This is a genomic window from Kribbella sp. NPDC002412, assembly GCF_053592935.1.
Map to the genome: position 1 here is coordinate 1 of NZ_JBSFBL010000014.1, position 54,771 is coordinate 54,771.

Genomic DNA, 54,771 nt, shown 5'->3' on the forward strand with positions numbered 1-54,771 from the left:
TCGGCGGGGTGCTGTTCATCGACGAGGCGTACACGCTGTCGCGGTCGGCCGGCCGACAGGATCAGGCAGTAACGAGTCGGCGTCCGATGCTTGCGGACATCAACGCGGCTGCGGCGCAGAGCCCGCCGGCCAGGTACCAGGCGAGGTTGTAGCTGCCCTGGACGTCACGGATCGCACCGGCTCCGGTTGCGGCCAGCGCGGCGCCGATCTGGTGCGACGCGAACACCCAGCCGAACACGATCGGCCCGTCCACACCGAACCACTCCCGGCACAGCGCGACCGTCGGCGGCACGGTCGCCACCCAGTCGAGACCGTAGAAAATGATGAAGACCCAGATGCTCGGCTGTGCGGTCGGACCGAGCAGCGACGGCAGCACGAGCAGCGACAGACCGCGCAGCGAGTAGTAGGCAATCAACAGGTACCGCGGGTCCCAGCGGTCCGTCAGGTAACCGGACACGATCGTGCCGCCGACGTCGAAGATGCCGACCACCGCCAGCAGCGACGCAGCGGTCGTCACCGGCATCCCGTGGTCGTGGGCCGCGGTGACGAAGTGCGTGCCGATCAGCCCGTTCGTCGACGCACCGCAGATGGCGAAGCCACCCGCAAGCATCCAGAACGCCGGCCGGTGCATCGCGGACCACAGCGCATTCAACGCCCGCATCGCGCTGCTCCCGGTCGTCTCCACCCGCTGGCCCGCGGTGCTGCCCTCCGGAGCGCCGTACGCCCGCAGTCCGACATCGCTCGGGTAGTCGCGCAGGAAGAGCAACACCAGTGGTACGACGGCCAGCGCCGTACCGGCCGCGACGAGCGCAGGGACCCGCCAGCCGTACGCGCCGGCCAAGCCCGCGATCAGGGGCAGGAAGATGAGCTGGCCGGTAGCACCCGCCGCGGTCAGGATGCCGGTGACCAGACCGCGCCGCTGGACGAACCAGCGACCGGTGATCGTCGCGACGAACGTCATGGACATCGAGCCAGTGCCGACGCCGACCAGAAGACCCCAGGTGAGCAGCAGTTGCCAGGACGAGGTCATGAAGACGGTCAGCCCGCTGCCGAGCGCGATCAGAACGAGCGCTCCGCTGACCACGCGACGCAGGCCGAGGCGGTCCATCAGAGCCGCCGCGAACGGCGAGATCAGGCCGTAGAGCAGCAGGTTGATCGACACCGCCGACGAGATCGTCGCGTGCGACCAGCCGAACTCGTCGTGCAGCGGGTCGAGCAGCACCCCCGGCACCGAGCGGAACCCGGCCGCTCCGATCAGCGTCACGAACCCGACCGCCGCGACTGCCCAGGCCAGGTGCACCCGGGCAGGCTTCTTCGTCTCCAGAATCTGCGTCACCCGCCCACTGTGCCGTCCGTGCCACCCCCGAACCAGTGGCCAGAATGCCAGCATGTGTCAAGATATGGCCATGACACCGACACGGACGCCGAAAGGGAAGCGACGACTGCACGCCGTCGGGCCGCACGTGGTCGCGGTGCTCGCGCTGGAACCGGTGGTCGGGTTCGACCTGACCATCCCGCCGACCGTGTTCGGCGCGGCGACGACGGCCGACGGCACCCCGCTGTACGACGTCCGGATCTGCGGGCTCGAGATCGCGCCGATCCGGGCCGGCGCCGGGTTCAGCCTGATCCCGGACTACGGGCCGGAGGTGCTGGCCGAGGCGGACACGGTGATCATCCCGGGTACATACATCGCCCAGCCGCGCTACGAAGGCACGCTCCCGGACGACCTGGCGCAGGCGCTGGACACCATCCGGCCGGGCACCCGGATCGCGTCGATCTGCACCGGCGCGTTCGTGCTCGGCGCGGCCGGCTACCTCGACGGGCGGCCGGCCACGACGCACTGGCGCCGGGCCGAGATGTTCCGGGACCTCTACCCGCAGGTGAAGCTCGACGAGGACCTGCTGTTCATCGACGACGGCGACATCATCACCTCGGCCGGCCTCGCCGCGGGCGTGGACCTGTGCCTGCACCTGATCCGCCGCGACTTCGGCAGCGAGGTCGCCAACCGGGCCGCACGGCACTGCGTCGTACCGCCGTGGCGCGACGGTGGGCAGTCACAATTCATCGAGCGGATCGTGCCGGACGAGGGCAGCGAGGGTACGGCGCCGACGCGAGCCTGGGCGCTCGCGCGGCTCGGCGAGGAGTTGAGCCTCACCGCGATGGCCGCGCACGCGCAGATGAGCGTCCGCACGTTCAGCCGGCGGTTCAAGGCCGAGACGGGTCAGTCCCCCGGCACGTGGCTGCTGCAGCAACGTGTCCGGCACGCGTGCCACCTGCTGGAGACCACTGATCTGTCCGTCGACCGGGTCGCCGAGTCCGCGGGTCTCGGCACCGCCGCGTCCCTGCGTCATCACCTCCGCTCCGAGCTCGGCGTCTCGCCACTCGCCTACCGCAAGACCTTCCGGGCCGGTTGACCTACAGCACCACCAGCTCGTGGGGTCGACGGTTCATCGACTGCACGCCGTCCGCCGTGACCACGACGATGTCCTCGATCCGCGCACCCCACCGCCCCGGCTGGTAGATGCCCGGCTCGACGCTGAACGCCATCCCCGGCTCGAGAATCAGCTCGTTCCACTGACGATGTACGGCTCTTCGTGCACGTCGAGCCCGATCCCATGTCCCGTCCGGTGGATGAACAGGTCACCGAACCCGGCCGCCGCGATCACGTCCCGCGCGGCCGCGTCGATCGACTCCGCGGACACCCCCGGCCGCACCGCGTCCACGGCCGCCTGCTGAGCATCCCGCAGTACGGCGTAGGTCGCGGCGACGTCCGCATCCCGCGGCTCGCCGACGGCGTACGTCCTGGTCGAGTCGGAGTAGTAGCCCTCGGCAACCGGTCCGCCGATGTCGACGACCACCACGTCGCCGGCCTCGATCACCCGGCCGGACACCCCGTGGTGCGGGCTCGCGCCGTTCGGGCCGCTGCCGACGATGACGAACTCGGCGAGCACGTGGCCCTCCTCGACGATCGCCGCCGAGATGTCCGCCCCGACCTCGGCCTCGGTCCGCCCGGGGCGCAGCCACTCGCCGACCCGCGCGTGCACGCGGTCGATCGCCGCCCCCGCCTTCCGCAGCGCGTCGATCTCGGCCGCGTCCTTGCGCATCCGCAACTCCCGCACGATCGGACCGGCGAGCACCTGCTCCGCGTCGGGCAGTGCCTCCCGCAACGCCAGCACGTGCAGCGCCGGCGTGAAGTCGCTGACCGCGACTCGTTCCGATCCACGCAGCCGGTCGGCGGCGGCGCCGTACGGGTTCTCGCCGTCCACCCAGGTGACGACCTCCACGCCGAGCTCGGCCAATGGCAGGTCGGCGAAGCCAGGCGCTTCCAGCTTCGGTACGACGAGCGCCGGCGACCCCTCGGCCGGCAGGACCAGCGTGGTCAGCCGCTCGAGCGAGCCACCGGCTTGCCCGAGCAGGTAGCGCAGATCCGAGCCGGGTGCGATCAGCAGCCCGGTCCCGGCAGCGGCCTCCCGGGCGCGCTCCAACCTGGCACGCAGTACGGCGGAATCGGGGACAGGACCTTGTGGGCTTCGACTCGACATGCAGCCGACTCTAGCCAGCGACTGCGTGCACCAACTCGATCGAGACCTGCCGAGCGGCGAGCAGATGGGCGAGCCGCTCGACCTGGCGTGCGGCCAACGCGTAGGCCTCATCGGTCCGGTGCTGCGCCGCGATGGCCGCCGCGACCTGTTCGGCTCGGCGGGACCAGGACAGTGGGCAGCCGTCGGGGCGAGTGACCTGCTCCATCAGGTCGAAGCCGGTGTCCGCCAGCAGCCCGACGAGCTCGCCCTGGGTCGGGAAGTGGTTACCCTCCGGCAGCGGCAACAGCTGCCCGCGCCGCGCGACCAGCACCAGCAGACCCAGCGATGCGCCCGGCCGCATCACCCGATGCATCTCGCCGAGCAGTGCTGCCTTGTCCTCGACTGTGCACAGCACGCCCAGACACCAACCGACATCGACCGAATGCGTCCGCAGCGGGATCCGGCCACCGTCGGCCGTCACGACCGGCAGACCGAACAGCCGCGCCGCAGCCCGGCAGGCCGGGTGCATCGGCTCGACGAGGATCGGCCGCACCCCGAACCGCTCCGCCGCCCAGGCCGCCGGACCACCCACCCCGGCGCCGACGTCCAGCAACCTGTCCCCGGGCGCGAGCTCACACGCCTCGGCCAGCCAGGCCAGCCCGGCGGGACTCGAACTGCCCCGGCAGGCGGCCGGAATGGCGTGCCCGGCGCCGAGCTGCTCGACCGCGTCGGCGGTCCACGCGGCAACGTCCCCGAACTCGGCAACCATCGCAGCTGTTGCCATGGTCAACCCCCTTGTGACCCCTACAAACAGGTGTAGCACCGATCGCTCACAACCGCACAAGCGCAGTCGCTTACCGGCCTGTGACGGAGACTGTCGGCGAGGGTTGTTAGAACTGTCCCGGCTCGATCGAGATCCGATCGGCACCCGGCGAAAGGCAGACCACGATGGCGCTCCACCACGAGTCCTTCGGCGCAGGCGTTCCCGTCCTCGCGCTGCACGGCTGGACCCCTGACCACCGGCTGATGACCGGTTGCCTGGAGCCCGTGTTCGCCGAGGTCCCCGGGTACCGTCGGCACTACCCCGACCTCCCCGGGATGGGCCAGACACCGGCCGGCGACATCGACAGTTCCGACGGCATCATGGGCGAGCTGCGCACGTTCATCGACGAGCAGATCGGCGCCGAACCGTTCCTGCTGATCGGCGAGTCGTACGGCGGGTACCTCGCGCGCGGGCTGATCGCGGAGCGGCCGGAGCAGGTCCTGGGTCTCGCCTTGATCTGCCCGATCGGCACCGCCCTCATGCACGCCGACCGGACCGTGCCCGAGCACGTCGCGCTGCGGACCGAGCCGGGTGTGGTCGAGTCGCTGGCCGAGGACGAGGACTTCACCGAGATCGCCGTCGTCCGGACCGCGGCCGCCTTGCAGGCGTACCGCTCCGACATCGCGCCCGGTCTGGCCGTCGCCGACACCGCGGCACTCGACCGGATCCAGAAGAACAGCTGGGCGCTGACGATCGCACCCGAGAGCGGTCCTGCCTACCAACGACCGACGCTGATCGTCTGCGGCAGGCAGGACTCGATCACGGGCTACGCGGACCAGTACGCGCTGCTCCCCCACTACCCGCGGGCGACGTACGCCGTACTGGATGTTGCCGGGCACAACCTTCAGCTCGAGCAACCCGCGCTGTTCGGCGCTTTGATCCGCGAGTGGTTGCACCGCGCCTCGGAGTGAATCATCAGCTCGCCTGACCGGTCGGCATGATGGTGACCTGCTGCAGGTTCACCCGCGCCGGAAACGACGCGATGAAGCCGACGGTCTCGGCGACATCCTGCGCGGTCAGCCACTCCATGGACTCCTTGGCCCCGGCCAGCCACTGAAGCGCCCCTTCGTCGGTCACGTGGTTCTGCAGCTCGGTGCCGACGATGCCCGGCTCGACCGCCGACACCCGGACGTTCTTCGGACCCAGCTCGGCGCGCAGGTGCCGCGACAGGTGGGTCACGTAGGCCTTGGTGCCCGCGTAGACGGCGAAGTTCGGGTAGATGTTCTGCGCGGCGATCGAGGAGGTGTTGATCAGGTCTGCGACGCCACGCTCAGCGGCCGCGGCCACCAGTTGCGGCGTGAACGCGGCGATCGCGTTCATCAGGCCGGTGATGTTGAGGTCGATCTGGCGCTGCCACTGTTCGGTGGCTCGTTCCGTCACCGGCGCCGGAAGCATCACGCCGGCGTTGTTGAACAGCAGATCCGCGCCACCCAGCTCGGCGGCGACCCGGTCCGCGGCCGCCTGTACCGCGGCGGCATCAGTCACGTCGACGGCCAAGGCGAGCGCCGTCCCGCCCTCCTTCTCGATGCGGGTCACCAACTCATCGAGGCGTTCGGCCCGGCGGGCCAGTACGACAACAGTCGCGCCCAGTGCCGCGAGGTGTTCGGCGGAGGCTTCGCCGATGCCACTCGATGCGCCGGTGATCACCGCGACGCGACCGGCGAGGGACCTGGTGACAGCTTGTGTGGTCATTGATGCGTACCTTCCAGAGACGACTACCGGCCGGCGATCCCGGCCACCTCTTCAGCACACCAGTCCGGAGACGCCGAAATCGGGCTCGAACAAACCCTGTCCAGGCAGGCATCCGGGAACCTGGTACCGGCAGGGCCACCCACCTGGGCCGCTTCAACCCAGCAGATCCAGCACACTGAAGAGATGGAACGCAGTACCGAGATCGCCGACTTCCTCCGCTCGCGGCGAGCCGCCATCTCGCCCGAGCAGGCCGGCCTGCCCGCGGACGGGCGTGCTCGACGAGTGCCGGGACTACGACGTGACGAGGTGGCCCGGCTCGCGGGAGTCAGCACCGAGTACTACACGCGGCTCGAGCAAGGCCGGGCCGGCAACCCGTCGCCCGAGGTCCTCGACGCACTGACGCGCGCTCTCCACCTCGACACCGTCGAGCGCGAACACCTCACCGATCTGCTCGCCAGGCCCAAGCCCGCTCGTCGTACGCCGGCTGCTCCGCAGCGGGTCCGGCCGGGCCTGTACCTGACGCTGCAGACGCTCGACCAGGTCCCCGCGTTCATCGTCGGGCGGCGCACCGACGTACTGGCGGCCAATCGGCTCGCCCGTGAGGTCCTGACCGACTTCGACGCGTTGCCGGCTCCACGCCGCAACCTGGCACGGTACTACCTGCTCGACCCGGTGGCTCGGGAGCGGGTCGGAGACTGGGAGCAGATCGCCGCCGAGACGGTCGCCATGCTCCGGCTGGAGGCCGGCCGCTGGCCGCACGACCGCCAGCTCGCCGACCTGGTCGGCGAGCTCACCCTGCGGTGTCCCGAGTTCACCGGCTGGTGGAACGACCATCGGGTCATGCGCCGGACACACGGCCGCAAGACCTACCACCACCCGGTCGCGGGTGACCTGGAGTTCTCCTACGAGGCCTTCCAGGTGCCGGGCGACGCTGAGCAAACCCTCTGCGTCTACAACGTCGAGCCCGGCTCCCCGACAGCGGCGGCCCTGCAACTCCTCACCAGCTGGACCACCACGCAACCCGCCGGCTGAACTCCCTACTCCCGCTTCGCCTGCAGGACCACAGCGACCAGGAGTACGCCGGCGCCGGTGAGGCCGAGCGGTGTCAGGTGCTCGTGGAACGCGAGTACGCCGATCAGCGCAGCCAGGAGTGGTTCGATCAGGGCGATCACGGCTGCTGTGGAGGCACGGATCGACCGGAGACCGGTGTAGAAGAGCGCGTAGGCGAGTGCGGTCGGGACCAGGCCGAAGTACGCGAGCAACGGCCAGCTCGCCGGGGCGGGGGTCAGACCGGTAGTCATTGCCAAGGGCAACAGCAGGACCGCGCCGGCGCCGAAGCCGAGGAACGAGCTGGTGATCGGGTCCTGCTGGTCGCGGTTGAGCAGGGTGTTCAGGGCATAACCGGCGGCCGACAGGAGCGAGCAGGCGATCCCCAGGATCGACACGCCGGATCCGGTCCCTCCCCCACCGGAGATCAGCAGGGCCAGACCGGCAAGCGCGAGCAGCAGCGTGACGGTGATGCGCTCGCGGGCGCCGAGCGCGATCAGGAGCGGGCCGGCGCCGAGAGCGATGACCGTGGCGACAGCGACTCCGACGCGCGGGATCGCGGCGAAGTAGCCGAGTTGGCAGACGGCCAGGCCGAGGCCGCTCAGCAGGTAGCGCAGTGGCGCGGCCGCGAACTGCTGGACGACCGGGCCGCGGCGCAGCAGGCGACAAGCCAGCGCGAGCCACAAGGCGCCGCCGAACAGCCGCCAGAACGAGATGGCTGTCGAGCCAAGACCGCTGTGCTGGAACAGCAGCGCTCCGGTGGGTCCGCCGGTACCCCAGGCGACTCCGGCCAGAGCGACGTACAAGAGACCACGCGCCGAGGACGGCGCGAGACGGTGGTGCATCAGACACTCCAGGGTGTTCGCACGAAGAGATCGGGGCGTCTGCGAACAGCCCGAGGAAGCCCAGGTCAGTCACCTGGGCACAGCGAGGTCGGCCGTCCGCTAAGCGGCGGCCGGCGGAGTGATGATGCGATGCACGGCGGTGACCCTAGCAAGCCGATCCCGGGACCGCCGAGCGGTTTTCCGCTCAACCGGCTGACGGGTCGTGGTTGCGGAGGTACTGTCGATGGATGTGGTGGCTATTGGCCGCCCTTGGGGGCGGTGGGGTCGTGCTCGCGGGTCGCTATGTGTGGGACCGGCGGGCTGCGCAGCGCGGTGATGCGGAAGAGCTCGAGGAGATCCGCAAGCTCGCCGACGAAGACGTGACGCTGCTCGGGGAGGAGCTGCGGCGGCTGGATGCCGGCGTGACCGGGCAAACGCTTGATCCCGACGGGCAGGCGGACTACCAGGTCGCCCTCGACGCGTACGAAGCCGCACAGCGCGCGGTCAGCCGGATCCGGAAGCCGGACGACATCAGCGGTGTCACCGACGCGCTGGCGACCGGGCGCTACGCGATCGTCTGCGTGCAGGCCCGGGTCCGGGGCGAGCCGGTGCCGGAACGCCGGGTGCCCTGCTTCTTCAACCCGCAGCACGGTCCGTCGACGACAGACATTGTCTGGACCCAGCCGAAGTTCGGCACCCGGACGGTCCCGGCGTGTGCGCAGGACGCCGCCCGGATCCGATCCGGCGACGAGCCCGCGGTCCGGTTCGTCATCCTCGGGAGCCGGCGGGTGCCGTACTGGGAGGCCGGCGCCGCGGTCGCGCCGTACGGCCACGGGTACTTCGGTGCCGGGGCGGGCGCGAGCTACCTCGCGCTGGCCAGCTTCGACATCACCGCCGCGTCCTGGGGCTCGACCGGCCACTACATCGCAGACCACGAAATCGGCGGTGGCTTCGAGAGCGGCTGGGCCGACGGCGCCGGAGGGGGCGGCGGCGACGGCTGAGCCCGCTGCGGCCGCGTGCGGCTACCTGCGGCTACATGCGCAGGTGTGAGCCGCCGTTGAAGTCCAGGACGGTGCCGGTGGCGAACTCGGCCTCGGGTGAGGCGAGGTAGAGGATCGCGGCCGCGACCTCCGACGGGTCCGCGACGCGTTCGAGCGGGCTCTCCATCCGCCGCCGGTCGTAGCCCTCGCCGACCAGGTGCACCGACGCCATGTCGGTCGTCGTCCATCCGGGAGCGATCGCGGTCACCGCGATCCCTTCCGGCCCGAGCGCCCGCGCCAGCGACTGGGTGAACGACACGATGCCGGCCTTCGAGGCGCCGTACGCGGGCTGGTTCGGCTCACCCCGGAACGCGCCGCGCGACGACACGTTCACGATCCGCCCACCGCGGCCCATGTGCCGGACCGCGCACCATGCGACGTTCGCCGGGCCGACCAGGTTCACCGCGAGCGTGTCGGCCCACGCCTGCTGCCACTCGGCGTACGTCGTCTCCCGGATGCGATGCGGGTGGTACACGCCGGCGTTGTTCACCAGTACGTCGATGCCGCCGAGCGCCGCCGCGGCGTCGTCGACCATCGTCTGGATGGCCGCCGAGTCGGCGAGATCCGCGGGCGCCAGCACGTGACCGGATCCCGGCAGCTCCTTCAGCACCATCGCCGCGGCCTCGGCAGACGAGCCGTAGTGCACAGCCACCCGATCCCCCGCCGCCGCGAACGCTCGCGCCGCCGCCGCACCGATGCCCCGTGAAGCTCCCGTCACCAACACCGCTCGATCCATGCCCCGATCCTTTCATCAGGGTCGTGGCTTGAAATCCCGGCGGTAGGACTTCGAGGCCCGGGCCCACTCCTTCTTGGCCTCGGCGCGGAGACGGGCGTCGGACCGCCTGGCCATGAAGGCCGCTTCGCGCTGGAGCTTCGTCCAGCTCTCGTAGCGGCGGTGCGGGAGACTGCCGTCCTCGAGCGCCGCCTGCACGGCACAGCCGGGCTCGGTGACGTGCGCACAGTCCTTGAACTTGCACTTCTCGGCCAGCGCAGTGATGTCCGGGAACGCAGCCGCCAGACCTTCGCCCGACTCCTGCAGCCCGATCCCCCGCAGCCCTGGCGTGTCGATGACGACGCCACCGCTCGGCAGCACGATCAGCTCACGCCGAACCGAGGTGTGCCGCCCTTTGCCGTCGTCACGGATCTCCTGCACGTCCAGCAACTCCACACCGGCCAGAGCGTTCACCAGCGACGACTTGCCCGCACCACTCGACCCCAGCAACGCCACCGTCGCGTCACCGTCCAGCAACGCCTGCACCGACGACATGCCCTCGCCAGTCGCCGCGCTGCACACCAGTACGTCGGCGCCCGGCGCAGCTCGCGCTACGTCGTCCGCAATGGCGTCCGCGTCGCCGACGAGGTCAGCCTTGGTCAGTACGACGACCGGCCGCGCACCGCTCTCCCACGCCAGCGCGAGGAAGCGTTCGATCCGGCCGATGTTCGGCTCCGGATGCAGCCCGACCACGATCGCGATCACGTCGACGTTGGCGGCCAGCACCTGGCCCTTCGACGTACCGCTGACTTCTGCGCGGACGATCGCCGTACGGCGTGGGCCCAGCGACTCGAGCGTGATCCGGTCGTCCGGCCAGAACCGCAGTACGGCCCAGTCCCCTGTACATGGGCCGGCCTGGGTGTCGTGGGCCATCGCGGCCAGCAGCGCACCGGACCAGGTCGCCCGGACCGGGCCGTCCTCGGTGAGCACCGTCGCGAGGCCTTTGTCGACGCGGGCGACGCGCCCCGGCACCAGGTCGTCCGGGACGGTGGTGAGGTAGTCGGCCGTGGTGCTGTCGAGCCCCAGAGCCTGAAGTGATGCGGACATGCGGCGAACCTTTCAGAGGGTCCGTGCCGCGAGGTCAGCTCAGCGGACGGACAGTACGGGAGACGTCGGCCCGGTGGGCCCGATACAAGCTCATGGCGGCCGCCTCCCTTCGAAGTCCTGGGGTCCTGGTCGAGGACCGGCTGGTGCCGTCAGCGTAGGTCGTCGGGGTCACTCTGCGCACCGGATTTTCCGACCGGCTCCGGCTTGCGCGCCGCGACCTTCCCGTCGGCTGCGGCCTGCCCTCCGGCCCGTGCTCCGGCCTCGGTCTTCCCGTCGGCCCCGGCCTCCCGGCCGGCCTCGGCCTTTGGGTCCGACTGAGCAGCCGGCGCCTTCGGCGACTCCCTCGGTACGACGGGCTCCGGTTCGTCGAGCGGGGTCAGCGTGTGCTCGTGGTGGTGCGGGTCGGGCTCGGCCTTCATCACCGGCTCGACCTCGTCCTCGGCGTCCTTGCCCGCCTTCACCTCGGTCTTGCCGGACGCGGTGCCGGACGCCTTCTCCGCCATCCGCGACTTGTGCGGCCACAGCCGGTCCACCACCGCGTTCAGCGCCGCGCCGATGAGCACCGCGATCGCAGTCATGTACAGCCACAGCAGTACGGCGATCGGCGCCGCCAGCGGACCGTAGATCGAGGTCCCGCCGACCGTGCTCTGCAGGATCCAGCGCAGCAGGAAGCTGCCCAGGATCCAGATCGACAAGGCCAGGAACGACCCCGGCAGGTCCGACACCCACGGCGTCCGGACCGGCACCGACAGGTGGTACAGGGTGTTCAGGAAGCCCGCCGACAGGATCGTGACCACCGGCCAGTACAGCTGGTTCAGGAAGTCCAGCCGGTGCGGCAGCAGCGCGTCCACCGCGTCCGGGCCGGCCAGCACCAGCGGCAGCACGATCACGCCGATGACGAGCGCGGCGCAGTACAGCGAGAAGGACAGTGCGCGGGTCCGGACGATGCCGCGCTTGCCGCCCATCCCGTACATGATCGTGATGGTGTCGACGAACACGTTCAGCGCCCGGCTGCCGGACCACAGCGCGAGCACGAAACCGATCGAGATCACGTCCGGCCGGCCGCCGCTGAGCACCTGGTCCAGGGTCGGCACGATCACGCTCTGGACCGAGTCGACGGTCAGCGCCCGCGCGGCCAGCTCGGCGATCTGCTCCTTGATCTCGTCGATCGTCTCGACCTCGAAGTACCGGCTGGCGATGTAGCCCAGACTCCCGGCCAGACCGAAGATCAGCGGCGGCAGCGACAGGATGGCGAAGAACGCCCCCTCCGCGGCCAGGCCGGTGACCCGGTAGCGCAGGCAGACGCCGACGGTCTGGCTGAGCAGCTTCCAGGTCGTCGCCGGGATCTTGCGGACCCATGCCAATGAGAGGGAGCTCCCACCAGTGGGTCCTGCCCCAGAACGTGCCATACCGCTTACCGTACTGACATGGCGGACCCTTTCGCGGTAACGAATCAGGCCCCACCACTGCGGGGGGTGAACTTCTTCACCCGGGACGCGGCCCTCGGTGACGCTCTGCGTCCGTACGGCGGCCTCGCGAACGATCCCGGGCTGCGCCGGATCGGCGAGCTGGCCGGGTCCGAGGAGGCCCTCGCGCAGGCGCTGCCGGCGAACCAGAACCCGCCGGTGCTGCGCACCCACGACCGCTACGGGCACCGCGTCGACGAGGTCGAGTTCCACCCGTCCTGGCACTGGCTGATGGAGCAGGCCGTCGGCTTCGGCCTGCAGGCGGCGCCGTGGACCAGCGACCGGCCGTCGCCGCACCTGACCCGGGCCGCCGGCTTCTACCTGTGGTCCCAGGTCGAGCCCGGTCACGGCTGCCCGATCTCGATGACGTACGCCGCCGTACCCGCGCTGAAGGCCGACGAGCAGCTCGCCAAGGCGTGGATCCCGCAGCTCGCGTCGACGCAGTACGACGTCCGCCGGCTGCCCCCGGCGGACAAGGCCGGCGTGCTCGCCGGGATGGGGATGACGGAGAAGCAGGGCGGGTCCGACGTCCGGGCGAACCTCACCACCGCGACGCCGACCGGGAGCGACGGCGAGTACCAGCTGAACGGGCACAAGTGGTTCTGCTCGGCGCCGCAGGTCGACGTCTTCCTGGTGCTGGCCCAGGCGCCGGAAGGACTGAGTTGCTTCGTGGTGCCGCGGGTGCTTGCCGATGGCAACCGGAACGCGTTTGCCCTGCAGCGGCTGAAGGACAAGCTCGGCAACCGGTCGAACGCGTCCAGCGAGGTCGAGTTCCACGGCACCGTCGGCTACCGCCTCGGCGACGAGGGCGCCGGCGTCCGCACCATCATCGAAATGGTCGCCGCCACCCGCCTCGACTGCGTCCTGGGCTCCGCCGCCCTGCAACGCCGAGCCCTCGTCGAAGCCATCTGGCACGCCCAGCACCGCTCCGCCTTCGGCAGCCTCCTGGCCGACAAGCCCGCAATGCAAAACGCCCTCGCCGACCTCGCGATCGAAAGCGAAGCCGCCACCACCTTGGCAATGCGCCTCGCGGCCGCCGTAGACGCCTCAGTCAACGGAGACGAGCAAGAGGCGGCGTTCCGGCGGATTGCTCTTCCGCTGGCGAAGTTCTGGGTCTGTAAGCGGACGTCGTTCATGGTGGCGGAGGCCTTGGAGTGCCTCGGCGGGAACGGGTTCGTCGAGGAGTCCGGGATGCCGTTGTTGTTCCGGGAGTCGCCGTTGAACTCGATCTGGGAAGGATCCGGCAACGTCAACGCGCTCGACGTACTGCGGGCGCTCCGGCGGCCGGAGTCGCTCGAGGCGTGGCTGACGGAGCTCGCCACGGTCCAGGGCGCCGACCACCGGCTCGATGCCGCGGTGAACGACGTACTGCAAGCGCTTGCTGACATCGAAGGAGCCGAAGCAGGGGCCCGCCGGCTGGCCGCCCGGATGGCGTTGTGCCTGCAGGCTTCGCTGCTGATCCGGCACTCCACACCCGACGTCGCGGACGCGTTCGTCGCGTCCCGGCTGGCCCACGACTGGGGCGGCGTCTTCGGCACGCTGCCGAGGACCACACCGTTCCAGGCGATCGTCGAGCGCACGATAGGGTGAGGCGTCGCGACTGGCGCGCTGAGGTGGAGAACCACCGGGGAGCGAAGACCGTCGGCACCGTGCGCCTGGGTGCCTTCGACCCACTGCAACCGCAGGAGAGACAACGATGACTCAACCCTTCGATGCCGCCGCCGCATCGGCCGCGTACCGCAACGCGCTCGAGGTGATCGCCTCCGTCGAGCCGACGATCGCCGGCGCGATCAAGTCCGAGCTCGCCGACCAGCGCTCCTCGCTGAAGCTGATCGCCAGCGAGAACTACGCCTCCCCCGCCACCTTGCTGACGATGGGCAACTGGCTGTCCGACAAGTACGCCGAGGGCACCATCGGGCACCGCTTCTACGCCGGCTGCCAGAACGTCGACACCGTCGAGCAGGCCGCCGCCGACCACGCCAAGGCGCTGTTCGACGCCCCGCACGCCTACGTCCAGCCGCACTCGGGCATCGACGCCAACCTGGTCGCGTTCTGGGCGATCCTGGCCCAGCGGATCGAGTCCCCCGCGCTCGCCGAAGCCGGCGCCAAGCACGTCAATGACCTGACCGAGGAGGACTGGACCAAGCTCCGCAAGGCGCTCGGCGACCAGAAGATGCTCGGCATGTCGCTGGACGCCGGCGGTCACCTGACCCACGGCTTCCGGCCGAACATCTCCGGCAAGATGTTCAACCAGCACTCCTACGGCACCGACCCGGAGACCGGGCTGCTCGACTACGACAAGGTCGCCGCGACGGCTCGTGAGTTCAAGCCGCTGATCCTGATCGCGGGCTACTCGGCGTACCCGCGCAAGATCGACTTCGCGAAGATGCGCGAGATCGCCGACGAGGTCGGCGCGACCCTGATGGTCGACATGGCGCACTTCGCCGGCCTGGTCGCGGGCAAGGTGTTCACCGGCGACTTCGACCCGGTGCCGCACGCGCACGTCACCACGACCACCACGCACAAGTCGCTGCGCGGCCCGCGCGGCGGCATGGTGCTGTGCCAGCCCGAGTACGCCGACGCCGTCGACCGCGGGTGCCCGATGGTGCTCGGCGGCCCGCTCAGCCAGACGATGGCGGCGAAGGCGGTCGCGCTGGCCGAGGCCCGGCAGCCGTCGTTCCAGGAGTACGCGCAGGCCGTCGCGGACAACGCGGTCGCGCTGGCCGACGGCCTGATGAAGCGTGGCGTCAAGCTCGTCACCGACGGCACCGAGAACCACCTGGTGCTGCTCGACGTGTCGTCGTACGGGATCACCGGACGGCAGGCCGAGTCGGCGCTGCTGGACTCGGGCATCGTGACCAACCGGAACGCCGTACCGCGGGACCCGAACGGCGCCTGGTACACCTCCGGCGTCCGGATCGGCACGCCGGCGCTGACCACGCGTGGCTTCGGGGCCGACGAGTTCGACCGGGTCGCCGAGCTGATCGTCGACGTGCTGTCCTCGACCACGCCGACCACCACGTCGGCCGGTGCGCCGTCGAAGGCGAAGTACGTGCTGGCCGACGGCGTCGCGGACAAGACCAAGGCCGCGTCCGCGGAGCTGCTCGACAAGCACCCGCTGTACCCGGGTCTCGAGCTCAGCTGACCGGCTCGAACTATCAGAAAGTTGTGATAGTTGCGGTAGGGTGCGGCCATGCCGCACCCTGACCCGGCTCCGGAGGAGATCAGCCAGTTCGTCGAGCGTTTCGCCGGCGTGCTGGCGAACAGCGGCGTGCCGACCATGTCCGCCCGGGTGATCGGGCGGATGCTGGTCAGCCCGACCGGCACGTTGACGTCCGCCGAGCTGGCCGAGTCCTTGCGGATCAGCCAGCCGGCGGTGTCCGGCGCCGTACGGCAGCTGCTGCAGGTCGGCTTCATCTCGCGGGAGCGGATCCCGGGGTCGCGCAAGGACCACTACCGGATCCGCGACGACGTCTTCTCCGTGATCCTGGAACGCCGCAACAGCGCGCTCGCCGAGTGGGAGTCCACCAGCCGCGCCGGCGCCGACCTCTTCGGCGCGGACACCCCGGTCGGCCATCGCCTGACCGAGGCCGCCGACTTCTTCGCCTTGATCCACGAAGACCTCGACCAACTCATCAAGAGCCGACGCGCGGCGCAGCGGTGAGAATGGTGTTTCGGGGCCGTGCACAGTAAAACTGGGCCCATGTCTGAACAGCGGCCAGGCCCGCACCCGCCCCCGATGCCTGCCGCGCCGTCGGCGTACGCGCCGCCGCACCCCCGGGCGATCAGCGCCGGCTACCGGCGCTGGGCGAGGATTCTCACCTGGCTCGCGATCATCATCGCGGCCCTGATGGCGGTTGCGCTCGCGGTGAGCGTCGTCCTGCTCGTCACGGCGGACGCGAACGTGGACAACGCTGCCTACGGCTACCTCGCCATCTTCCTCTGGTTCGGGATCGCCGCCGCGACCCCGGTCCTGCTCGCGGTCGGCATCCCCGCCGCGGTCATGACGCGGCGCGCACGACAGCAGCGGTGACGCGGGTCGGCGCGAGTCTGACCTCAGCGGGTGAGGGCGTAGACGGCGATTGCGGCGAAGTCGTCGGCTGGTTCGGATGCCTGCCAGGAGCGGACGTCGTCGACGTAGCGGGAGCCGCGGCCGGTGAACTCGGCGTACCGGTCGACACCGTCGGCCGGGCACGGATTCATGCCGTCGAGGTGGCCGCCCAGGCCGTCCTCGAACAAGCCCGCCGAGTTCGGGCCGTTGACGACCGCGCCGGTCAGCTCCTTGCCCAGGATGTTGGCGATCTGGTGGTGCGGGCACCGCTCGCCGTTCGCCCCGACACCGACCATGAACGACACGCCCCACGGGTTGGCGCCGAAGGTCCAGTCCAGTTGCTGCCGGCCGAAGTCGTCGTACCGCCGGTCGCCCGTCGCCTTTCGGTACAGCTCGGCAGTCGCCGCCAGCCCGAAGGCATGCGGTACGGCGTCGAAGTTGTCGTACTGCGCTCCGGCCCGGAACGGATCCGCCGCCGCACGGCCGACCCCGATCTGCAACTGCGCCCGCAGGTCAGCCGCCAACTCACGCACCAACTGGCGATCGTTGCGAGCGGCCCCGATCAGATCCGCGTGGGCCAGGGCGCTGACGTCGTACAGGTTGAGTGTGTCGCCACCAGCTTCGTGCTCGATGTACTGCCGCGCCCAGTAGCCAGCCTGCTTCAGCCAGCCGCCTGCCCGCGGGTCGCGCAGCCGTTGCGCAGCCAGGGCAAGCTCGGTGGCACCCAACTCGAGGTCATCCCGCCAGGCCGACTCCGGGTAGAAGGCGAACGGCAGCGAGGTCACCAGTTGCCCGACGCCGGTGGTCTGCGCCTGGCCGAAGATCTGGGCAGCGGTCTCCAGATAACGACGAGCCTTCGCCGGGTTCGTGCGCGCCTCGACCTGGGCCGCGAGCGCGAAGGCCGCCGCGGTCCGCCCGGCCAGGTTCGGGCTGATCGACTGCCCAGGCGCCGCGGCGCGGAACACCGGCCGGTTGCGTAAGAACCGTTCCGACGGATCGGTCAGCTGATCGTCCACCTGCGGCAGCCGCCAGACGTCGTGATCGCCGACGAACGTCCCCTCCACGTTGCCGGTCCCGACGCCGACCTGGATGTAGAGCGTCTTCGTCCGCTCGTCCCACATCTTGTCCAGCCACTCGAGACCGTGCCGCGCCTCGGCCAGCACCTCGCGGTCCGGCCGGCGCGCGTCCCGGGCCGAGGCCCACAGCAACGACTCCGAGTACGCCGCGATGTGCGTGAACTTCAGGTAGTCGCCGGCGTCGTACCAGCCACCCTCGACATCCACCGGACCGCCGATCCGGCGCAGCTCGCCGACGCTCTGATCCGTGTCCGGACCGGCGAACACCGGCCAGTCGTAGACGTCGGCTGCCCGATCGGTGAGGTGCACCGGCTGCCGCCCGAGCGTGCCTGGTACGACGTTCACCCCGTCCCGCTGCTCGGTGAAGAAGCCGACCCCCTTGTCCTTGGCGTCAGTCAGCAGCCGCTCCCCCATGACCTCCACCTCGAACGTCGGCGACGACGCGACCCCGGGCACCTCGACCCGGTAGCTGCCCGGCCGCCTCAGCGCGGACAGGTCGAGCGCGTAGACGTGCTGGTACTTCGCGTTCCACTCCCCCGCATCCCGGCCGACCTTCCCGGTCAGGACCCGGCGCCCCTGGCGGTCGACAACGTGGAACGCCTTCCCCGCCACCGCACCCTGAGTCATCAGGTACGCCGACTTGCCGTCGAAAGCGCCGTACCCGAGCTGGTTGACCCGCACCACCCCACCCGGCGCGGCATTGACCGTGGTGACCGGCCCCAGGGCCAGGCCCGCGACCAGCCCGATCGACACGACGCGACGCAAGGATCCCACCAGCGACCACCCCAATCGTTAGGAAACTTTCCTAATGGTTGCCCGCAAGGTAGCGCACCGGCTACCGCCGCGTACAGACCTCGGTCAACCAGGCTTCGGGCGCCGGGCGGGCGGCAGTGTGAGGCATCTCTCGGTGGCGGCGATTCCGGGCCGTGGAGGCTCGGAAACGGCCGGAAACAATCACCACCAGACGTGTAGAGATAGCCGCATCGTGAGATCTGGTCTCACCATGCAGGATTGGGAGTTGATTTGTCAGGCGTTGGCGCTGACGCTTAACACCATGCTCGCTGCCCGCTCCACTCATCTCGTAGGTCGGATTCACGTCGACCTCGGGCGGATGCGCAGCGCCATCTGTTGTCCTTCGATGTTCTGACAGCCACCCCGCCGGGCCAACGACGGCCCCCTGATCACCCCCGATCACCGCTGGGTGCGCACCGCGGAACGCATCGAACCGACGACGCTTCGATCCCGCAGCCCGCGGACGCACCTGTCACGAGGACAAGGACACCCTCCCGGATGACTGGCGTCACGTCTGCTCCCCGCAAGCCCGCCCGCCCACGCAAGGGCAAGGGCGAAGGTCAGTGGGCGCTCGGCTATCGCGAGCCGCTGAACAAGAACGAGGAGAACAAGAAGAACGACGACGGCCTCAACGTCCGGGCCCGGATCGAGAACATCTACGCGCACCGCGGCTTCGACTCGATCGACCCGGCCGACCTGCGCGGCCGGTTCCGCTGGTGGGGTCTCTACACCCAGCGCAAGCCCGGCATCGACGGCGGCAAGACCGCGACGCTGGAGCCGGAGGAGCTGGACGACCGTTACTTCATGCTGCGAGTCCGGATCGAGGGCGGCCAGCTCAGCACCGAGCAGCTGCGGGTGATCGCCGAGGTCTCCACCACGTACGCGCGCGACACCGCCGACATCACCGACCGGCAGAACATCCAGCTGCACTGGATCCGGGTCGAGGACGTGCCGGCCATCTGGCAGAAGCTCGAGGCCGTCGGGCTGTACACCACCGAGGCCTGCGGCGACGTGCCGCGCGTGGTGATCGCCAGCCCGGTCGCCGGGATCGCCGCGGACGAGATCATCGACCCGAGCCCGGCCATCGACGAGATCGTCGAGAAGTACATCGGGTCGGCGGAGTTCTCGAACCTGCCGCGGAAGTTCAAGACCGCGCTCACCGGTCACCCGTCGCACGACGTCGTACCCGAGGTCAACGACATCGCCTTCGTCGGGGTCGTCCACCCCGAGCACGGGCCGGGCTTCGACCTGTGGGTCGGCGGCGGCCTGTCGACGAACCCGATGCTGGCCCAGCGGCTGGGCACCTGGATCCCGCTGAACGAGGTCGCTGAGGCCTGGTGGGGGGTCACCAGCATCTTCCGTGACTACGGCTACCGCCGGCTGCGGACCCGGGCCCGGCTGAAGTTCCTGGTGGCCGACTGGGGCGCGGAGAAGTTCCGCGAGGTGCTCGAGGAGAAGTACCTCAAGCGCAAGCTGATCGACGGCCCGGCGCCCGAGATCCCCGCGGTCCAGGGCGACCACGTCGGCGTCTACCAGCAGAAGGACGGCCGGTACTACGTCGGCGTCGCGCCGGTGGTCGGCCGGGTGTCCGGCAGCTCGCTGGCCAAGGTCGCCGACGTCGTGGCCGCGCACGGATCGGACCGGATCCGGACCACCGCGCAGCAGAAGCTGATCGTGCTCGACGTCGAGGAGTCGAAGGTCGAGTCGCTGGTCGAGCAGCTCGCCGAGCTGGGCTACCAGGCCCGGCCGTCGGCGTGGCGGCGGAACACGATGGCCTGCACCGGGATCGAGTTCTGCAAGCTGGCGATCGTCGAGACCAAGGCCCGGGCCGCGCAGCTGATCGACGAGCTCGAGCAGCGGATCCCCGAGCTGGACGTGCCGATCACCGTGAACGTGAACGGCTGCCCGAACTCCTGCGCCCGGATCCAGGTCGCCGACATCGGCCTGAAGGGCCAGCTGGTCCGCGACGCGGACGGCAACCAGGTCCCCGGCTACCAGGTCCACCTCGGCGGCGGCCTCGGCCTGGACGCCGGCTTCGGCCGCAAGCTGCGCGGCCACAAGGTCACCTCGGCCGGCCTGGCCGACTACGTCGAGCGCGTCACCCAGAACTACCTGAAGGAGCGCAACGAGGGCGAGCGCTTCGCCCAGTGGGTCACCCGAGCGGACGAGGAGGCACTTCAGTGAACGAGCGAAGCGAGTTCACCATTCAGCACAGCAGTGCATCACTCGTCGCCGCCGCAGCGAAGCGAGGACGGCGATGAGTGAACGCGCAGCACCGTTGTACTGCCCCTATTGCGGGGACGAGGACCTTCGTCCTTCCGAGGAAGGCCATGGCGCGTGGGAGTGCCGGCCGTGTGCACGGGTGTTCCAGCTGAAGATGATCGGACTGCGGGTGACGGTGGAATGAGCACGGATCTGAAGACGCTCGCCGAAGAGGCGAACGAACGACTAGCCGACGCCTCGGCGCACGAGCTGCTGGCGTGGGCGCGGGAGACCTTCGGTGACGAACTGGTGGTGACCGCCTCGATGGCAGACGGGGCACTCCCCCACCTCGCGGCCGAGGCGGCCCCTGGTGTCGACGTGCTGTTCATCGACACGGGCTACCACTTCGCCGAGACGATCGGCACCCGCGACGCGGTGGCTGCGACGCTGCCGATCAACCTGATCAACGCCACCCCGAAGCAGACGGTCGCCGAGCAGGACGCCGAGTACGGCGCCAAGCTGCACGACCGCGACCCGAACAAGTGCTGCGCGCTCCGCAAGGTCGAGCCGCTCAACCGGTACCTGTCCGGCTACAAGGCCTGGGTCACCGGCATCCGCCGCGAGGAGGCGCCGACCCGGGCGAACACTCCGGTGGTCGAGTACGACGCGAAGCGCGACATGGTCAAGCTGAACCCGATCGCGCCGTGGACCCAGGAGGACCTGGACGCCTACATCGCCGACAACGGCGTGCTGGTGAACCTGCTCCAGTACGACGGCTACCCCTCGATCGGCTGCGAACCGTGCACCCAGCGCGTCGCCCCCGGTGAGGACCCGCGCAGCGGCCGCTGGGCCGGAACGGGCAAGGTCGAATGCGGGCTCCACACATGACCGCCACGATCGACACGCCGACCGATTCCATCGCCGCCCCGGAGGCCATCCTGAGCACCACGACCGTCACCGAGCTGGACGCGCTGGAGAGCGAGTCCATCCACGTGTTCCGCGAGGTGGCGGCCGAGTTCGAGCGCCCGGTGATCCTGTTCTCCGGTGGCAAGGACTCGATCGTCATGCTGCACCTGGCCCGGAAGGCGTTCGCGCCGGCCGGTGTCCCGTTCTCGCTGCTGCACGTCGACACCGGCCACAACTTCCCCGAGGTGCTCGCCTACCGCGACGCCACGGTCAAGGCGCTCGGGCTGCGGCTGGAGGTGGCCAGCGTCGAGGACTACATCGCCGACGGCCGGCTGCGGGAGCGTTCCGACGGCACCCGCAACCCGTTGCAGACGATCCCACTGCTGGACGCGATCAACGGGCACCGGTTCGACGCCGTGTTCGGCGGCGGCCGCCGCGACGAGGAGCGGGCCCGGGCCAAGGAGCGGATCTTCAGCCTGCGCGACGAGTTCGGCCAGTGGGACCCGCGCAACCAGCGTCCGGAGCTGTGGTCGCTGTACAACGGCAGGCACCGCCCGGGTGAGCACGTGCGGGTGTTCCCGCTGTCCAACTGGACCGAGCTGGACGTGTGGCACTACATCGAGCGCGAGCAGATCCCGCTGCCGAGCATCTACTACGCCCACGAGCGGGACGTTTTCGAGCGCGACGGCATGCTGCTGGCCGTCGGCCCGTACTCCCAGCCCCGCGACGGCGAGACCGTCACCAACCGGGTGGTGCGCTACCGCACCGTCGGCGACATGTCCTGCACCGGCGCCGTGGCGAGTACGGCGACGTCGGCGGCCGAGGTGGTCGTCGAGGTGGCGGCCAGCGAGCTGACCGAGCGTGGCGCCACCCGTGCCGACGACCGGGTCAGCGAGGCCGCGATGGAAGACCGCAAGCGAGAGGGGTACTTCTGATGAGCACGCTCCTCCGCCTGGCCACGGCCGGCTCCGTCGACGACGGCAAGTCCACGCTGGTCGGCCGCCTGCTGCACGACTGCAAGGCGATCCTGGCCGACCAGATCGCGCACGTGCAGACGGTGTCCGAGGCCCGTGGCGGCGACTTCGACTTCGCGCTGCTCACAGACGGTCTGCGGGCCGAGCGTGAGCAGGGCATCACGATCGACGTCGCCTACCGGTACTTCGCCACCGACAAGCGCTCGTTCATCCTGGCCGACTGCCCCGGGCACGTGCAGTACACCCGCAACACCGTGACCGGCGCGTCCACCGCGGACGTGGTGATCATCCTGGTCGACGCCCGCCACGGTGTGCTCGAGCAGACCCGCCGGCACCTGGCCGTCGCCGGGCTGCTCCGGGTCCCGCACGTCGTCCTCGCGGTGAACAAGATCGACCTGGTCGGGTACGACGAGGCCGTCTTCACCGGGATCGCCAAGGACGTCAACGACCTGGCCGACCAGCTCGGGATCGCCGACGTGCACGCCATCCCGGTGTCCGCGCTGGTCGGGGACAACGTGGTCGAGCGCTCCGCCGAGACCGCCTGGTACGACGGGCCGACGCTGCTGGAGTACCTGGAGAACGCGACCGGGCGGATCGACAACTCGCAGCAGCCGCTGCGGTTCCCGGTCCAGTACGTGATCCGGCCGCAGACCGACGACGAGTACCGCGACTACCGCGGCTACACCGGAACCGTTGCCTCCGGCACCGTCTCGGTCGGCGACCCGGTGGTCGTGCTGCCGGCCGGTCGCCGTACCTCGGTCGCCGGCATCGACAAGGCCGTGGTCACCGCGACCTCGACCGCGGTCGCCGAACGGCCGTCCGCGGTCGCCGGCGAGGCCGTCACGGTCCGGCTGGCCGATGACATCGACGTCGCCCGCGGCTCGGTGATCGTCGCGGCCGAGGCCTCCCCCGGCACCCGCCGGGAACTGGCCGCCACCGTGTGCTGGCTGTCCGACCGCCCGCTGAGCGTGGGCGCCCGGGTGCTGATCAAGCACACCACCACCACCGCCCAGGCCATCGTGACCAAGATCAACGGCGCGCTGGACCTGGACACGCTCGGAGTCATCGACGCCGCCGGGCTCGACCTCAACGACATCGGCAAGGTGCAACTCAAGGTCGCCGCACCACTGGCCGCCGACCCGTACTCCAGCAACGCCATCACCGGATCGTTCCTGCTCATCGACGCCCACGACGGGTGGACGCTCGCAGCCGGCATGATCGACGACGAAGAAGGGGAACTGCTGTGACTGCTCCAGCGCTCGTGATCCTCGCCCACGGCAGCCGCGACCCGCGTTCGGCCGCCACCGTCCACTCGCTCGTCAAGTGCCTGCGCGACACGCGTGACGACCTGCGGATCGAGGCCTCCTTCCTCGACCACTGCCCGCCCACGCCGTACCAGGTGATCGGCAAGCTCGCCGCCGAGGGTGTGGAGGAAGTCGTCATCCTGCCGCTGCTGCTGTCGTCGGCGTACCACGCCCGGATCGACGTCCCGGCCGTCGTCGACGAGGCCCGCACCCGGTTCCCGGACCTGCGGATCATCGCCTCGGACGTGCTCGGGTACGACGAGACGCTGCTCGACGTCCTGGACCGGCGGATGCGGGCCGAGCTCAAGGACGGCCGGGTGCGGGAGCTGGACGCGCTGGTGCTGGCGTGCGCCGGGTCGAGCGACTCGCAGGCGAACGCGAGCGTCACCCGCCTGGCGCGGCTGTGGGGTCAGCGGCACAAGCTGCCGGTCACCGCGGCCTTCACCTGCGCCGCGTCGCCGTCCCCGGCCGAGGCCGTCCTGCAGTGGCGCCTGGAGGGCCGCCGGCATGTCGCTGTCGGATCCCTCTTCCTGGCGCCGGGCGTGCTCCCCGACCGCGCCGAGTCGACCGCTCGCCGCGCCGGCGCAGTCGCCGTTTCACGCCCCCTCGGCGTGAGCGCCGAGGTAGCCCGCCTGGTGCTCCTCCGGTATGGCGTAGCCGGCCTGGACCTCCTCACCCTGGCCCCGGCACCGCGCCCGACCGTCGTACGACCGGAGCTCGTCCGCACCGCCTAGTACCGCAACGGATCGACGAAGGAGACGTCTGTATAGGGCGTCTCCTTCGTCGTGATTTGGGCCAGAAGCTCGCCGACCCCGGCGCAGTGCTTGAAGCCGTGGCCGCTGTCGCCGCCGGCGATCACCAGCCGCTCGTCCCGCCGCCCGACCAGGAACTGACCGTCCGGCGAGTCCGTCACCATGCACGGGATCACCTTCACCGGCTCCGGATCGAGCTCTGGGAAGTGTTCCGCGATCGCCGCCGACAACTCCGCGATGTCCTTCCGCGGATGGATGTAGCGATCGAGCTCGTCCGGATCGACCCCACGGTCCCGCTGCGCACCGTCCAGGCCGACCTTCACCAAGAAGTCCTCGTCCGACCCGTGCCCCCACAATCCGCGCCCGTCCGTGAACTCCCAGATGAACGCCGGGAAATTCTCCAACCGGAACGCCTCGGACCCCGCGTCCTTCGGCTGGAACCAGAACAGCGGAGTACGACGCGGCGACAACGGCAACCCCGGCACGAGCTTCCCGAGCCAGGCCCCGCCGCACACCACGACCTGCTCCGCCTCGATCGCGATCGTCGGCGTCCGGACCGTCACGTGCCCCGCCTCGACGTCGATCCCGGTCACCATCGTGTGCGGGTACACCGTGGCGCCCATCTTCCGCGCCTCCGCGACCTGCGCGCGAACCGTCGGCTCGGCGTAGCAGATGCCCGCACCCGGATCCCAGACCGCCACATCGTCCGCGCCCAGGTCGTACTGCGGGAACCTGCTCGCCAGCTCGTCATGACTCAGGTCGGTGGTCGACGCGCCCGCCTCGGCCGCCGCGCGCCGCGCGCCGCTCACCGGGTGGCTGTCCGGTGCACCGACATTGAGCGACCCCGTCTGCCGGACGTACACCTCGCCCGTCCGCTCCCCGAGCTCGGTCCACAACTCCAGCGACTTCCGCGCGATCGGCGTCAGGCCCGGGTGCTCCATGCACGCGACCCGGAACAGCCGCGTACTCCCGTGCGACGACCCGAACGGATGCCCGATCGCCTGCCGCTCGATCCCGACCACGTCCACCCCCCGCGCCGCCAGCCGCCACAACGCCGCCGACCCGAACGCGCCCAGCCCAACCACCACGACATCCGCTCGCAGAGTCTCCACCCGCTCACCTTATCCAGTCGTTGATAGCGTGATATCTTGCTATCCATGGCGAAGGACGGGACGAAGAACATCCTGTTGCGGCTGGATCCGGAGTTGGCGGAGCGGTTGCAGACAGTGGCTTCGGTCGAGGGCAGGTCGGTGTCGGACGTCGCCCGCGAGGCGATCGCCGCCCTGGTGGACCAGCGTCGCCAGGACGGCCGCTTCAGCCGGCTCCTGGACGAGAACCTGGCCCGCCACGAGGAGTCGCTGCGCCGGCTCCGCGGAGACGACTGATGCGCTTCCTCGACCAGTACGACGTCCTCGCGATCGCGGCCCGCGTGCTGCGGTGCTCCTCGGACGACGCGGTCCGGCGGACGGACCTCGATGCGGTCGACGAGGTGCTGAGCGACGTACGCCGTACCAGCGGACTGGCCGAGGCGGCGGGGGTGTTGCTGGCCGGGCTGGTCCGGGCGCGCGCGTTCGAGGGCGCGAACCGGGTCGTGACGGTGGCGGTGGTGCTGCAGTTCTGCTCGATGAACCGGTCCGAGCTGCGGCTCGAGCCGGTCGAGGAGGTCGACGAGCTGCTGGACCGGATCGCCTCCGACGGGGTCTCGGCCGACGAGGTGACCGAGTTCATCGGCGAGCGGCTGAAGCCAGAGCATGTCACCGCCGAGGACCTGCAGGAGCACCTCAGGGTCGACCTGCTGCTCGAGGACGAGATCCAGGACCTCACGTCCGCCGTCGAGGACGAGCTGTTGCGGAGGGGAGGCGGAATGTTCGAGTTGTTCACCGATTCGGCCCGGCGGGTCGTCGTCCTCGCGCAGGAAGAGGCCCGCCGGCTCAACCACACGTTCATCGGGACCGAGCACCTGCTGCTGGGGATCATCGAGGAAGGCCAGGGCGGCGGCGCGAAAGTCCTGGCCGGGCTGGGTGTCACCGCGCCGGCCGTGCGCGACCTGGTGGTGGAGATCGTCGGCCGGGGCGCAGGCCGCGGCCCCACCGGCGCAGTCCCGTTCACGCCGCGGGCGAAGAGCACGCTCGAGCACGCCTACCAGGAGGCAGCGACGCCGGGCTGGAAACAGGCACGGGCCCGCCGGCTCGGCACCGAGATTCTCGGCCCCGAGCACCTCTTGCTCGGGCTCCTCCGCGACGGCGAGGGCGTCGCGGCCCAGATCCTGATGAAGCTGGGCAACGAGCTCGACGACGTACGGCGCAAGACGCACGAGTGGATCGACCACCGCCAGCGCCTCGAGTCAGCCGTCTCCGGCTACCTCACCGACGAGGCCGACACCGCCTGGACCACGCCCGAGGCCGCAGCCGCCTGGACCACCTACGGCCGTCGCCACCACCTGCTCGCCGAGCTCAACGCCGTACTGGACGAGAACGAGCGCCTCCACGAGCAGGTCGCCGCGCTTCGGGCCCTCCTTCGCCGCCACAACATCGACCCGGAGGACTGAAGGGCTACGTCGTCGGCTGGAAGAGCTCGATCGGGTTGCCGGATGGGTCGTCCAGCAGGATCTGCAGCCCACCTCGGCCGGTGACGATCTCGTTCCGGAACGACGCTCCGTCCGCGCGGAGTGCGTTGACCGTGGACTCGAGGTCGTCGACCTCCAGCTGGATCCGGTTCCAGCCGCCCGGCTCCGGTGTGCGCCCGTCGGGCATGGCCTGGGCCGCGCCACCGGGTCCCGTCGGCTCGGACAGCAGCAGCCGGAGATCACCACGGGTGATCCCGGCGAACCCCGGCCCGGGCCGCATCTGCACCTCGAACCTGAGGTGCTTGGTGTAGAAGTCGACCGCCGCGTCGACGTCGCTGACGATGTACCGAACGGAAACCGCGCTCATCGTTGTGCTCCTTCCGCCTCCTGTGTACCCAACTCGGGCCGCGGTGCACAGGTCAGGTGGCGGCCAGGCGCTTCTTCTCGGTGTCCACGTCGAAGTCGGCGGCCGGCCACTGCGGATTCAGCGACCTGAGCGTCTCGAGGAGGATCGTGGTCACGGCCCAGTTGCGGTACCACTTGCGGTCGCTGGGGATCACCAGCCAGGGCGCCTCGGGGCTGTTGCAGCGCTCCAGGGCGGCTTCGTAGGCCTGGGTGTAGGCCGGCCAGAGCTTCCGCTCGTCGACGTCACCCGGGTTGTACTTCCAGTGCTTGGTCGGGTCGTCCAGGCGCGCCTGCAACCGGAGCAGCTGCTCCTCCGGCGAGATGTGCAGGAAGCACTTCAGCAGCGTCACGCCGTTCGCCGCGAGCTCGGCCTCGAAGTCGTTGATCTGGCCGTAGCGCCGGTTCCACACCGGTGGCGCGACCAGGTTGCGGACGCGGGCGATCAGCACGTCCTCGTAGTGCGACCGGTCGAAGATCCCGATCATCCCCGGACCGGGCAGCGCCTGCCGGATCCGCCACAGGAACCCGCGCCGCTTCTCGGCCGGCGTCGGCGCCTTGAACGACGTGATCTTCAGGCCCTGCGGGTCCATCAGCCCCGCGCCGTGCCGGATCACGCCACCCTTGCCGGACGTGTCCATCCCCTGCAGGACCAGCAGCACCCTGCGCTGCCCGTTCTTGCGGCCTTCGGCGTACAGACGCTCCTGCCAGTCGGACACCTCGGCACCGAGGTTCTCCAGCGCGAGCTTGCCCTCGTCCTTGGTCCCGGTGAACCCAGGCGTGGCACGCGTGTCGTACTTGCTCAGATCCACCGGCCCCGACGGCACCTTCAACTGCTCGAGCAGCCCACCCGTGTCCGCCTGGCTCTTCTTCTGCTTCGCCATCGCACCATCCTGCCCTATTCACCCGGCGATTCGCGGTTGCGCCGACGGTGCAGAACCACCTCGATCACCGCGATCACCACCGCGGCCACCGGCAACGACAGCAGGCCCCAGACCATGCCTCCCAGCAGCGACAGGCAGTCGGAGTCGCCGCTCGCACAGTCGGTTGCGTCGTAGTACGCCGTACCGGCGATGACCGCGACGAGCACCAGTGCCGCGGTGCCACACAGGTAGGCGGCGACCCGGACCATCCATCGCCCGCCGCGCACCCGCGGGCTCGGCTGCAGGCCGGTGGCGATCAGGACGGCTGCGAGCAGCCCGAGCACGACCTCCAGCAGGCCCAGCTCGCCCTCGTCGTGCGCCCAGATGAACCGGAAGCCACGGTTCGTCAGGCCCTGCCAGAGCAGGAACGAGAGCAATACACCCAGCGCGATCCCGAACCACAGTCGAGCCGACGGATGCCGCCAGGCAACCAGTACGCCGGCGATCGCCACGACGACGGCGATCGCGCCCAGCGGCAGATTCCGCTCGTCGCTTGCCGTGCCCGAGAAGTCGTCGAAGTGCACGAACCCGCCGGCCGCCAGCAGCAGGATCCCGACCGCGAGCAGTCCGACGGAGACCACAGCAGTACGGCGCTCCCCAGTCACCAGCCCAGGTAACCACGCCCGGCGGTTAACCCGCGGCATTTGCGAGGGCGATCAGCCGGGAGAGCGCCCTCAGGTACTTCTTGCGGTAGCCGCCCTTGAGCATCTCGGCGGAGAACAGCTGGTCCAGCGGCACGCCGCCGGCCAGCAGCGGCAGGTTGCGGTCGTAGATGCGGTCGGCGAGAACAACCATGCGCAGGGCAACGTTCTCGTCGGTCAGCGGCCGGATGTCGGTGATCGCGACCGTCTCGACACCGTCGAGGAGAGCGCCGTACTTGCTCGGGTGCAGCTCGAACAGGTGCCGGTGCAGGTCGACGAAGTGGTCGCACGAGGCGTTGGCACGCTCTGCGGCCTTCGCCTCCACCTTGTCGTCCGGCCAGGGCTCGGGCGCAACGGGCAGGCCGCGGTGCCGGTAGTCCGGCCCGTCGATCCGCCGTACCTCGAAGTTCGCGGCCAGCGCCTGGATCTCGCGGAGGAAGTCGACCGCCTGGAACCGGCCCTCCCCCAGCTTGTCGGGCAGCGTGTTCGAGGTGGCCGCCAGCTCGACGCCGGCCGCGACCAGCTGACCCAGCAGCCGCGAGATCAGCATCGTGTCGCCCGGATCGTCCAGCTCGAACTCGTCGATGCAGATCAGCCGGTACGACGACAAGGCTTCGACGGCTGTGCGCAGGCCGAGCGCCCCGACGAGGTTGGTGAGCTCCACGAACGTGCAGTACATCTTCGGCCCGGCCGCCTCGTGCCACAGCGACGCGAGCAAGTGGGTCTTGCCGACGCCGAAGCCGCCGTCGAGGTAGATCCCCGGCTTTCCGGGTGCTTCGGTGCGCTTGCGCAGCCGGGACCACAGACTCGGCGCCTGCTTCGGCTTGGCCAGTCCGACCGCCCGCTCGGTCAGGACGCTCAGCGCTTCGGCCTGTGAAGGCTCGTCGGGCGCCGGCTGGTAGGTGGCGAACCGGACGTCGGCGAACCGCGGCGGCGGCACACACTCGGACAGCAGCCGGTCCGGGCTCACCTCCGGCCATCGCTCACTCAACCGAATCACCATGCGCCCAACCCTAAGTGCGAGGACCCACGCCCCACCGATCGCCGTCTCACCGGGCCGGCACGGAAACTCCGGGAAACTTCCACGTGACCTTGACCACTTTCTTACTTTCAGTTAGGAAGTTGATGTGAGGTTCGTGAGGTGACTGACTGAGGAGTCGGTATGGGCGAACGGCGGGATGCCGGCACGGTGGGCCGGCGGACGGTACTGAAGGGGGCGCTGGGCGGCGCCGCCGCACTGGGGCTCGGGCCGGCCCTGGCCGCGTGCGGCGGCAGTGACAGCGGTGGCGGCACCACGAGCGGCGGGAAGGCCGTGGTCCGGATGTGGTCCTGGTACAACGACCAGGAGGCCCAGTTCCCGAAGCTGATCGAGAAGTTCGAGGCGGCGCACAGCAACATCAAGATCGAGAACCGGATCTTCGGCACCCCGGACCAGTACCTGCCCGCCCTGCAGGCGGCGGTGGCCGGCGGCGACGTCCCGGAGATCTTCGCGCCGCACACGCGCGCGCTCACCTACGGCACCGGCGGGGTCTCCGCCGACCTGAAGCAGGAGCTCGGCGACGACTTCCTGAAGGACTTCTTCGACTCGGCCAACCAGGAGTACACCCTGGACGGCAAGCAGTATGCGGTCGGCTGGATGGCGCAGACGTTCGGCCTGTTCTACAACCCGGACCTGCTCGCGAAGGCCGGTGTCGGCGAGGACGAGATCGAGACCTGGGACGACCTGATCGCGGCCGCCGCCAAGATCCGGGCCATCGGCAAGCATCCGGTGGCGCTCAGCTGCAACCCGACGACCAGCTCGCTGGACTTCTTCCTGCCGCTGATCACCCAGGTCGCCGACGACCCGACGTACTACCTGAAGCTCGACCAGCTGAAGGACGGCGCGACGTACGAGGACCCGAAGGTCGTCGACGCGATCAAGCTGCAGCAGAAGATCGTCAAGGGCGGCGTGTTCCAGCCCGGCACCACGGGCACCAGCGGCGACCAGGCGCCGCAGCTGTTCTACACCGAGAAGTCCGCGATGCTGTTCAACGGCTCCTGGACCCCGCAGGGACTCGTCCAGGACGCTCCCCCGGCATTCGTGAAGAAGTACAAGGTGATGAAGACGCCGGCGATCGCGCCGGGCAAGCGGCACTGGACCGCGAACCAGGCCGGCGCCGGCTGGGCCGTCTCGGCGACCAGCAAGAACAAGGACGCCGCGCTGGAGTTCCTGAAGTTCCTGTACTCCGCGGACGAGTACTCCCCCACGATGAACGAGTCCAACTCGATGCCGGCCACCAAGAGCGCGGCGAACCGGATCGAGCTGCCGATCATGAAGCAGATGACGTCCTGGCTGCTCGACGGCGACGGCTGCCCGCACATCCCGTTCGGTCCCGGCTCGGTCGCGGCCGGCGATCCGCTGGCCAAGATCTTCGACGGCAAGGGCGACCCGGCGACGGTCGCGAAGGAGATGCAGCAGGCCGTGCTGAACGCCAAGGGCGGCTGATCGGATGGCGACAGCCCTGTCCCGGCCGGAAACCACATCACCTGCGCTCCCCCGCCGTACGTCGTACCGGTTCGGCTCGCCGTTGCGCCGGTCGCAGCGGGCGGCGGGCTACCTGTTCGTGCTGCCCACGTTCGCGCTGTTCCTGGCGTTCGTGCTCTGGCCGATCCTGTACACGGCGTACCTGAGCCTGACGTCGTGGGGCGGCTTCGGCGCGCCGCGGTTCGTGAACTTCGACAACTACAGCCGGATGCTGTCCGACCCGGTCGCGCGCCGGGCGATGGTGATCACCCTGGTGCTGACCGGGGTCACCACGGCACTGCTCACGTTCCTCGGCCTCGTCACCGCCGTACTCGTCAACGCCGTCTGGCCGAAGGTCGGCGTCCTGGTCCGGACGATCCTGTTCATCCCGGGCATCGTCTCGTTCGTGGTGTCCGCGGTGCTGTGGAAGCTCATCTACGACCCGAACATCGGCACCCTCAACCGGCTGCTCGGGGCGGTCGGCCTCGACAGCCTGCAGCATCCGTGGCTGGCCGACCAGAAGACGGTGCTGCCGGCCATCATCGTGGTGACGGTCTGGGGCGGGATCGGCTTCACGATGCTGATCTTCTACGCCGGGCTGCAGGGCATCGACCCGAGTCTGTACGAGGCCGCGGCCGTGGACGGCGCCAACACCGTGCAGCAGTTCCGGCACATCACGGTCCCGAGCCTGCGGGTCGTCACCGGCCTGGTCGTCAGCCTCGGCCTGCTCAACGGGTTCAAGGCCTTCGACGTCATCTTCGTGATGACCGGCGGCGGGCCGAACCACGCCAGCGAGGTGCTCGGCACCTACCTGTACTCGCTCGCGTTCGGCTCGACGTCCGGGTCGATCCCGCAGCTCGGCTACGCCAGCGCGTTCAGCGTCGTGACGATGGTGCTCTGCACGCTCGCCGTCATCGCCCAGCTCTGGCTCACCAGGAAGGCGGACCGATGAAACGTCAGTCGTGGGCCGGGAAGTCGTTCGCCACCTTCGTGCTGGCGCCGTTCTGCGTGCTGATGGCGTTCCCGTTCGTCTGGATGCTGCTCACCTCGCTGCGCGAGCAGAACACGATCTTCAACGGGCCGTTCTTTCCCCGGTCGGTCACCGGCAAGGCCTACCAGGAGGCGTGGACGTCGATCGAGTTCCCGCTGCACTTCTGGAACAGCGTCTGGATCACGTCGGTCACGGTCGCCGGAGTGCTGGTCTTCGCGACGCTGAGCGGCTACGCCTTCGCGAAACTCGACTTTCCCTTCCGCAACACCCTTTTCGTCCTCTTGCTGACCACCCTGATGATGCCCTCGACGGCGCTCATCATCCCGCTCTACCTCGAGCTCAAGTCGCTCGGGCTGCTCGACACCCAGACCGGCTTGCTGGTGCTCTACATCTCGGGGTCGGCGCCGTTCGCGATGTTCCTGATGCGGGCGTTCTTCCAGACGCTGCCGGACGAGCTAATCGAGGCGGCCCGGGTGGACGGCGGCAGCGAGTTCACCATCTTCCGCCGGGTGATCCTGCCGCTCACCCGGCCCGGGATCGCGACCGTGGTGATCTTCCAGTTCCTCTCTACCTGGAACGAGTTCCTGATCGCCAACACGGTGCTGCGCAACACCGACTCGCTGCCGCTGCAGCCGGTGTTGTTCACGCTGATGGGTCAGTACTCCACCAACTGGCCGGCCCTCACCGCCGGCCTCACGCTGTCCGTCGTACCGGTCGTCATCGTCTACGTCCGGATGCAGCGGCAGTTCGTCGCCGGGATGATGCTCGGCGCCGTCAAGAACTAGCTCACACCCTGAAAGAGGTCCGATGGCGATCAAGAACGTCGTGGTCAACTGCACCGACGTGCAGCGCTCCGTCGAGTACTACACCAAGTTCCTGGAGCTCCAGGTCGTCGGCGAGCCGACCGCGGAGCGGGCCGTGCTGGACGCGGTCACCGCGACGATCGAGTTACGGGCCGTCGGCAACGGCCGCGAGCTGAGCACGTGGGTCGGCGACGACCTGCAGAAGGGGTTCCGGCACGTCGGGTTCAAGGTCGACCGGCTGGACGAGCGGGCCGCCGTACTCAAGGCTGCCGGGGTCGAGTTCACGCTCGACCCGCTCGACGCCGAGGGCGAGGTCCGGATCTGCTTCTTCTACGACCCCGACGGCACGCTGCTGGAGATGATCCAGGGCGACCTGCAGTACGCCGAGATCCTCGACGCCGACGGGGTCGCCCGGGAGCGGGGGCTGGGCGTGCCGCAGCGGCCGCGGTTCGACCACGTGGCGATCACGATCGAGGACCGCGAGCGGACCAGCGCGTTCTACGACCGGCACTACGGTTTCTCGTTCATCGGCACCATCGAGCAGCCGCACGACCACCGCGGGTTCAGCATCGGCTACCTCAAGGGCGGCGACACCGTGCTCGAGGTCTTCACCTACCAGGTCCCGAAGACGTCCCGCGATCCGCAGCTCGACGTGGCCGGCTTCGCATACGCCGAGCTCGAAGGCAAGCCCCCGGCCGATCTCGGCAACCTCGTCTCACCTGACGGCACGACCGTGTACGTCGATCCGGACGGCTTCGCGTTCGCCATAGGGTCGGAGGCATGAACAAGGACTGGCTTCGGCCGCTCGGATCCACCGGCCTCACCGTCTCCGCCGTCTGCGCCGGCGGCAGTGGGATCGCGGGCATGCCCGCGGTCTTCGGGTACGACGTCACGCGCCAGGAGGCTGTCGACCTCGTCCTCCGCGTCTTCGACAGCCCACTGAAGTGGATCGACACCTCCAACGGGTACGGCGACGGCGAGAGCGAACTGCGGATCGGCCAGGCCATCAAGGAGTACGGCGGCCTGCCCGACGGCTTCCTGGTCGCGACCAAGGTCGACGCCCGCGACGGCGACTACTCCGGCGCCCGGGTGCGGGCGAGCGTCGCGGAGAGCAAGGAACGCCTCGGCCTGGACAACCTGCCGCTGGTGCACCTGCACGACCCGGAGTTCCACGACTTCGACACCATGCGTGACGCCGTCGACACGCTGATGCAGCTGCGCGAGGACGGCGAGATCGGCCACGTCGGACTCGCCGGCGGCAACACCCGCGAGCTCGCCCGCTACCTCGACCTCGGCGGCTTCGAGGTGCTGCTCGTCCACAACCGCTGGAGCCTGGTCGACCACTCGGCCGGCGCCCTGTTCGAGCGCGCCGTCGCCGACGGGCTCGGCGTGATCAACGCGGCGATCTTCGGCGGCGGCATCCTCGCGAACCCGCAGGGCTCGACGACGTACGCGTACCGCGAGGCGCAGCCCGCCGTACTGGAGGCTGTGCAGGAGATGGACAAGGCCTGCCGCGAGTACGGCGTCGACCTCGCGACGGCCGCGCTCCGGCACTCCACCGACACCCCGGGCGTCGCCGGGACCGTGGTCGGGACCAGCAAGCCGGCCCGGGTCGACGCGCTGGTCGCTGCCATGGAAGCGGACCTCCCCGACGAGCTCCTTAACCGGTTGAGTAGCCTCCTCCCCCAAGAGCAGTACTGGGTCGAGGGTCAGAAGGAGACATCGTGACGAACGGCTTCCCACCCGGATTCACCTGGGGTGCGGCGACGGCGTCGTACCAGGTGGAGGGTGCGGTCTCCACGGACGGGCGCGGTCCGAGCATCTGGGACACGTTCGCGCACACCCCGGGCCGGATCTCCGACGGGACCACCGGCGACGTCGCCGACGACCACTACCACCGGTTCGCCGAGGACATCCGGCTGCTCGCCGACCTCGGGCTGACCGCGTACCGGTTCTCGATCGCGTGGCCGCGGATCATCCCGGCCGGCTCCGGGGTGACGAACCCGCCCGGGCTCGCCTTCTACCGGCGGCTCGCCGAGACCTGCCTGGAGCACGGCGTCACGCCGTACGCGACCCTCTACCACTGGGACCTGCCGCAGCCGCTCGAGGACGCGGGCGGCTGGCTGGCCCGCGACACCGCAGAGCGGTTCCGCGACTACGCGGCCGTCACCCACGCGGCGCTGGCGGACGTGATCAAGAACTGGATGACGCTGAACGAGCCATGGTGCTCGGCCTTCCTCGGCTACGGGAACGGCGAGCACGCTCCCGGGCGGACCGAAGGCGCCGACGCGCTGAAGGCCGTGCACCACCTGCTGCTCGGGCACGGGCTCGCGCTCGAGGCGATCCGCTGCCCGGAGGGTTCCTACGGCATCGCGCTCAACCCGGCGCCGATCCACGCCGCGTCCGACTCGGCCGCGGACCGCGACGCCGCGCGGCGGGTCGACGGGCTCCGGAACCGGCTGTTCCTGGAGCCGCTGCTGGCCGGGAAGTACCCGGCCGACGTGCTCGAGGACACCGGGATGACCGACTGGTTCGCGCAGTTCGAGGCGGACCTGCCGGTGATCGGCGCCCCGCTGGACTTCGTCGGCGTGAACTACTACTGCCCGACGACCGTGGCCGCGCCGGACGGGCCGGTCTCGTCGCCGGGCGGTCCGACCACACAGCCCGGTAGCGAGAACGTGGTTGCCGTCGACACCGGCCTGCCGAAGACGCAGATGGGCTGGCCGATCCAGGCGACCGGGCTGCGGGACATCCTGGTCACGATCAACAAGCTCGCGCCCGACCTGCCGTTGTACGTGACGGAGAACGGCGCGGCGTACCCGGACTCCCTGACCGCCGACGGGACCGTCGAGGACGACGACCGGCAGGCCTACTTCGAGCAGCACGTCACGGTCTGCCGGGAACTGGTCGCCGAGGGGTTGCCGCTGAAGGGGTACTTCGCCTGGTCGCTGATGGACAACTTCGAGTGGGCGTTCGGCTTCAGCCGCCGGTTCGGGATCGTGTACGTCGACTACGAGAGCCAGCAGCGGATCGTGAAGAAGAGCGGTCGCTGGCTCCAGGAGTTCATCAGCTCGTGACGGACCGGGTCGACTTCTGGTGCGGGGTGAGCTGACTGTGCAGGACGAGCGATGCGGCGCCCAGTGCCGCGGCGCTCGGCCCCAGCTTCGACAGCTCGACCCGGGTCGGATGCATCGCGCGGACGAACGACAGCCGGTTGATCTCGGTCGCCGCGACCCGGACGTAGATGTCGCCGGCCTCGCTGAACCCGGGGCCGGCCAGGATGATCTGGTCCAGGTCGAGCAGGTTGGTGATCGACAGCAACGCCTTGGCCAGGTACGTCGCCGACTCCTCGATCAGCTGGACGCAGCGCGGATCGCCGGCCGCGGCCAGCCGGGCGATCTTCGCGAAGTCCGAGCGCAACGCCGTACGGCGGCCGCGCAGGGCGAGGTCGTTGACCAAAGACGGGTCCTGCTCGGCGCGCTTCACGACGGCGGCCGGCGCTGCCAGGCTCTCCAGGCAGCCCTGGCCGCCGCACCAGCACTGCTGGCCGTTGACGTCCAGGACCATGTGGCCGATCTCGCCGACGTTCGACGACGAGCCGCGGTAGACGTCGCCGTTGGTGACCAGGCCGAGCCCGAACCCGGCCGCCATGTAGACGGTGGCGAAGTCGTTCACCGACGGGATCCGGCCGGCCCAGAACTCGCCGATCGCGGCGCAGGTCGAGTCGTTCTCGACCACGATCGGGTGGTCGATCGCCGCCTTGAGCGTGTCCCGGACGGCGAACGGCTCCCAGACGTACTTCGCCGCGTTGGTGCGCAGCAGCCGGATCCCGCCGCCGCCCTGCCGGCCGGCCAGCGCGACCCCGACGCCGACCAGGGTGGCCGGCTCGATGTTCGCCTTCACGACCAGGTCCTCGAGCTCGGTGGTGATCCGCTGGACGACCGTGGCCGGCGCGTCCCGGCCGATCCCCCGCGACGACATCTGCTCGATCACGCGGCCGCTCATGTCGGTCACGACGTACGTAGTACTCGGTGTGTCGATCGAGATGCCGACGGCGTGCCGGGCGCGTGGGTTGAACTGCAGCAGCGTCGCGCGCTTGCCTCCCGTCGGGTCGCCGAGGCCGGTCTCCACGATCAGGCCGTCGGCGAGCAACTGCTTCACCACCCGCGAGATGGACGCCCCGGTCAGCCCGGAGCGGTCGGCCAGGTCGACGCGGGTGACCGTGCCGCTGGACCGGATCAGGTCCAGGATCGCGCTGTGCGTCTCCTGCGCGGTCGCACCCTTCAGAATCTTCCCCACGTCACCGTCCTCCCTCGGCTCACCCCGAACTTTAATACACAAGGTAACAAAGTGGCATCAGCTTGACCTCAACCAATCTTGAGGTCCTAGCGTCTGCGGTTGTGAAGACGATCAGATTGCACGAGTTCGGTCCGGCGGAGAACCTGCGGTACGAGGAGGTCCCGGACCCGGTGCCCGCCGCGGAGCAGGTGCTGATCCGGGTGGCGGCGGCCGGGGTCCACCTGGTCGACACGACACTCCGGTCCGGGACTGGCGGTGGCGGGCCGATCCCCCTGCCCGAGCTGCCGACGATTCCCGGGCGCGAGGTCGCCGGGCGGGTGGAAGCGGTCGGGCCTGGGGTCGACGCGGCGTGGATCGGCAAACGAGTCGTGGTCCACCTCGGCATGGTGCCAGGTGGGTACGCCGAACTCGCCGTCGCCAAGGTGGAGTCGCTGCACGAGCTTCCGGATCACGTCGACGCCGCCCAGGCCGTGGCCGCGATCGGGACCGGGCGGACGACCGCGGGGATCCTGTCGCAGGCGCAGTTGTCGGCGGACGACGTCGTACTGGTCACCGCGGCCGCGGGCGGGATCGGCAGCTACCTGGTCCAGGCGGCACGCAACGTCGGCGCGACAGTCATCGGGCTGGCCGGTGGACCCGAGAAGGTCCAACTGGTCCGCGACCTCGGCGCGCACTACGCCGTCGACTACAAGAACCCGGACTGGCCGACCGACCTCAAGTCGGAGCTGGGCGACCGAGCCATCACAGTCCTCCTGGACGGCGTCGGCGGCGACAACGGCCGACAAGCCTTCGACCTACTCGGGGTCGGCGGCCGGCTCCTCATGTTCGGCTGGTCCGGCGGCGGCCCGATCCATCTGACCACCGAAGACCTGATGTCCCGCGGCCTGACCGCCACCTGGGCCATCGGCCCCAAACTGCTCCCCAAACTCCGTTCCTTGGAATCCACCGCCCTGGAAGAAGCCTTCTCAGGCCGCTGGCAAGCCCCAACCACCACCTTCCCCCTAGCCGAAGCAGCCCAAGCCCACCGCGCCCTGGAATCCCGCGCCACCACCGGCAAGGTCGTCCTCATCCCCTGACGCCAACCCGGCGCTGGTCGGTCAGAGCGGTTCCGGAAAGACGACCATCGCCCGGATGCTCACCGGTGTGGAGCGACCGACCGCCGGGCCGATCCGGTTCAAGGACGAACCGGTCGACCACCTGCGACGGCGGGCGCTGCGGAAGTACAGGCGGCATGTTCAGTTGATGTTCCAGGACCCGTTCTCGGCGCTCAATCCGACCCGGACCGTGGCGTACGCGCTCAGCCGGCCGCTGCGTAACACCTTGGCCTGGACGGAGCCCAGGCCCGGGCGCGAGCGGCCGAGCTGCTCGAGACGGTCGGACTGAGTCCGCCCGAGCAGTACCTGCCCGCCGGGCCGGGAAGGCGGACGGCGATCTGGCCTATCTCCGCGAGGTGTGCGAGACCGTCGGCGGGTTCACGCCCGACTTCCGGTACGCCAACCTGGACACCACCGAGATCGAGCAGCTGATCGGCGCCGGCCGCGGCATCAGCCTCTGCCTGCCGACCGTCCGCGAGATGCCGCAGACGGTGGTGAAACCGCTGGCCGGCCAGCCGCTCACCTGGCGCCGCGTGCTGCGCTGGCGCGTCGACAACGTCGCCCAGGAGGTCGTCGACATCATCCACCGAGCCTTTGTCGACGCCTACCGCCAAACCCTGCACGACAACGCCTCGGTCCGCCCCTGGTGGCCGTCGAACCCGGACAACCACCCCACGATCCTCGACCCGGACTAGTCCCGCGGCGCGTACATGATCACCGCGACGCCGGCGAGGCAGATCGCGGCGCCGAGCAGGTCCCAGCGGTCGGGGCGGAACTTGTCCACGACCATGCCCCAGGCCAGCGACCCGGCGACGAACACCCCGCCGTACGCAGCGAGGATCCGGCCGAAGTTCGGATCCGGCTGGAAGGTCGCGACGAAACCGTAGGCTCCGAGGGCGATCACGCCGCCGGCGATCCACCAGATCCCGCGGTGCTCCCGCCAGCCCTGCCAGACCAGCCAGGCGCCGCCGATCTCCGCGAGTGCCGCCAGCACGAACAGCACCACCGACCGGACGACCGTCACGGGCGCGCGACCAGGTCGGTGAACGGCAATGGGCAGTTGGGGTCGCCCGCGCAGGTCTCGAGGTCGTCACAGCCGGCGGCGATCCCCGCGCGCAGGCTGTCGGCGATCACGGTCAGGTCGGCGATCTTGGCTTCCACGTCGGCCAGCTTCTCCCGGGCACGTGCCTGCAGCCCGGCTCCCTCGCCGACCCGGTGCCGATGCCTGGCCGCGTCGAGCAACTCGGCGACCTCGGTCAGCGTGAACCCGAGGCGCTGGGCCGCCTTGATCACGCGGAGCGTCGTCACGGCGTCCGCTGGGTAGAGGCGGTGGCCGCCCAGACTCCTCGTCGGCTCCTCGATCAGTCCGCGGCGTTCGTAGTACCGGAGCGTCTGCAGGTTCACGCCTGCGGCGGCCGCGACCTGTCCGGAGCGCAGGCCGTCAGCCATAACGCGTGCTCAGCGCATCCAGTACGTCGGCATGCGCAGGCGGGACCGTGATGCGGAAGCTCAGGTGGCCGTCGGTCGGGGTGAGCTCGAAGGTGAAGAACGAGCAGCACGCGGTCTCGCGGGCGGTGAGGTCGGCCGTGGTTGCCTCCGCCTCGGCGGCGAGAGTCAGCTCGAGCGTGGTCGGATCGGCTCGGGAGATGGTCTTCTGGTGGTCGGCGAACAGCTGGTCGAACTCTGCGACCCGCAGTGGCCGCTCGGCCGTCGGTAGCGTGCAGGCCTCGGGGGCCCAGTCCGTTGTGCTCATGCTTCGACGGTAAACCTGTACCCAGGTACAGGATGCAACTGCCTGGTAGGAGGACTGCTGGTGGGTGAGAATGACGGGATGCGACTGCCGATCATGCCGCCGGTGAAGCCGATGCTGGCCAAGCCGGTCAAGGAGATCCCGCACGGCGAACTGAGCTACGAGCCGAAGTGGGACGGGTTCCGCTCGATCATCTTCCGTGACGGGGACGAGGTGGAGATCGGCAGCCGGAACGAGAAGCCGATGACCCGGTACTTCCCCGAGCTCGTCGAGGCGGTGAAGGCGAACCTGCCGGAGCGCTGCGCGATCGACGGCGAGATCATCGTGATCGGCGAGTCCGGCGACCGGCTGGACTTCGAGGTGCTGCAGCAGCGGATCCACCCGGCCGCGAGCCGGGTGAACATGCTGTCGGAGAAGACGCCGGCCCGGTTCGTCGCCTTCGACCTGCTGGCCCTCGGCGACGACGACTACACCGAGCGCCCGTTCAGCGAACGCCGTACGGCGCTCCTCGAGGCCCTTGCCGATGTCAAGGCGCCGATCCATGTCACGCCCGCGACCACGGACCACGCCACCGCCGCGCAGTGGTTCGAGCAGTTCGAGGGCGCCGGGCTGGACGGGCTGATCGCGAAGCCGCTCGACGGCGTCTACCAGCCGGACAAGCGGGTGATGTTCAAGGTGAAGCCCGAGCGCACCGCGGACTGCGTGGTCGCCGGGTACCGCCTGCACAAGAGCGGCCCGGACCGGATCGGCTCGCTGCTGCTCGGGCTCTACAACGACGACGGCACGCTCGCCAGCGTCGGCGTGATCGGCGCGTTCCCGCTGGAGCGGCGCAAGGAGCTCTTCCAGGAGATGCAGCCGCTGGTCACCACCTTCGACGAGCATCCGTGGGCGTGGGCGAAGCAGGAGGAAGGCGTCCGGACGCCGCGCAACGCCGAAGGCAGCCGCTGGCAGGCCGGGAAGGATCTCTCGTTCACCCCACTGCGCCCGGAGCTCGTGGTCGAGGTCCGCTACGACCACATGGAAGGCATCCGGTTCCGGCACACCGCGCAGTTCGTCCGCTGGCGCCCGGACCGCACGCCGGAGTCCTGCACCTACGAGCAACTCGAGGAGCCGGTGAAGTTCGACCTGGCCGACGTGCTGACGAGCGCAACCAGCTGATGCTCTACCGCCTCTACACCCGCGTACTGCGCCGCCAGCTCGCCGGCCTCCCGATGCCGCAGCACGTGGCGATCGTCATGGACGGCAACCGCCGCTGAGCCCGACAGGCCGGGTACGACGACGTGCGGCAGGGGCACCGCTTCGGCGCCGAGCACCTGGAGATGTTCCTCGACTGGTGCCGCTCCGCCGGGATCGGCTGTGTCACCGCGTGGGTCGCGTCCGCCGACAACATCCGCCGGCGGGACTCGGCCGAGGTCGACTACCTGATGCAGCTCGCCGAGACCGTGATCGCCGACCACGTACGGCGCGACCACCGCTGGCGGCTGCATGTCGCGGGTCAGCTCGATCTGTTGCCCTCGTCAACGGCCAACGCGTTGAAGGACGCGGTCGAGGCGACCCGGGACCGGGCCGGCGCGGGCGACCTGACCATCGCGATCGGGTACAGCGGCCGCGGTGAGGTCCTGGACGCCGTCCGCGGGCTGCTGGACGAGGCGGCCGTGTCGGGGCGGTCACTGTCGGACGTCGCCGACCGGCTGAGCGAGGACGACATCCGGCGGCACCTCTACCTACCGGAGTTGCCCGACCCCGAACTGGTGATCAGGACCAGCGGCGAGTTGCGCATGTCGGACTTCCTGCTGTGGCAGACGACGCGCTCGGACATCGCGTTCTGCGACCTCTACTGGCCGGCCTTCCGGGAGGTCGACCTGCTCCGCGCGCTCCGGACGTACGGAAGGCGGAAACTGAATCGATCGAGTTGACAGTCAAACCGCCCTGGTAGGGGCATCATGGGGATATACCGACTGGTACGAACCGGAGGTTGCGAGATGTACGACGTCGTACTGCTGGTCGAACAGGAACTGTCCGAGCCGGACGCGAAGCGCGTCGTCGAACTGCACCAGGACATGCCCGAGCCGGTCAAGTACCACGTGCTCGTGCCGTGCCACAACGCCGAGGCCGGAGTGGAGGCATCCATCAGCGCCCTCGGCACCGCCGATCTCTACGGACCAGGGCTGGCCACCCAGCGCCAGGACCTGGCCGAGGCGCAGAAGGCGATCGACACCGAGGCGAAGGGCTGCACCGGGCGCAGCGTGCAACGGCTGCGCGACCTGAGCCAGGACGCCGACGGCGGGATCTCCCACGACCGCCCGATCGACGCCCTGATCGCCACCGTCGACCAGGTGAACGCGCAGGAGGTCATCATCCTGACCCGCTCGCACGTCGTCGCCGAGTTCTTCCACCTGGACTGGACCAATTCCGCGCGCCGGCACCTCCGGGTCCCGGTGCTGCATCTCCTGGAGCACGACCCGCAGAAGGCATCGACGAACTAGTGCGGTAGCAGCGCAGCATACGTGACGCCCGCTGCGAGGCTGGCGATCAGCAGGGACAGGCTGGTGCGCAAGGTGTTGTCGCCGACCTTGCCGTAGTGGCGGCCGTCCTCGGAGTGGTAGGCGACCTTGAAGCCCGCGTAGCCGGCCGCCAGTACCAAGGCCAGTTTGATCATCGCTCCCTCCCCTACCTCAAGGCCACGGTACCCCTAGACATTCGCCGCGGTCCCCGACTCCGTGAACTGGGTGTGGTACAGGTCGGCGTACTCGCCGTTCAGCGCCAGCAGCTGCTCGTGCGTGCCGCGCTCGACGATGTTGCCGTGGTCAACCACCAGGATCAGGTCGGCGTTGCGCACCGTCGACAACCGGTGCGCGATCACCAGCGACGTACGCCCCTCCAGCGCCGTGTCCAGCGCCCGCTGTACGGCGACCTCGGACTCCGAGTCGAGATGCGCAGTGGCCTCGTCCAGGACGACGATTCGCGGCGCCTTGAGCAACAACCGGGCGATCGCCAGCCGCTGCCGTTCACCACCGGACAACCGGTGGCCACGATCCCCGACCACGGTGTCCAGCCCGTCCGGCAGCGACGACACCAGCTCCCAGATCTGCGCCGACTTCAGCGCCTCGACCATCTCCTCCTCGGTGGCATCCGGTTTCGCGTAGCCGAGGTTCTCCCGGATCGTCTCGTGGAACATGTGCGCGTCCTGCGTCACGTAGCCGACGGCGTCGTGCAGCGACCGCAAGGTCACCTCGCGTACGTCGGTCCCGCCGACCCGGACCGCTCCACCCGAAACGTCGTACAACCGGGCGACCAGGTTCGTGATCGTGGTCTTGCCGGCGCCGGACGGTCCGACCAACGCGACCATCTCGCCGGGGCGGACGACGAAGCTGACGTCCTCCAGAACCTGCGCGGATATCCGCTTGTCCAGCACGGCCACGGACTCCAGGCTGGCCAGCGACACCTGATCGGCGGTCGGGTACGCGAAGGCCACGTGATCGAACTCGACACTCGCCGCGTCGGCCGGCAACGGCTTCGCGCCGGGCGCGTCCTTGATCATCGGCTCCAGGTCGAGGACCTCGAAGACCCGCTCGAAGGACACCAGCGCGGTCATCACGTCGACGCGGATGTTCGAAAGCGCGGTCAACGGGCCGTACAGCCGGCCGAGCAGCGCGACCAGCGCCAGCAGGGTCCCGACGGTCAGCGCCTCGCGGACCGCGAGGTTGCCGCCCACGCCGTACACCAGGGCCGTGGCCAACGCGGCGACCAGGGTCAGCGCGGTGAAGAAGACCCGGCCGAGCATCGCGATCCGGATGCCCAGGTCGCGGACCCGCCCGGCGCGCTCGCCGAAGCCCTGGTTCTCGATCTCCGGCTTGCCGAACAGCGTCACCAGCATCGCTCCGCCGACGCTGAACCGTTCGGTCATCGCGGTCGACATGTCCGCGTTCAGCTGCATCTGCTCCCGCGTCAACGCGGCCAGCCGGCGACCGAGGATGCGCGCCGGGATCAGGAAGACCGGCAGCAGCAGGATCGCCACCAGGGTCAGCTGCCAGCTCAGCACCAACATCGCGCCGACCACGAGGATCAGGCTGATGATGTTCGACACCACGCCGGACAGCGTCGAGGTGAACGCCTGCTGCGCGCCGATCACGTCGCTGTTCAGGCGCGAGACCAGCGCACCGGTCTGCGTTCGGGTGAAGAAGGCGACCGGCATCTGCTGGACGTGCTCGAACACCTTGGTCCGCAGGTCGAAGATCAGGCCCTCACCGATCCGGGCCGAGAACCACCGCTGGATCAGGCCGAGCACTGCCTCGAACACCGCCAGCAGGGCGACCACCAGGGCCAGCGCGGTGACCAGGCCGGCGTCGCCCTTGCCGATGCCGTCGTCGACGATCTTCTTGAACAGCAGCGGCGACGCGATCACCAGGAAGGCCGACACGATCACGAGCAGCAGGAACACCGTGATGTGCCACCGGTACGGCCGGGCGAACCGGACGATCCGCCGCAGCGTGCCCTTGGCGAGCTTCTGCCCGGCCACCGACGCGTCCTGCCGCCGCCAGCCGTAGGCGCCCATACCACCGGGCATCCCACCGCCCATGGGCCGCATTCCCGACATCCGGTTCCCTCCCTGCTCTTCTCGTCAACGGTCACAACACGCGATCACGTCCCGAACTTCCTTCGAGCAACCAATGGTTGCACATCGGCGGCGAGCGTCGTACAGTCATGTGCAACCAAAGGTTGCGGGACGACGAAGGAGACGTGGGATGGGGCAGCGCAGCATCGACCGGGAGATTCACATCGACGCCGCACCCGAGGTGGTCTACGAGGTCATCAGCACGCCGGAGCACCTGCGTGAGTGGTGGCCGGACGAGGCGGAGTACGAGCTGGCGCCCGGTGCCACGGGCACCATCTCGTTCACCAACCGGCCGGACGGGAAAGTCGTGCCGCTGACGGTGCTGGAGGCGGACCCGCCGCGGCGGTTCACCTTCCGCTGGGCGTACAAGCTGGACGCGGTCGCGACGGCGGAGAACTCGTTGCTGGTGACGTTCGACCTGGTGCCGGTGGGCGCGGGCACGCTGCTGCGGTTCTCCGAGACCGGGTTCGACGAGTCGGCCACGTCCGACGAGGTGTACCGCGACCACATCACCGGCTGGGACTACTTCCTCCCCCGCCTCACGCCGTACGTCGACCGGCTGGTGTCGACGCCATGAACGTCACCATCGACGACGACCTCTGGTCGGCCGTCGGCGATCCGACCCGGCGGCGGATGCTCGACCTGCTGCTGGCCGGCAACGGGGGTACGGCGACCAGCCTGAGCGACCAGTTGCCGGTCACCCGGCAGGCCGTCGCCAAGCACCTCGGCGTCCTCGACCGGGTCGGCTTGGTCCAGGTCACACCGTCGGGCCGGGAACGTCTGTACACGGTCGACGAGGCCCAACTCGCCCGCGCGGTCGCACAGCTGTCGACCGTCCGCGACGCGTGGGACGGCCGGCTCCAGCGGATCAAGCGGATGGCCGAGGCCATCCAAGCCCAAAGACAGCAGAAAGGCAGTTGAATGGTCGACATCTTGCACAGAGTCGGAGTCCGGGCGCCCCTGGAGGCCGTCTCCGAAGCCCTCACCACCATCGACGGGTTGGCCGGCTGGTGGACCGAGGACACCCACGGCGACCCGGAGGGCGACGGGGTGATCAAGTTCCGCTTCGCCGGCGCGGGCGGTGAAGGCTTCGACATGAAGGTTGTGGAGTCGAAGCCGAGCCAGCTCGTCCGGTGGGAGGTCGTCGACGGACCAGGCGAGTGGATCGGCACCCACGTCAGCTTCGAGCTCTCCCAGGTCGACGGCTGGGCGATCGTCCTCTTCAAGCACGAGGGCTGGAAGGAACCGGTCGAGTTCATGCACCACTGCAGCACCAAGTGGGCCAGCTTCCTGCTGAGCCTGAAGAAGTACGTCGAAACCGGCAAGGGCGACCCCTCGCCCAACGACGTGGAGATCAGCAACTGGCCCTAACCCAGGCTTGCCAGAAGCTCCTTCAGGCGGCGCTCCTGGGCCTCGCGCTCGGCCTTCAGCTGGTCCTCGTAGGTTCGATCCGCGGCGCCCAGGAGCAACGCCTTCGTCTCCCGGATCGCGCCCGGGAGCGGGGCCAGCAGCGCGTCCGACAGGTCCTTCACCGTGCCGGCCAGCTCCTCGGCCGGTACGACGATGTTCGCCAGGCCGAGCTCCTTCGCCTCGGCGGCCTCGACCCACCGGGACGTCGCACAGATCTCGAGCGCCCGGGAGTAGCCGACCAGCTGGACCAGCGGCTGCGTGCCACCCAGATCCGGGACCAGGCCCAGCGCAGGCTCGCGCATGCTGAACCGAACGTCCGGCGTCACCACCCGCAGGTCACACGCCAACGCCAACTGGAACCCGGCGCCAACCGCATGACCCTGCACTGCGGCGATGCTGACGATCTCGGGGCGCCGCAACCAGGAGAAGCCCGCCTGGAAGCCGGCAATCGTCTCGTGCACCTCGGCGGCCGGCTTCGCGCCGAGCGTGAGCAGCGGCTCCTCGCCGTCGGCGTTCTCGCCCATGATCAGCCGTCGGTCGAGGCCGGCCGAGAACGACGGCCCCTCCCCCGACACCACGACCACGCGCACCTCGGGCGGCAGCGCCGTACCGAAGTCGGCCAAGGCTCGCCACATCGCCGGAGTCTGCGCGTTGCGCACCTCCGGCCGGTCCAGCACGACCCGCGCGACCGGCCCGTCCACCGTCAACCGCAGTCCCAAGTCCGTCATACCCAGGAAGATACTCTGCAGTAACTACGCCAGCGAGATCAGGTCGGCGTACTCGTTCGTCCAGAGGTCCTCGACGCCGTCCGGGAGCAGCAGGACGCGCTCCGGCTCGAGCGCCTCGACGGCGCCCTCGTCGTGGGTGACCAGCACGATCGCGCCGGCGTACGAGCGGATCGCGTTCAGCACCTCGGCCCGGGACGCCGGGTCCAGGTTGTTGGTCGGCTCGTCGAGCAGCAGCACGTTGGCCGCCGAGACGACCAGGGTCGCCAGCGCGAGCCGGGTCTTCTCGCCACCGGACAGCACCCGGGCCGGCTTGTCCGCGTCGTCACCGGTGAACAGGAAGGAGCCGAGCACGCTGCGGGCCTGTGTCTCGTTCAGATCGGGCGCCGCGGTCTTCATGTTCTCCAGGACGGTCCGGTTCACGTCCAGGGTCTCGTGCTCCTGCGCGTAGTACCCGAGCTTGAGCCCGTGCCCGTCGATCACCTCGCCGGTGTCCGACTTCTCGATCCCGCCCAGGATCCGCAGCAACGTCGTCTTCCCGGCGCCGTTCAGCCCGAGTACGACGACCCGCGAGCCCCGGTCGATCGCAAGGTCGACGTCGGTGAAGATCTCCAGCGACCCGTAGGACTTGGACAGCTCGCGCGCCATCAACGGCGTCTTGCCGCACGGCGCCGGGGTCGGGAAGGAGATCTTCGCGACCCGGTCGGCCTTCCGCTCGCCCTCGAGCTCGGACATCAGCCGCTCGGCCCGGCGCAGCATCTGCTGGGCCGCGGTCGCCTTGGTCGCCTTGGCGCGCATCTTGTTCGCCTGGTCGACCAGCTGGCCGGCCTTCTTCTCGGCGTTCGCCCGCTCGCGCTTGCGCCGCCGCTCGTCGGTCTCGCGCTGGGTCAGGTAGGCCTTCCAGCCGACGTTGTAGACGTCGATCTCGGCCCGGTTCGCGTCCAGGTGGAACACCCGGGTGACGGTCTCCTCGAGCAGGTTCACGTCGTGGCTGATCATGATCACGCCACCGGCGTACGACTTCAGGAAGTCGCGCAGCCAGACGATCGAGTCGGCGTCCAGGTGGTTGGTCGGCTCGTCCAGCAGCAGTGTCTCCGCCTGCGAGAACAGGATCCGGGCCAGCTCGACCCGGCGGCGCTGACCACCGGACAGCGTGCTCAGCGGCTGCCCGAGCACCCGGTCCGGCAGCCCGAGGTTCGCCGCGATCCGGGCCGCCTCCGACTCGGCCGCGTAGCCGCCGGCGGCGTGCAGGTCGGCCTCGGCGCGCTCGTACCGCCGCATGCCCTTGGCGCGGGTCTTCTCGTCCGCGCTGGCCATCGACTTCTCCGCGCTGCGCAGCCGCCGGACGACGTCGTCGAGACCGCGGGCGGACAGGATCCGGTCCCTTGCCAGGACCTCCAGATCGCCGGTCCGCGGGTCCTGCGGGAGGTAGCCGATCTCGCCCGAGGAGCTGACCGAGCCGCTGGCCGGCAGGCCCTCGCCGGCCAGGATCTTGGTCAGTGTGGTCTTGCCGGCGCCGTTGCGGCCGACCAGGCCCACCTTGTCACCCGGCCCGACCCGGAACGAGGCGGGTGCGAGCAGCTGACGGGCGCCGACGCGGACCTCGAGGCTGGAGACAGTGATCATCGCGGTGGCAGGCGTCCTCAAGTTCGTGGGATCGGTCGGTGGCGGGTCGGCGGCGCTGCGTCACGACACGGCTGAATCCCCCGCACTCAGGTCTAGTCTAAGTGCTGTGAAATTCAACCCGGACGCGGATCTCGACACCAGCGGTGTCGAGGACACCCGCGGTAGTGGCGGAGGCGGCGGCGGTCTGCTGCCCGGCGGCACGATTCCGATCGGCGGTGGAATCGGCGGCATCATCCTGCTGGTGGTCATCCTGCTGCTGAACGGCGGCCTGCCCGGCGGAGACGGTGGCGGCGAGGAGCCGACAGTGCGCAACACCGCCGCCGGGAACCTCGACTCGTGCAAGAAGGGCACGGACCTGCAGAACAACCCGGACTGCCGGTTCGTGTTCTACCAGAACTCGATCGAGGGCTTCTGGGCGTCCGAGCTGCCGCGCCGAGGCAAGAAGTACACCCGGGCGCCGATGCGCGTCTTCGACGGCTCGGTGAACACCTCGTGCGGACCGGCCACCAGCGCGGTCGGGCCGTTCTACTGCCCGGGCGACAAGCGCGTGTACCTCGACCTCGGGTTCTTCCAGACCCTGCAGACCGAGCTCGGCGCGAAGGGCGGCAACTTCGCCGAGGCGTACGTCGTCGCGCACGAGTACGGCCACCACGTGCAGAACCTCTACGGCATCCTCGGCCGGATCAAGACCCGCAACGGCCCCACATCCGACGCGGTCCGCTCCGAGCTCCAGGCCGACTGCCTGGCCGGGATCTGGACCAACCACGCCACCACCGTCCCGGACAAGGACGGCGACACCTTCATCAGCGGCCTCACCGAGGACGACATCGCCCGCGGCCTCGACGCCGCCGCATCGGTCGGCGACGACCGGATCCAGTCGAAGACCCAGGGCCAGGTCAACCCCGAGAGCTTCAGCCACGGCACCGCCGAGCAGCGGATGCGCTGGTTCAAGACCGGGATGGACTCGGGCGACATGACCGCCTGCGACACCTGGTCCGCCGACTCGCTCTGACCAACGACGAACCGCCCGTATTCGACGTGAGTACGGGCGGTTCGCTGTTGGATCAGGCGACGGCGGCCGGGCGGTGGTAGCCCGGGAGCAGCTCGTCGACCAGGGCGTCGGTCTCGGCCTCGGCGCCGCGGGGGCCGCCGTGCTTGGCGAGCGCGGCGTACATCTGCGACGCCACGTTGGTGACGTCGGCCGGCGTACCGAAGTGCGAGGCCAGGCGGAGCGTGGCCCGCCACAGCTCCTCCGAGGCCGGCGCGAAGCTGAGGCCGGTCTGCAGGGAGGTGCGGGCCAAGCTGCCGTCGTTGTACCGCAGCGAGGCCTCCGCGAGCTTGAGTGCGGCATCGACGACCGCCTCGGCCATCCGGCGCTCGATGCCCGAGGCGGCGAGCCAGGAGTACCGACCTGCGGGCAGGTCCGCCCAGGCCGGGCCATGGACCAGGCTCAGCGCCGTCGACAGCGGACCACGCGGGTCGTCCATCATCGTCGCCTGCTTCGCGAGCGTGCGGAACACGTCCCAGTCGACCCGCACGACGCTGCGGTTCAGCATCCAGCGGCCGGACTCGTCGGCGTACATCGCGTCCACACCCACCCAGCGGCGGGTGTGCTCGAGCGCCGCGTCCCGCAGCTCCTCGCTGATCCCCCGCGGCCAGATCGCGCCGGCCAGCACGTTCGGGTGGACGCCGTAGTCCTGGCTGGCCAGGAACGCGATGATCTCGGTCGACAGCTGCACGCGGCCCTCGTCGATCGTGCCGCGAGCGTCCACCTCGACCGGCCCGAGCAGGTCGACCTCGACCGGCGCCGGCCGGCTCAGGTCGGTGGTGGAGAACTCGTACGCCGGCATGTCCTGCTCGACCCGGCGCTTGTCCAGCGAGTCGGACTCGGCCGCCTCGAACAGCGCGACCAGGTCCGCGAACTGCGCCGGGTCGACGCTGTGGGCATCGACCTCGAGGCCGAGCAGCCGGCAGACGGCCTGGTTCTTCTCGTCCACCACGAACCGCCACGGCGACGCGATCACGTCGCCGACCACGACCACGGCAATGGTGCGCTTGTGGTCGCCGGCCAGCCGGTTCAGCTGGTCCTGTTCGGCCGGCGACGGCGGAGCGGACACGAAGATGATCTCCGCACCCCACAACGCCGCGTCCGGGTGCGCCATCCGGGCCGCGGCCACCGAGTCCAGGTTGCGGCGCGCACACGCCTGGACCTGCGCCTCGGTACGGCGGGTGACCTCGGCGATCGCGTCGTCGAGCCGGACCCAGTAGCTCAGCCGGCCCGGCGACAGCGCGGACAGGTCGTCACCGAACCCGACCATGCTGACGTGCGCGCCCTCGGACCACAGGTTGGTCGCCAGCTCGACCGCGAGCGAGCCGACCACGTCGCGGGACGGGTTGTTCACCCCGCCGAAGCTGACGATGCCGTTCGCGGTGTCGAGGTCGACCAGCACGATCGCGCCGTCCGCGTTCCGCCCGATCGTCACCAGCGTCGGGTACGGCGCCGGCGCCGTCACGTCCGTGGTCGGGGCGTAGGCCCGGCGGAGCGTCCAACGGGTGCCGTCGGCAATCACCTGCCACGGCGCGGGCGGCGGCGGCTGCGCCTCGAACGGGTCGAGCACGAGCGTCAGCGCGCGGTCGGTCACCAGCGCGGCGACGACCTTCGGCATCGGCCGGCTCGCCTGGGTCATGTCCGCGCCGAGCTGTCGTAGCGCGTTGTCGACGAAGCGGGCGGTCGGGATGTCGGAGGCGAGCCGCAGCCCGAGCTCCGTCTGCCGGTGCCCGGCCGCCTTCGGACCGGGGCCCTGCGCCCAGCCACGGCGGCGCCGCAGCGCGAGCGCAAGACCGGCCGCGAGCACCGTGGCCCCGAAGCCGTAGATACCGGCCTCGGTTGCGTTGATACCGCCGTCCTCCACCGCGACCGGAGCGGGCTCGGGCACCTTCGTGCCACCGGCCGCCGGCTCACCCTGCTCGGACTGCGTGCCCGGACCGTGTGGGGCGACGGAGATGCCCGGCTCGCCCGGCTTCACGTTCTTCGCGCCTGGGTCCCGGGTCGCGCTGCCGATCGTGACCGACGAGCCCTTCTCGACCCCCTGGCCCTCGAAGAATCGGCTGCCCGGACCCGGCTCGGTCTTCGACCCCGTGCCGGTCGTCGTCTTGGTTCCCGTCGACGTCTTGGTGCCCGTGGAGGTCTTCGTGCCGGTCGACGGTGTCGTCTTGGTGCCCTGGTTGACGGTCGTCGTGGTGCCGTCGATCTTCACCCGGACGGTGTGCACCCCCGGGCCCTTGGCGTCGGCGGGCAGCCGCACCTGCCAGCCCGGCAGGATCAGGTCCGGGTTGGTGAGCCTGCGGCCGTCGGGCTGGAGCTTGTTCTTGTTGAGCTCGTAGATCTCCTTGTAGCGGCGGCCTTCACCCAGGTAGCGCTCGGCGATGTCCCACAGGCAGTCGTAGTTCCGGCCCTGCGGCGGGCGGACCTCGGTGTACTTGACCACCTGGCCCTTGTCGTCGCTGTTCGTCCGTACGCCGGTGTGCGTGGTGCCAGCCTGGTTGCCGCTGAGCACCGTGCTGCGCGACTCGGTCTGGCGGAAGGTGTTCTTCGACTCCTGGTCGCCGCCCTGCGTCGCCGTGGCCACCGTCGGAGCACCGGTGTTGTGGGTGGTCGCGGCGCTCGCGAGCGGAACGCTCACGCTGGCGGCCGCGCCGATCAGCACGACGGTGGAGACCAGCCGGCGGGCCAGGCCCTGCGAGCCGCCGCCGAGTGGGATCCGTGGCGAGAGGCCATGGCCGCGGATCTCCGCGACCGCCTCCGCGATCAGGCAGACGACGAAGTGCAGCCAGGCGATCCAGATGAAGAAGGCGAGGATGCCGAGCACGGTGTCGATGCTGAGCTCGCTGAACAGCACGTCGCGGCTCGGCATCTTCTCCGGCCACGGCGTGCCGAAGAACCGCAGCAGGACGTACGGGACGCCGCCGACGATCGCCAGGATCGCGAGCAGCGCGACGAAGCCCTTCAGCCGGTCCGCGCCCGGACTCCCCGACCGCCGCTGCGGCAGGCGTGCCGACTGCACCGGCTCATTCGTCCTTACCATCGTTCCTCCATACCCCCACCATCAGCCACCAATGGCCTGCACTTCCTGCACCGGCAACCGCTGCACCGCATGCACGTTCGCCTTGCCGATCGACTGCCAGCCGTCGCCCTGCCCGACCCAGTACGAGACCTCCCAGGTGATGGTCAGCTTCACCGTGTACATGCCGTCCGGCTGGTTCGCGCTGGACCGCTTGTAGATGTGCTTGCAGGTGCTCATCTGGTTGTACGGGTCCTTGGACTCGTCGTACCCGTCCGCGTCGTCGATCGGCGTCGCGCCCATCTCACACTCGAACGGCTCCGACCCGTCGCCCGGATCGACCGTCAGCTGCACGACCATCCCGCGCATCGTCAGGTTGTGCGTCGGGTCGAAGAAGCCACTGTCCAGCTCGTCGCCCTTGGTGATGTCGTTGTTCAGCACCATCGAGCTCTCGGCCGTCAGTGAGAAGTAGGCCGGTACGTTGACCCGCGGCGTGAACGTCGGCTTCACCTGCAGGATCGGATCCGGGTACTGGCTGTCGAAGCGCCACCAGAACTGTTCCATGTAGTCCGGGAACGGGCACTGCGCGCGCTCCGCGTCGTTCACCGGGATGTAGGCCCGCTCCAGGTGCGCCCTCTCGCCACCGTTGTAGGTGTTCAGGTCGTAGTCGGTGATCGTGATCCGCATGACCCACGTCTTGCCCTCCGGCGCCTGCGGCAGCCGGATCCCCTTCGGGATCTCGAAGTCGCGGCACGGGATGAACGGCCGGCCGTTGAGCTTCTGCCGCCAGGTCCGAGGCGGCGGCCCCTCACCCGGGATGTAGTACTTGCCGGAGCTGCAGTACGCGCCGAAGCCGATCGAGTTCACGTACATGCTGCAGACCCGGTTGCCGCTGTGAATCGTGTCGGCGGCGGCCGTCGTGGCGGGGACGGCCATCAGCAGTGCGAGCACGGCACCCAGGACCACCAGTCCACGGCCCACTCGGTTGCGCATCCTCACTCCCCAGACTCGTCTAGGCGCAGATTATCTTCGACCAGGGGCATCATGCCCGTTGCTCAGTGCCTCGTCACCTTTTCGGAATGTGTCGGTTCACCGTTCTGATCTAGGCCGGATAGTTCACTCGCGAACACTTCACTCCGCTCGACGGAGCCAGCCGGTACGGCAGCCAGCCGACGCCGGTCCTGATCATGTCGATGACCTGCGGCGAGCCGCCCGGCGCAACCACTGCCCACTGCTTCGCCTTCGGATCCCAGTACTGCGTCCGCTGCGAGCGGCACGTCTTCACCCGGACCGTTCCGTTCGGCTGGTTCTGCACGCCGAGCACGACCACGCTGCCCGGTGGCCGCATCACCCAGCCGTTGCGCTTGGCATCGACGATGGCCTGCTCGGTGTCGGCGTACCAGAAGGACGGGAACGACTTCCGCAGGATGGTGTCGTCGCGGTCGACCAGCGCCTTGAAGTACAGCGGGTAGCTCTGCACGAGGCCTTGGACGGCGGGGTTGGACTTGTAGTTCCCGGGGACGACGATCACCTGCGTCCTGCGCGGCGCGGTCGTCGCGGTCGTGCTCGCCGGCGCGGACGGCGCCGTGGTCGGCGTCGTCGCACCGGCGGTCGGTGTGCTCGACGTGGTCGCGCCGGACTCGCCGCCGGCGCCGTCGACCGGCACCGGGCGGCCACCGTCGTTCTCGTTGCTGCCGCCGCAGCCGGACAGCAGCAGCACGCCGGCCAGGACGGCTGCGGGAAGGGCGAGGCTTCGCACGGGTGGCATTCCTTCGGGCTCTAACTGGTCGGCGGGCTGGTGGGCGGGGTCGTCGACGGCGACGGGCTCTCCGGGTCGGGAGTCGGCGTGATGCTCGGCGTACAGGTCGACGGGAACGGCAACGGCTCGAGGGTCCACGCCGGCGTCGGCGAGCCGATCGTCCAGGACGGGCACGGCAGGTCGAGCGTCGGCGGCACCGCGGTGCTGATCGGCGCGCCCGGATCGTCGGGCGAGGTCTGCACGGCGATCGGCGGGATCGTCGGGCTCTCGTCCGCCTTCTTGATGCCCTGCTCGGCGTGGGCGGTGCCGATCCC

At 69.7% G+C, this 54,771-nt stretch carries 55 protein-coding genes, 2 pseudogenes and 1 riboswitch (1 of these 58 only partly in view); of the genes and pseudogenes, 31 read left to right on the forward strand and 26 right to left on the reverse strand.

Features of this window, described 5'->3' with window-relative positions:
• Positions 1-61 precede the first annotated feature (61 nt).
• Entirely contained in the window at positions 62-1,336 is a 1,275-nt protein-coding gene (locus tag ACWCOV_RS13830) for an MFS transporter (RefSeq protein WP_449829583.1), read from the reverse strand.
• A 70-nt stretch (positions 1,337-1,406) separates the two neighbouring features.
• Here ACWCOV_RS13830 and ACWCOV_RS13835 point away from each other — a divergent pair, with 70 nt between their 5' ends.
• Positions 1,407-2,414, forward strand: a complete 1,008-nt coding sequence (locus tag ACWCOV_RS13835) for a GlxA family transcriptional regulator (RefSeq protein ID WP_449829584.1) — start codon at positions 1,407-1,409, stop codon at positions 2,412-2,414.
• Between the two features lies 1 nt (position 2,415).
• On the opposite strand, the pseudogene ACWCOV_RS13840 reads toward ACWCOV_RS13835, so the two are convergent.
• Positions 2,416-3,653: pseudogene (locus tag ACWCOV_RS13840) on the reverse strand (M24 family metallopeptidase).
• On the reverse strand, positions 3,553-4,305 hold the full coding sequence (locus ACWCOV_RS13845; protein WP_449829585.1) for a class I SAM-dependent methyltransferase: 753 nt from the start codon (positions 4,303-4,305) through the stop codon (positions 3,553-3,555). The pseudogene ACWCOV_RS13840 and the gene ACWCOV_RS13845 overlap by 101 nt, the downstream one beginning before the upstream one ends.
• A gap of 164 nt (positions 4,306-4,469) precedes the next feature.
• On the opposite strand from ACWCOV_RS13845, the gene ACWCOV_RS13850 reads away from it, so the two are divergent.
• Positions 4,470-5,255, forward strand: a complete 786-nt coding sequence (locus tag ACWCOV_RS13850; RefSeq protein ID WP_449829586.1) for an alpha/beta fold hydrolase — start codon at positions 4,470-4,472, stop codon at positions 5,253-5,255.
• A gap of 4 nt (positions 5,256-5,259) precedes the next feature.
• Here ACWCOV_RS13850 and ACWCOV_RS13855 read toward each other — a convergent pair whose 3' ends face one another.
• Positions 5,260-6,036: an SDR family oxidoreductase gene (locus tag ACWCOV_RS13855; protein ID WP_449829587.1), complete on the reverse strand. Its 777-nt coding sequence runs from the start codon at positions 6,034-6,036 to the stop codon at positions 5,260-5,262.
• 183 nt (positions 6,037-6,219) lie between these two features.
• Here ACWCOV_RS13855 and ACWCOV_RS13860 point away from each other — a divergent pair, with 183 nt between their 5' ends.
• On the forward strand, positions 6,220-7,068 hold the full coding sequence (locus tag ACWCOV_RS13860) for a helix-turn-helix domain-containing protein (RefSeq protein WP_449829588.1): 849 nt from the start codon (positions 6,220-6,222) through the stop codon (positions 7,066-7,068).
• 5 nt (positions 7,069-7,073) lie between these two features.
• Here the strand turns inward: ACWCOV_RS13860 and ACWCOV_RS13865 are convergent, their stop codons facing one another.
• A complete protein-coding gene (locus tag ACWCOV_RS13865) occupies positions 7,074-7,928 on the reverse strand; it encodes an EamA family transporter (protein WP_449829589.1) in 855 nt (284 codons plus the stop codon).
• Positions 7,929-8,155: 227 nt separating this feature from the next.
• On the opposite strand from ACWCOV_RS13865, the gene ACWCOV_RS13870 reads away from it, so the two are divergent.
• The gene (locus tag ACWCOV_RS13870; RefSeq protein WP_449829590.1) at positions 8,156-8,908 is read left to right on the forward strand and encodes a hypothetical protein; all 753 of its coding nucleotides are present in this window, start codon (positions 8,156-8,158) and stop codon (positions 8,906-8,908) included.
• Positions 8,909-8,939: 31 nt separating this feature from the next.
• Here ACWCOV_RS13870 and ACWCOV_RS13875 read toward each other — a convergent pair whose 3' ends face one another.
• From ACWCOV_RS13875 to ACWCOV_RS13885, 3 genes are all read right to left on the reverse strand, one after another.
• Positions 8,940-9,683: an SDR family NAD(P)-dependent oxidoreductase gene (locus ACWCOV_RS13875; protein ID WP_449829591.1), complete on the reverse strand. Its 744-nt coding sequence runs from the start codon at positions 9,681-9,683 to the stop codon at positions 8,940-8,942.
• Between the two features lie 15 nt (positions 9,684-9,698).
• Positions 9,699-10,766: a ribosome small subunit-dependent GTPase A gene (gene rsgA, locus ACWCOV_RS13880; RefSeq protein ID WP_449829592.1), complete on the reverse strand. Its 1,068-nt coding sequence runs from the start codon at positions 10,764-10,766 to the stop codon at positions 9,699-9,701.
• A gap of 149 nt (positions 10,767-10,915) precedes the next feature.
• Entirely contained in the window at positions 10,916-12,175 is a 1,260-nt protein-coding gene (locus ACWCOV_RS13885) for a YihY/virulence factor BrkB family protein (RefSeq protein ID WP_449829593.1), read from the reverse strand.
• An 18-nt stretch (positions 12,176-12,193) separates the two neighbouring features.
• Between ACWCOV_RS13885 and ACWCOV_RS13890 the strand changes: the two genes are divergently transcribed.
• The 4 genes from ACWCOV_RS13890 to ACWCOV_RS13905 all read left to right on the forward strand — a co-directional run bounded on the left by ACWCOV_RS13890 (position 12,194) and on the right by ACWCOV_RS13905 (position 16,265).
• Positions 12,194-13,822: an acyl-CoA dehydrogenase family protein gene (locus tag ACWCOV_RS13890; RefSeq protein ID WP_449829594.1), complete on the forward strand. Its 1,629-nt coding sequence runs from the start codon at positions 12,194-12,196 to the stop codon at positions 13,820-13,822.
• Positions 13,819-13,900: riboswitch (ZMP/ZTP riboswitch) on the forward strand. (Overlaps the previous gene by 4 nt.)
• 28 nt (positions 13,901-13,928) lie before the next feature.
• Positions 13,929-15,377 carry a glycine hydroxymethyltransferase gene (locus ACWCOV_RS13895; RefSeq protein WP_449829595.1) on the forward strand — a complete coding sequence of 483 codons (1,449 nt, stop codon included), beginning with the start codon at positions 13,929-13,931 and terminating at the stop codon, positions 15,375-15,377.
• A gap of 48 nt (positions 15,378-15,425) precedes the next feature.
• Complete coding sequence (locus ACWCOV_RS13900) at positions 15,426-15,896, forward strand: GbsR/MarR family transcriptional regulator (protein WP_449829596.1); 471 nt, start codon at positions 15,426-15,428, stop codon at positions 15,894-15,896.
• A gap of 39 nt (positions 15,897-15,935) precedes the next feature.
• On the forward strand, positions 15,936-16,265 hold the full coding sequence (locus ACWCOV_RS13905; RefSeq protein WP_449829597.1) for a hypothetical protein: 330 nt from the start codon (positions 15,936-15,938) through the stop codon (positions 16,263-16,265).
• Between the two features lie 23 nt (positions 16,266-16,288).
• Here ACWCOV_RS13905 and ACWCOV_RS13910 read toward each other — a convergent pair whose 3' ends face one another.
• On the reverse strand, positions 16,289-18,133 hold the full coding sequence (locus tag ACWCOV_RS13910; protein WP_449829598.1) for a glycoside hydrolase family 9 protein: 1,845 nt from the start codon (positions 18,131-18,133) through the stop codon (positions 16,289-16,291).
• A gap of 516 nt (positions 18,134-18,649) precedes the next feature.
• Here ACWCOV_RS13910 and ACWCOV_RS13915 point away from each other — a divergent pair.
• The 5 genes from ACWCOV_RS13915 (at position 18,650) to ACWCOV_RS13935 (ending at position 24,271) form a co-directional block, all read left to right on the forward strand.
• Positions 18,650-20,335 carry a nitrite/sulfite reductase gene (locus ACWCOV_RS13915; RefSeq protein WP_449829599.1) on the forward strand — a complete coding sequence of 562 codons (1,686 nt, stop codon included), beginning with the start codon at positions 18,650-18,652 and terminating at the stop codon, positions 20,333-20,335.
• Between the two features lie 219 nt (positions 20,336-20,554).
• A complete protein-coding gene (locus tag ACWCOV_RS13920; protein WP_449829600.1) occupies positions 20,555-21,241 on the forward strand; it encodes a phosphoadenylyl-sulfate reductase in 687 nt (228 codons plus the stop codon).
• Positions 21,238-22,194: a sulfate adenylyltransferase subunit CysD gene (gene cysD, locus ACWCOV_RS13925; RefSeq protein WP_449829601.1), complete on the forward strand. Its 957-nt coding sequence runs from the start codon at positions 21,238-21,240 to the stop codon at positions 22,192-22,194. Before ACWCOV_RS13920 ends, cysD begins: the two co-directional genes overlap by 4 nt.
• Entirely contained in the window at positions 22,194-23,480 is a 1,287-nt protein-coding gene (locus tag ACWCOV_RS13930) for a sulfate adenylyltransferase subunit 1 (protein WP_449829602.1), read from the forward strand. The genes cysD and ACWCOV_RS13930 overlap by 1 nt, the downstream gene beginning before the upstream one ends.
• Positions 23,477-24,271 (forward strand): sirohydrochlorin chelatase, encoded by a 795-nt coding sequence (locus tag ACWCOV_RS13935; RefSeq protein WP_449829603.1) that lies wholly within the window; start codon positions 23,477-23,479, stop codon positions 24,269-24,271. The genes ACWCOV_RS13930 and ACWCOV_RS13935 overlap by 4 nt, the downstream gene beginning before the upstream one ends.
• Here ACWCOV_RS13935 and solA read toward each other — a convergent pair.
• Positions 24,268-25,401 (reverse strand): N-methyl-L-tryptophan oxidase, encoded by a 1,134-nt coding sequence (gene solA, locus ACWCOV_RS13940; protein WP_449829604.1) that lies wholly within the window; start codon positions 25,399-25,401, stop codon positions 24,268-24,270. The two genes, ACWCOV_RS13935 and solA, sit on opposite strands and share 4 nt — an antisense overlap.
• Positions 25,402-25,446: 45 nt before the next feature.
• On the opposite strand from solA, the gene ACWCOV_RS13945 reads away from it, so the two are divergent.
• Both ACWCOV_RS13945 and ACWCOV_RS13950 read left to right on the forward strand, forming a co-directional pair.
• Positions 25,447-25,674 carry a ribbon-helix-helix protein, CopG family gene (locus ACWCOV_RS13945; RefSeq protein WP_449829605.1) on the forward strand — a complete coding sequence of 76 codons (228 nt, stop codon included), beginning with the start codon at positions 25,447-25,449 and terminating at the stop codon, positions 25,672-25,674.
• Entirely contained in the window at positions 25,674-26,837 is a 1,164-nt protein-coding gene (locus ACWCOV_RS13950; protein WP_449829606.1) for a Clp protease N-terminal domain-containing protein, read from the forward strand. The genes ACWCOV_RS13945 and ACWCOV_RS13950 overlap by 1 nt, the downstream gene beginning before the upstream one ends.
• 4 nt (positions 26,838-26,841) lie before the next feature.
• On the opposite strand, the gene ACWCOV_RS13955 is transcribed toward ACWCOV_RS13950, so the two are convergent.
• The 4 genes from ACWCOV_RS13955 to zapE are packed head-to-tail and all read right to left on the reverse strand — an operon-like array spanning position 26,842 to position 29,821.
• On the reverse strand, positions 26,842-27,222 hold the full coding sequence (locus tag ACWCOV_RS13955) for a VOC family protein (RefSeq protein WP_449829607.1): 381 nt from the start codon (positions 27,220-27,222) through the stop codon (positions 26,842-26,844).
• Positions 27,223-27,274: 52 nt separating this feature from the next.
• A complete protein-coding gene (locus ACWCOV_RS13960) occupies positions 27,275-28,141 on the reverse strand; it encodes a polyphosphate kinase 2 family protein (RefSeq protein ID WP_449829608.1) in 867 nt (288 codons plus the stop codon).
• 14 nt (positions 28,142-28,155) lie between these two features.
• Positions 28,156-28,785 carry a hypothetical protein gene (locus tag ACWCOV_RS13965; protein WP_449829609.1) on the reverse strand — a complete coding sequence of 210 codons (630 nt, stop codon included), beginning with the start codon at positions 28,783-28,785 and terminating at the stop codon, positions 28,156-28,158.
• Positions 28,786-28,810: 25 nt separating this feature from the next.
• On the reverse strand, positions 28,811-29,821 hold the full coding sequence (gene zapE, locus ACWCOV_RS13970; protein WP_449829713.1) for a cell division protein ZapE: 1,011 nt from the start codon (positions 29,819-29,821) through the stop codon (positions 28,811-28,813).
• Positions 29,822-29,983: 162 nt separating this feature from the next.
• Here zapE and ACWCOV_RS13975 point away from each other — a divergent pair, with 162 nt between their 5' ends.
• Genes ACWCOV_RS13975 through ACWCOV_RS14000 form a run of 6 tightly spaced genes read left to right on the forward strand, consistent with a single transcriptional unit; the run spans position 29,984 to position 36,195 of the window.
• Positions 29,984-31,306 (forward strand): ABC transporter substrate-binding protein, encoded by a 1,323-nt coding sequence (locus ACWCOV_RS13975; RefSeq protein ID WP_449829610.1) that lies wholly within the window; start codon positions 29,984-29,986, stop codon positions 31,304-31,306.
• A 4-nt stretch (positions 31,307-31,310) separates the two neighbouring features.
• Positions 31,311-32,276, forward strand: coding sequence for a carbohydrate ABC transporter permease (locus ACWCOV_RS13980; RefSeq protein WP_449829611.1), 966 nt, complete (start codon positions 31,311-31,313; stop codon positions 32,274-32,276).
• A complete protein-coding gene (locus tag ACWCOV_RS13985) occupies positions 32,273-33,100 on the forward strand; it encodes a carbohydrate ABC transporter permease (RefSeq protein WP_449829612.1) in 828 nt (275 codons plus the stop codon). Before ACWCOV_RS13980 ends, ACWCOV_RS13985 begins: the two co-directional genes overlap by 4 nt.
• A 22-nt stretch (positions 33,101-33,122) precedes the next feature.
• Entirely contained in the window at positions 33,123-33,902 is a 780-nt protein-coding gene (locus ACWCOV_RS13990) for a VOC family protein (RefSeq protein WP_449829613.1), read from the forward strand.
• Positions 33,899-34,846 carry an aldo/keto reductase gene (locus ACWCOV_RS13995; protein WP_449829614.1) on the forward strand — a complete coding sequence of 316 codons (948 nt, stop codon included), beginning with the start codon at positions 33,899-33,901 and terminating at the stop codon, positions 34,844-34,846. Before ACWCOV_RS13990 ends, ACWCOV_RS13995 begins: the two co-directional genes overlap by 4 nt.
• A complete protein-coding gene (locus tag ACWCOV_RS14000) occupies positions 34,843-36,195 on the forward strand; it encodes a GH1 family beta-glucosidase (protein ID WP_449829615.1) in 1,353 nt (450 codons plus the stop codon). The genes ACWCOV_RS13995 and ACWCOV_RS14000 overlap by 4 nt, the downstream gene beginning before the upstream one ends.
• Here ACWCOV_RS14000 and ACWCOV_RS14005 read toward each other — a convergent pair.
• Positions 36,185-37,417 (reverse strand): ROK family transcriptional regulator, encoded by a 1,233-nt coding sequence (locus ACWCOV_RS14005; RefSeq protein ID WP_449829616.1) that lies wholly within the window; start codon positions 37,415-37,417, stop codon positions 36,185-36,187. The genes ACWCOV_RS14000 and ACWCOV_RS14005 overlap by 11 nt on opposite strands.
• 101 nt (positions 37,418-37,518) lie before the next feature.
• Here ACWCOV_RS14005 and ACWCOV_RS14010 point away from each other — a divergent pair, with 101 nt between their 5' ends.
• The 3 genes from ACWCOV_RS14010 (at position 37,519) to ACWCOV_RS14020 (ending at position 39,206) form a co-directional block, all read left to right on the forward strand.
• Positions 37,519-38,493: a zinc-binding dehydrogenase gene (locus tag ACWCOV_RS14010; protein ID WP_449829617.1), complete on the forward strand. Its 975-nt coding sequence runs from the start codon at positions 37,519-37,521 to the stop codon at positions 38,491-38,493.
• A 55-nt stretch (positions 38,494-38,548) separates the two neighbouring features.
• The gene (locus ACWCOV_RS14015; protein ID WP_449829618.1) at positions 38,549-38,800 is read left to right on the forward strand and encodes a hypothetical protein; all 252 of its coding nucleotides are present in this window, start codon (positions 38,549-38,551) and stop codon (positions 38,798-38,800) included.
• A gap of 67 nt (positions 38,801-38,867) precedes the next feature.
• A complete protein-coding gene (locus ACWCOV_RS14020; RefSeq protein WP_449829619.1) occupies positions 38,868-39,206 on the forward strand; it encodes a hypothetical protein in 339 nt (112 codons plus the stop codon).
• On the opposite strand, the gene ACWCOV_RS14025 is transcribed toward ACWCOV_RS14020, so the two are convergent.
• Genes ACWCOV_RS14025 through ACWCOV_RS14035 form a run of 3 tightly spaced genes read right to left on the reverse strand, consistent with a single transcriptional unit; the run spans position 39,203 to position 40,264 of the window.
• On the reverse strand, positions 39,203-39,535 hold the full coding sequence (locus tag ACWCOV_RS14025) for a YnfA family protein (RefSeq protein ID WP_449829620.1): 333 nt from the start codon (positions 39,533-39,535) through the stop codon (positions 39,203-39,205). The genes ACWCOV_RS14020 and ACWCOV_RS14025 overlap by 4 nt on opposite strands.
• A complete protein-coding gene (locus ACWCOV_RS14030) occupies positions 39,532-39,960 on the reverse strand; it encodes a MerR family transcriptional regulator (RefSeq protein WP_449829621.1) in 429 nt (142 codons plus the stop codon). Before ACWCOV_RS14030 ends, ACWCOV_RS14025 begins: the two co-directional genes overlap by 4 nt.
• Positions 39,953-40,264 (reverse strand): hypothetical protein, encoded by a 312-nt coding sequence (locus ACWCOV_RS14035; RefSeq protein ID WP_449829622.1) that lies wholly within the window; start codon positions 40,262-40,264, stop codon positions 39,953-39,955. Before ACWCOV_RS14035 ends, ACWCOV_RS14030 begins: the two co-directional genes overlap by 8 nt.
• A 60-nt stretch (positions 40,265-40,324) precedes the next feature.
• Here ACWCOV_RS14035 and ACWCOV_RS14040 point away from each other — a divergent pair, with 60 nt between their 5' ends.
• From ACWCOV_RS14040 to ACWCOV_RS14050, 3 genes and pseudogenes are all read left to right on the forward strand, one after another.
• Positions 40,325-41,419, forward strand: coding sequence for an ATP-dependent DNA ligase (locus tag ACWCOV_RS14040; protein WP_449829623.1), 1,095 nt, complete (start codon positions 40,325-40,327; stop codon positions 41,417-41,419).
• 110 nt (positions 41,420-41,529) lie between these two features.
• A pseudogene (gene uppS, locus ACWCOV_RS14045) lies at positions 41,530-42,177 on the forward strand (polyprenyl diphosphate synthase); the annotation flags it as partial.
• A 66-nt stretch (positions 42,178-42,243) separates the two neighbouring features.
• Complete coding sequence (locus ACWCOV_RS14050) at positions 42,244-42,747, forward strand: hypothetical protein (protein WP_449829624.1); 504 nt, start codon at positions 42,244-42,246, stop codon at positions 42,745-42,747.
• On the opposite strand, the gene ACWCOV_RS14055 is transcribed toward ACWCOV_RS14050, so the two are convergent.
• Positions 42,744-42,920, reverse strand: coding sequence for a hypothetical protein (locus tag ACWCOV_RS14055; RefSeq protein WP_449829625.1), 177 nt, complete (start codon positions 42,918-42,920; stop codon positions 42,744-42,746). The two genes, ACWCOV_RS14050 and ACWCOV_RS14055, sit on opposite strands and share 4 nt — an antisense overlap.
• A gap of 33 nt (positions 42,921-42,953) precedes the next feature.
• Positions 42,954-44,858 carry an ABC transporter ATP-binding protein gene (locus ACWCOV_RS14060; RefSeq protein WP_449829626.1) on the reverse strand — a complete coding sequence of 635 codons (1,905 nt, stop codon included), beginning with the start codon at positions 44,856-44,858 and terminating at the stop codon, positions 42,954-42,956.
• A gap of 148 nt (positions 44,859-45,006) precedes the next feature.
• On the opposite strand from ACWCOV_RS14060, the gene ACWCOV_RS14065 reads away from it, so the two are divergent.
• Genes ACWCOV_RS14065 through ACWCOV_RS14075 form a run of 3 tightly spaced genes read left to right on the forward strand, consistent with a single transcriptional unit; the run spans position 45,007 to position 46,247 of the window.
• Positions 45,007-45,453 carry an SRPBCC family protein gene (locus ACWCOV_RS14065; protein ID WP_449829627.1) on the forward strand — a complete coding sequence of 149 codons (447 nt, stop codon included), beginning with the start codon at positions 45,007-45,009 and terminating at the stop codon, positions 45,451-45,453.
• A complete protein-coding gene (locus ACWCOV_RS14070; protein WP_449829628.1) occupies positions 45,450-45,797 on the forward strand; it encodes an ArsR/SmtB family transcription factor in 348 nt (115 codons plus the stop codon). The genes ACWCOV_RS14065 and ACWCOV_RS14070 overlap by 4 nt, the downstream gene beginning before the upstream one ends.
• Positions 45,798-46,247: an SRPBCC family protein gene (locus ACWCOV_RS14075; RefSeq protein WP_449829629.1), complete on the forward strand. Its 450-nt coding sequence runs from the start codon at positions 45,798-45,800 to the stop codon at positions 46,245-46,247.
• On the opposite strand, the gene ACWCOV_RS14080 is transcribed toward ACWCOV_RS14075, so the two are convergent.
• Both ACWCOV_RS14080 and ACWCOV_RS14085 read right to left on the reverse strand, forming a co-directional pair.
• Positions 46,244-47,014, reverse strand: coding sequence for an enoyl-CoA hydratase/isomerase family protein (locus tag ACWCOV_RS14080; protein ID WP_449829630.1), 771 nt, complete (start codon positions 47,012-47,014; stop codon positions 46,244-46,246). The two genes, ACWCOV_RS14075 and ACWCOV_RS14080, sit on opposite strands and share 4 nt — an antisense overlap.
• 24 nt (positions 47,015-47,038) lie before the next feature.
• Positions 47,039-48,637 (reverse strand): ABC-F family ATP-binding cassette domain-containing protein, encoded by a 1,599-nt coding sequence (locus ACWCOV_RS14085; protein ID WP_449829631.1) that lies wholly within the window; start codon positions 48,635-48,637, stop codon positions 47,039-47,041.
• A gap of 106 nt (positions 48,638-48,743) precedes the next feature.
• On the opposite strand from ACWCOV_RS14085, the gene ypfJ reads away from it, so the two are divergent.
• Positions 48,744-49,649 (forward strand): KPN_02809 family neutral zinc metallopeptidase, encoded by a 906-nt coding sequence (gene ypfJ / locus ACWCOV_RS14090; RefSeq protein WP_449829632.1) that lies wholly within the window; start codon positions 48,744-48,746, stop codon positions 49,647-49,649.
• Between the two features lie 52 nt (positions 49,650-49,701).
• Here the strand turns inward: ypfJ and ACWCOV_RS14095 are convergent, their stop codons facing one another.
• The 4 genes from ACWCOV_RS14095 to ACWCOV_RS14110 form a co-directional block, all read right to left on the reverse strand.
• The gene (locus tag ACWCOV_RS14095; protein WP_449829633.1) at positions 49,702-52,722 is read right to left on the reverse strand and encodes a hypothetical protein; all 3,021 of its coding nucleotides are present in this window, start codon (positions 52,720-52,722) and stop codon (positions 49,702-49,704) included.
• Positions 52,723-52,743: 21 nt separating this feature from the next.
• Positions 52,744-53,691 carry a hypothetical protein gene (locus ACWCOV_RS14100; protein WP_449829634.1) on the reverse strand — a complete coding sequence of 316 codons (948 nt, stop codon included), beginning with the start codon at positions 53,689-53,691 and terminating at the stop codon, positions 52,744-52,746.
• 109 nt (positions 53,692-53,800) lie between these two features.
• Positions 53,801-54,457 carry a hypothetical protein gene (locus ACWCOV_RS14105; RefSeq protein WP_449829635.1) on the reverse strand — a complete coding sequence of 219 codons (657 nt, stop codon included), beginning with the start codon at positions 54,455-54,457 and terminating at the stop codon, positions 53,801-53,803.
• A 20-nt stretch (positions 54,458-54,477) separates the two neighbouring features.
• Positions 54,478-54,771: the end of a TadE/TadG family type IV pilus assembly protein gene (locus ACWCOV_RS14110; protein ID WP_449829636.1), read on the reverse strand. The gene runs 435 nt beyond the window's last position; 294 of the gene's 729 nt are visible here — the last part of the coding sequence; the start codon falls outside the window, past its right edge — the gene reads right to left on this strand; it ends in the stop codon at positions 54,478-54,480.

Bases quoted from the DNA above. Each gene is read 5' to 3' on its own strand.
- ACWCOV_RS13835 (WP_449829584.1), top strand. From the start codon at position 1,407: ATGACACCGACACGGACGCCGAAAGGGAAGCGACGACTGCACGCCGTC.
- ACWCOV_RS13845 (WP_449829585.1), bottom strand. From the start codon at position 4,305: ATGGCAACAGCTGCGATGGTTGCCGAGTTCGGGGACGTTGCCGCGTGG.
- ACWCOV_RS13850 (WP_449829586.1), top strand. From the start codon at position 4,470: ATGGCGCTCCACCACGAGTCCTTCGGCGCAGGCGTTCCCGTCCTCGCG.
- ACWCOV_RS13855 (WP_449829587.1), bottom strand. From the start codon at position 6,036: ATGACCACACAAGCTGTCACCAGGTCCCTCGCCGGTCGCGTCGCGGTG.
- ACWCOV_RS13860 (WP_449829588.1), top strand. From the start codon at position 6,220: ATGGAACGCAGTACCGAGATCGCCGACTTCCTCCGCTCGCGGCGAGCC.
- ACWCOV_RS13865 (WP_449829589.1), bottom strand. From the start codon at position 7,928: ATGCACCACCGTCTCGCGCCGTCCTCGGCGCGTGGTCTCTTGTACGTC.
- ACWCOV_RS13870 (WP_449829590.1), top strand. From the start codon at position 8,156: ATGTGGTGGCTATTGGCCGCCCTTGGGGGCGGTGGGGTCGTGCTCGCG.
- ACWCOV_RS13875 (WP_449829591.1), bottom strand. From the start codon at position 9,683: ATGGATCGAGCGGTGTTGGTGACGGGAGCTTCACGGGGCATCGGTGCG.
- rsgA (WP_449829592.1), bottom strand. From the start codon at position 10,766: ATGTCCGCATCACTTCAGGCTCTGGGGCTCGACAGCACCACGGCCGAC.
- ACWCOV_RS13885 (WP_449829593.1), bottom strand. From the start codon at position 12,175: ATGGCACGTTCTGGGGCAGGACCCACTGGTGGGAGCTCCCTCTCATTG.
- ACWCOV_RS13890 (WP_449829594.1), top strand. From the start codon at position 12,194: ATGGCGGACCCTTTCGCGGTAACGAATCAGGCCCCACCACTGCGGGGG.
- ACWCOV_RS13895 (WP_449829595.1), top strand. From the start codon at position 13,929: ATGACTCAACCCTTCGATGCCGCCGCCGCATCGGCCGCGTACCGCAAC.
- ACWCOV_RS13900 (WP_449829596.1), top strand. From the start codon at position 15,426: ATGCCGCACCCTGACCCGGCTCCGGAGGAGATCAGCCAGTTCGTCGAG.
- ACWCOV_RS13905 (WP_449829597.1), top strand. From the start codon at position 15,936: ATGTCTGAACAGCGGCCAGGCCCGCACCCGCCCCCGATGCCTGCCGCG.
- ACWCOV_RS13915 (WP_449829599.1), top strand. From the start codon at position 18,650: ATGACTGGCGTCACGTCTGCTCCCCGCAAGCCCGCCCGCCCACGCAAG.
- ACWCOV_RS13920 (WP_449829600.1), top strand. From the start codon at position 20,555: ATGAGCACGGATCTGAAGACGCTCGCCGAAGAGGCGAACGAACGACTA.
- cysD (WP_449829601.1), top strand. From the start codon at position 21,238: ATGACCGCCACGATCGACACGCCGACCGATTCCATCGCCGCCCCGGAG.
- ACWCOV_RS13930 (WP_449829602.1), top strand. From the start codon at position 22,194: ATGAGCACGCTCCTCCGCCTGGCCACGGCCGGCTCCGTCGACGACGGC.
- ACWCOV_RS13945 (WP_449829605.1), top strand. From the start codon at position 25,447: ATGGCGAAGGACGGGACGAAGAACATCCTGTTGCGGCTGGATCCGGAG.
- ACWCOV_RS13950 (WP_449829606.1), top strand. From the start codon at position 25,674: ATGCGCTTCCTCGACCAGTACGACGTCCTCGCGATCGCGGCCCGCGTG.
- ACWCOV_RS13955 (WP_449829607.1), bottom strand. From the start codon at position 27,222: ATGAGCGCGGTTTCCGTTCGGTACATCGTCAGCGACGTCGACGCGGCG.
- ACWCOV_RS13960 (WP_449829608.1), bottom strand. From the start codon at position 28,141: ATGGCGAAGCAGAAGAAGAGCCAGGCGGACACGGGTGGGCTGCTCGAG.
- ACWCOV_RS13975 (WP_449829610.1), top strand. From the start codon at position 29,984: ATGGGCGAACGGCGGGATGCCGGCACGGTGGGCCGGCGGACGGTACTG.
- ACWCOV_RS13980 (WP_449829611.1), top strand. From the start codon at position 31,311: ATGGCGACAGCCCTGTCCCGGCCGGAAACCACATCACCTGCGCTCCCC.
- ACWCOV_RS13985 (WP_449829612.1), top strand. From the start codon at position 32,273: ATGAAACGTCAGTCGTGGGCCGGGAAGTCGTTCGCCACCTTCGTGCTG.
- ACWCOV_RS13990 (WP_449829613.1), top strand. From the start codon at position 33,123: ATGGCGATCAAGAACGTCGTGGTCAACTGCACCGACGTGCAGCGCTCC.
- ACWCOV_RS13995 (WP_449829614.1), top strand. From the start codon at position 33,899: ATGAACAAGGACTGGCTTCGGCCGCTCGGATCCACCGGCCTCACCGTC.
- ACWCOV_RS14015 (WP_449829618.1), top strand. From the start codon at position 38,549: ATGCTCACCGGTGTGGAGCGACCGACCGCCGGGCCGATCCGGTTCAAG.
- ACWCOV_RS14030 (WP_449829621.1), bottom strand. From the start codon at position 39,960: ATGGCTGACGGCCTGCGCTCCGGACAGGTCGCGGCCGCCGCAGGCGTG.
- ACWCOV_RS14035 (WP_449829622.1), bottom strand. From the start codon at position 40,264: ATGAGCACAACGGACTGGGCCCCCGAGGCCTGCACGCTACCGACGGCC.
- ACWCOV_RS14050 (WP_449829624.1), top strand. From the start codon at position 42,244: ATGTACGACGTCGTACTGCTGGTCGAACAGGAACTGTCCGAGCCGGAC.
- ACWCOV_RS14055 (WP_449829625.1), bottom strand. From the start codon at position 42,920: ATGATCAAACTGGCCTTGGTACTGGCGGCCGGCTACGCGGGCTTCAAG.
- ACWCOV_RS14060 (WP_449829626.1), bottom strand. From the start codon at position 44,858: ATGTCGGGAATGCGGCCCATGGGCGGTGGGATGCCCGGTGGTATGGGC.
- ACWCOV_RS14065 (WP_449829627.1), top strand. From the start codon at position 45,007: ATGGGGCAGCGCAGCATCGACCGGGAGATTCACATCGACGCCGCACCC.
- ACWCOV_RS14070 (WP_449829628.1), top strand. From the start codon at position 45,450: ATGAACGTCACCATCGACGACGACCTCTGGTCGGCCGTCGGCGATCCG.
- ACWCOV_RS14075 (WP_449829629.1), top strand. From the start codon at position 45,798: ATGGTCGACATCTTGCACAGAGTCGGAGTCCGGGCGCCCCTGGAGGCC.
- ACWCOV_RS14080 (WP_449829630.1), bottom strand. From the start codon at position 47,014: ATGACGGACTTGGGACTGCGGTTGACGGTGGACGGGCCGGTCGCGCGG.
- ACWCOV_RS14085 (WP_449829631.1), bottom strand. From the start codon at position 48,637: ATGATCACTGTCTCCAGCCTCGAGGTCCGCGTCGGCGCCCGTCAGCTG.
- ACWCOV_RS14095 (WP_449829633.1), bottom strand. From the start codon at position 52,722: ATGGTAAGGACGAATGAGCCGGTGCAGTCGGCACGCCTGCCGCAGCGG.
- ACWCOV_RS14100 (WP_449829634.1), bottom strand. From the start codon at position 53,691: ATGCGCAACCGAGTGGGCCGTGGACTGGTGGTCCTGGGTGCCGTGCTC.